The organism is Delftia sp. 60, from assembly GCF_002754395.1.
GTDB lineage: Bacteria > Pseudomonadota > Gammaproteobacteria > Burkholderiales > Burkholderiaceae_C > Comamonas > Comamonas acidovorans.
This window is the reverse complement of sequence record NZ_PEFD01000001.1, coordinates 2,501,872-2,558,405: the sequence shown is the minus strand read 5'-3', so window position 1 is coordinate 2,558,405 and position 56,534 is coordinate 2,501,872. Positions and strand designations below refer to the sequence as shown.

46 protein-coding genes and 6 pseudogenes (2 of these 52 only partly in view) are annotated in these 56,534 nt (G+C 67.3%); 24 read left to right on the top strand and 28 right to left on the bottom strand.

The genetic code is table 11. The features are described 5' to 3' along the window. Together tam and CLV01_RS11555 are read right to left on the bottom strand one after the other, a co-directional pair. Positions 1-122, bottom strand: a pseudogene (gene tam, locus CLV01_RS11560) (trans-aconitate 2-methyltransferase) (it extends 683 nt beyond the left edge of the window). A gap of 14 nt (positions 123-136) precedes the next feature. Next, positions 137-1,122: pseudogene (locus CLV01_RS11555) on the bottom strand (malate dehydrogenase). A 218-nt stretch (positions 1,123-1,340) separates the two neighbouring features. Between CLV01_RS11555 and CLV01_RS11550 the strand changes: the two are divergent. From CLV01_RS11550 to CLV01_RS11505, 10 genes and pseudogenes are all read left to right on the top strand, one after another. Continuing rightward, complete coding sequence (locus CLV01_RS11550) at positions 1,341-2,129, top strand: GntR family transcriptional regulator (RefSeq protein ID WP_012204348.1); 789 nt, start codon at positions 1,341-1,343, stop codon at positions 2,127-2,129. A 134-nt stretch (positions 2,130-2,263) separates the two neighbouring features. Next, on the top strand, positions 2,264-2,686 hold the full coding sequence (sdhC, locus tag CLV01_RS11545) for a succinate dehydrogenase, cytochrome b556 subunit (protein ID WP_012204347.1): 423 nt from the start codon (positions 2,264-2,266) through the stop codon (positions 2,684-2,686). Positions 2,687-2,722: 36 nt separating this feature from the next. Then, positions 2,723-3,088, top strand: coding sequence for a succinate dehydrogenase, hydrophobic membrane anchor protein (sdhD, locus tag CLV01_RS11540; RefSeq protein WP_012204346.1), 366 nt, complete (start codon positions 2,723-2,725; stop codon positions 3,086-3,088). Positions 3,089-3,121: 33 nt separating this feature from the next. Then, entirely contained in the window at positions 3,122-4,927 is a 1,806-nt protein-coding gene (gene sdhA, locus CLV01_RS11535) for a succinate dehydrogenase flavoprotein subunit (protein ID WP_012204345.1), read from the top strand. Positions 4,928-4,954: 27 nt separating this feature from the next. Further along, on the top strand, positions 4,955-5,659 hold the full coding sequence (locus tag CLV01_RS11530; RefSeq protein WP_012204344.1) for a succinate dehydrogenase iron-sulfur subunit: 705 nt from the start codon (positions 4,955-4,957) through the stop codon (positions 5,657-5,659). Beyond that, on the top strand, positions 5,659-5,958 hold the full coding sequence (locus CLV01_RS11525; RefSeq protein WP_012204343.1) for an FAD assembly factor SdhE: 300 nt from the start codon (positions 5,659-5,661) through the stop codon (positions 5,956-5,958). The genes CLV01_RS11530 and CLV01_RS11525 overlap by 1 nt, the downstream gene beginning before the upstream one ends. Positions 5,959-5,983: 25 nt before the next feature. Next, positions 5,984-7,294, top strand: coding sequence for a citrate synthase (locus tag CLV01_RS11520; protein WP_012204342.1), 1,311 nt, complete (start codon positions 5,984-5,986; stop codon positions 7,292-7,294). A 204-nt stretch (positions 7,295-7,498) separates the two neighbouring features. Further along, positions 7,499-8,196: pseudogene (locus CLV01_RS11515) on the top strand (peptidoglycan recognition protein family protein). After that, the gene (locus CLV01_RS11510) at positions 8,193-8,705 is read left to right on the top strand and encodes a hypothetical protein (RefSeq protein WP_099734252.1); all 513 of its coding nucleotides are present in this window, start codon (positions 8,193-8,195) and stop codon (positions 8,703-8,705) included. The pseudogene CLV01_RS11515 and the gene CLV01_RS11510 overlap by 4 nt, the downstream one beginning before the upstream one ends. 292 nt (positions 8,706-8,997) lie before the next feature. Continuing rightward, positions 8,998-10,314 (top strand): DEAD/DEAH box helicase, encoded by a 1,317-nt coding sequence (locus CLV01_RS11505; RefSeq protein WP_180288378.1) that lies wholly within the window; start codon positions 8,998-9,000, stop codon positions 10,312-10,314. Positions 10,315-10,325: 11 nt separating this feature from the next. Here CLV01_RS11505 and CLV01_RS11500 read toward each other — a convergent pair whose 3' ends face one another. Next, positions 10,326-11,363, bottom strand: coding sequence for a GlxA family transcriptional regulator (locus CLV01_RS11500; RefSeq protein ID WP_065347626.1), 1,038 nt, complete (start codon positions 11,361-11,363; stop codon positions 10,326-10,328). 238 nt (positions 11,364-11,601) lie between these two features. Here CLV01_RS11500 and CLV01_RS11495 point away from each other — a divergent pair, with 238 nt between their 5' ends. Then, the gene (locus CLV01_RS11495) at positions 11,602-12,711 is read left to right on the top strand and encodes an S-(hydroxymethyl)glutathione dehydrogenase/class III alcohol dehydrogenase (protein WP_012204334.1); all 1,110 of its coding nucleotides are present in this window, start codon (positions 11,602-11,604) and stop codon (positions 12,709-12,711) included. A 248-nt stretch (positions 12,712-12,959) separates the two neighbouring features. Next, entirely contained in the window at positions 12,960-13,832 is an 873-nt protein-coding gene (gene fghA, locus CLV01_RS11490) for an S-formylglutathione hydrolase (protein ID WP_099735182.1), read from the top strand. 143 nt (positions 13,833-13,975) lie between these two features. On the opposite strand, the gene phnX is transcribed toward fghA, so the two are convergent. From phnX to phnD, 5 genes are read right to left on the bottom strand one after another with little or no spacing between them, the layout of a single operon-like run. Continuing rightward, complete coding sequence (gene phnX / locus CLV01_RS11485; protein WP_099734253.1) at positions 13,976-14,821, bottom strand: phosphonoacetaldehyde hydrolase; 846 nt, start codon at positions 14,819-14,821, stop codon at positions 13,976-13,978. Positions 14,822-14,875: 54 nt separating this feature from the next. Continuing rightward, entirely contained in the window at positions 14,876-15,964 is a 1,089-nt protein-coding gene (gene psrA / locus CLV01_RS11480; RefSeq protein ID WP_099734254.1) for an iron-containing alcohol dehydrogenase PsrA, read from the bottom strand. A gap of 47 nt (positions 15,965-16,011) precedes the next feature. Next, positions 16,012-16,857 (bottom strand): phosphonate ABC transporter, permease protein PhnE, encoded by an 846-nt coding sequence (gene phnE, locus CLV01_RS11475; RefSeq protein WP_099734255.1) that lies wholly within the window; start codon positions 16,855-16,857, stop codon positions 16,012-16,014. Further along, entirely contained in the window at positions 16,857-17,747 is an 891-nt protein-coding gene (phnC, locus tag CLV01_RS11470; protein WP_043823862.1) for a phosphonate ABC transporter ATP-binding protein, read from the bottom strand. The genes phnE and phnC overlap by 1 nt, the downstream gene beginning before the upstream one ends. Beyond that, positions 17,744-18,622 (bottom strand): phosphonate ABC transporter substrate-binding protein, encoded by an 879-nt coding sequence (gene phnD / locus CLV01_RS11465; protein WP_099734256.1) that lies wholly within the window; start codon positions 18,620-18,622, stop codon positions 17,744-17,746. The genes phnC and phnD overlap by 4 nt, the downstream gene beginning before the upstream one ends. 181 nt (positions 18,623-18,803) lie before the next feature. On the opposite strand from phnD, the gene CLV01_RS11460 reads away from it, so the two are divergent. Beyond that, positions 18,804-19,655, top strand: coding sequence for a LysR substrate-binding domain-containing protein (locus CLV01_RS11460; RefSeq protein WP_013803446.1), 852 nt, complete (start codon positions 18,804-18,806; stop codon positions 19,653-19,655). A gap of 31 nt (positions 19,656-19,686) precedes the next feature. Here CLV01_RS11460 and CLV01_RS11455 read toward each other — a convergent pair. Then, a pseudogene (locus tag CLV01_RS11455) lies at positions 19,687-20,660 on the bottom strand (Bug family tripartite tricarboxylate transporter substrate binding protein). Positions 20,661-20,695: 35 nt separating this feature from the next. Next, a complete protein-coding gene (locus tag CLV01_RS11450; RefSeq protein WP_099734258.1) occupies positions 20,696-21,820 on the bottom strand; it encodes a mandelate racemase/muconate lactonizing enzyme family protein in 1,125 nt (374 codons plus the stop codon). A 106-nt stretch (positions 21,821-21,926) separates the two neighbouring features. Between CLV01_RS11450 and CLV01_RS11445 the strand changes: the two genes are divergently transcribed. Then, positions 21,927-22,793: a LysR family transcriptional regulator gene (locus tag CLV01_RS11445; RefSeq protein ID WP_099734259.1), complete on the top strand. Its 867-nt coding sequence runs from the start codon at positions 21,927-21,929 to the stop codon at positions 22,791-22,793. Positions 22,794-22,830: 37 nt separating this feature from the next. Here CLV01_RS11445 and CLV01_RS11440 read toward each other — a convergent pair whose 3' ends face one another. Continuing rightward, entirely contained in the window at positions 22,831-23,973 is a 1,143-nt protein-coding gene (locus CLV01_RS11440; RefSeq protein WP_099734260.1) for a PA0069 family radical SAM protein, read from the bottom strand. Positions 23,974-24,267: 294 nt separating this feature from the next. Between CLV01_RS11440 and rnk the strand changes: the two genes are divergently transcribed. Continuing rightward, entirely contained in the window at positions 24,268-24,672 is a 405-nt protein-coding gene (gene rnk, locus CLV01_RS11435) for a nucleoside diphosphate kinase regulator (protein ID WP_013803451.1), read from the top strand. A gap of 73 nt (positions 24,673-24,745) precedes the next feature. On the opposite strand, the gene CLV01_RS11430 is transcribed toward rnk, so the two are convergent. After that, positions 24,746-25,903 carry an acyltransferase family protein gene (locus CLV01_RS11430; RefSeq protein ID WP_099734261.1) on the bottom strand — a complete coding sequence of 386 codons (1,158 nt, stop codon included), beginning with the start codon at positions 25,901-25,903 and terminating at the stop codon, positions 24,746-24,748. Between the two features lie 161 nt (positions 25,904-26,064). On the opposite strand from CLV01_RS11430, the gene CLV01_RS11425 reads away from it, so the two are divergent. Continuing rightward, positions 26,065-26,661, top strand: coding sequence for a GbsR/MarR family transcriptional regulator (locus tag CLV01_RS11425; RefSeq protein WP_012204320.1), 597 nt, complete (start codon positions 26,065-26,067; stop codon positions 26,659-26,661). A gap of 199 nt (positions 26,662-26,860) precedes the next feature. Here the strand turns inward: CLV01_RS11425 and cydX are convergent, their stop codons facing one another. From cydX to CLV01_RS11360, 13 genes are all read right to left on the bottom strand, one after another. Continuing rightward, the gene (gene cydX / locus CLV01_RS11420; RefSeq protein WP_012204319.1) at positions 26,861-26,986 is read right to left on the bottom strand and encodes a cytochrome bd-I oxidase subunit CydX; all 126 of its coding nucleotides are present in this window, start codon (positions 26,984-26,986) and stop codon (positions 26,861-26,863) included. A gap of 49 nt (positions 26,987-27,035) precedes the next feature. Then, complete coding sequence (gene cydB, locus CLV01_RS11415) at positions 27,036-28,187, bottom strand: cytochrome d ubiquinol oxidase subunit II (protein ID WP_012204318.1); 1,152 nt, start codon at positions 28,185-28,187, stop codon at positions 27,036-27,038. An 18-nt stretch (positions 28,188-28,205) separates the two neighbouring features. Continuing rightward, positions 28,206-29,792, bottom strand: a complete 1,587-nt coding sequence (locus CLV01_RS11410) for a cytochrome ubiquinol oxidase subunit I (protein ID WP_034391473.1) — start codon at positions 29,790-29,792, stop codon at positions 28,206-28,208. Between the two features lie 42 nt (positions 29,793-29,834). After that, positions 29,835-31,520 (bottom strand): amino acid ABC transporter ATP-binding/permease protein, encoded by a 1,686-nt coding sequence (locus tag CLV01_RS11405; RefSeq protein WP_099734262.1) that lies wholly within the window; start codon positions 31,518-31,520, stop codon positions 29,835-29,837. Beyond that, positions 31,517-33,157: a thiol reductant ABC exporter subunit CydD gene (cydD, locus tag CLV01_RS11400; RefSeq protein WP_099734263.1), complete on the bottom strand. Its 1,641-nt coding sequence runs from the start codon at positions 33,155-33,157 to the stop codon at positions 31,517-31,519. The genes CLV01_RS11405 and cydD overlap by 4 nt, the downstream gene beginning before the upstream one ends. 291 nt (positions 33,158-33,448) lie before the next feature. Continuing rightward, positions 33,449-34,408: an NAD(P)H-dependent flavin oxidoreductase gene (locus CLV01_RS11395; protein ID WP_012204314.1), complete on the bottom strand. Its 960-nt coding sequence runs from the start codon at positions 34,406-34,408 to the stop codon at positions 33,449-33,451. A gap of 60 nt (positions 34,409-34,468) precedes the next feature. Continuing rightward, positions 34,469-36,259: an acyl-CoA dehydrogenase gene (locus CLV01_RS11390; RefSeq protein ID WP_013803457.1), complete on the bottom strand. Its 1,791-nt coding sequence runs from the start codon at positions 36,257-36,259 to the stop codon at positions 34,469-34,471. Positions 36,260-36,356: 97 nt separating this feature from the next. Then, positions 36,357-37,499, bottom strand: coding sequence for an ABC transporter substrate-binding protein (locus CLV01_RS11385; protein ID WP_013803458.1), 1,143 nt, complete (start codon positions 37,497-37,499; stop codon positions 36,357-36,359). Positions 37,500-37,653: 154 nt separating this feature from the next. Further along, positions 37,654-38,586, bottom strand: coding sequence for an electron transfer flavoprotein subunit alpha/FixB family protein (locus CLV01_RS11380; RefSeq protein ID WP_013803459.1), 933 nt, complete (start codon positions 38,584-38,586; stop codon positions 37,654-37,656). 14 nt (positions 38,587-38,600) lie between these two features. Continuing rightward, a complete protein-coding gene (locus CLV01_RS11375; RefSeq protein ID WP_012204310.1) occupies positions 38,601-39,350 on the bottom strand; it encodes an electron transfer flavoprotein subunit beta/FixA family protein in 750 nt (249 codons plus the stop codon). 209 nt (positions 39,351-39,559) lie between these two features. Then, the gene (locus tag CLV01_RS11370; protein ID WP_013803461.1) at positions 39,560-40,849 is read right to left on the bottom strand and encodes a mechanosensitive ion channel family protein; all 1,290 of its coding nucleotides are present in this window, start codon (positions 40,847-40,849) and stop codon (positions 39,560-39,562) included. Between the two features lie 92 nt (positions 40,850-40,941). Beyond that, on the bottom strand, positions 40,942-41,751 hold the full coding sequence (locus CLV01_RS11365) for an enoyl-CoA hydratase (protein ID WP_099734264.1): 810 nt from the start codon (positions 41,749-41,751) through the stop codon (positions 40,942-40,944). A gap of 17 nt (positions 41,752-41,768) precedes the next feature. Then, the gene (locus CLV01_RS11360; protein WP_012204307.1) at positions 41,769-42,722 is read right to left on the bottom strand and encodes a histone deacetylase family protein; all 954 of its coding nucleotides are present in this window, start codon (positions 42,720-42,722) and stop codon (positions 41,769-41,771) included. A gap of 42 nt (positions 42,723-42,764) precedes the next feature. Here CLV01_RS11360 and CLV01_RS11355 point away from each other — a divergent pair, with 42 nt between their 5' ends. The 4 genes and pseudogenes from CLV01_RS11355 to mltB all read left to right on the top strand — a co-directional run bounded on the left by CLV01_RS11355 (position 42,765) and on the right by mltB (position 48,046). After that, positions 42,765-43,685 carry an AAA family ATPase gene (locus CLV01_RS11355; protein WP_099734265.1) on the top strand — a complete coding sequence of 307 codons (921 nt, stop codon included), beginning with the start codon at positions 42,765-42,767 and terminating at the stop codon, positions 43,683-43,685. Beyond that, complete coding sequence (locus CLV01_RS11350; protein WP_099734266.1) at positions 43,685-44,719, top strand: DUF58 domain-containing protein; 1,035 nt, start codon at positions 43,685-43,687, stop codon at positions 44,717-44,719. The genes CLV01_RS11355 and CLV01_RS11350 overlap by 1 nt, the downstream gene beginning before the upstream one ends. Further along, on the top strand, positions 44,716-46,872 hold the full coding sequence (locus tag CLV01_RS11345) for a transglutaminase family protein (protein ID WP_099734267.1): 2,157 nt from the start codon (positions 44,716-44,718) through the stop codon (positions 46,870-46,872). Before CLV01_RS11350 ends, CLV01_RS11345 begins: the two co-directional genes overlap by 4 nt. After that, a pseudogene (mltB, locus tag CLV01_RS11340) lies at positions 46,869-48,046 on the top strand (lytic murein transglycosylase B). Before CLV01_RS11345 ends, mltB begins: the two are co-directional and overlap by 4 nt. 27 nt (positions 48,047-48,073) lie before the next feature. Here mltB and CLV01_RS11335 read toward each other — a convergent pair. Next, positions 48,074-49,384, bottom strand: coding sequence for a branched-chain amino acid ABC transporter substrate-binding protein (locus CLV01_RS11335; protein ID WP_099734268.1), 1,311 nt, complete (start codon positions 49,382-49,384; stop codon positions 48,074-48,076). Between the two features lie 98 nt (positions 49,385-49,482). Here CLV01_RS11335 and CLV01_RS11330 point away from each other — a divergent pair, with 98 nt between their 5' ends. Further along, positions 49,483-49,863: an Hsp20/alpha crystallin family protein gene (locus CLV01_RS11330; RefSeq protein WP_012204301.1), complete on the top strand. Its 381-nt coding sequence runs from the start codon at positions 49,483-49,485 to the stop codon at positions 49,861-49,863. A 180-nt stretch (positions 49,864-50,043) separates the two neighbouring features. Here the strand turns inward: CLV01_RS11330 and tsaD are convergent. Continuing rightward, positions 50,044-51,083 (bottom strand): annotated as a pseudogene (gene tsaD, locus CLV01_RS11325) (tRNA (adenosine(37)-N6)-threonylcarbamoyltransferase complex transferase subunit TsaD). A 90-nt stretch (positions 51,084-51,173) separates the two neighbouring features. Continuing rightward, on the bottom strand, positions 51,174-52,871 hold the full coding sequence (locus tag CLV01_RS11320; RefSeq protein ID WP_099734269.1) for a putative bifunctional diguanylate cyclase/phosphodiesterase: 1,698 nt from the start codon (positions 52,869-52,871) through the stop codon (positions 51,174-51,176). A gap of 331 nt (positions 52,872-53,202) precedes the next feature. Between CLV01_RS11320 and CLV01_RS11315 the strand changes: the two genes are divergently transcribed. From CLV01_RS11315 to ntrB, 3 genes are all read left to right on the top strand, one after another. Further along, positions 53,203-54,474 (top strand): nitrate regulatory protein, encoded by a 1,272-nt coding sequence (locus CLV01_RS11315; RefSeq protein ID WP_099734270.1) that lies wholly within the window; start codon positions 53,203-53,205, stop codon positions 54,472-54,474. 302 nt (positions 54,475-54,776) lie between these two features. Beyond that, complete coding sequence (locus tag CLV01_RS11310) at positions 54,777-56,057, top strand: CmpA/NrtA family ABC transporter substrate-binding protein (protein ID WP_012204297.1); 1,281 nt, start codon at positions 54,777-54,779, stop codon at positions 56,055-56,057. Positions 56,058-56,097: 40 nt separating this feature from the next. After that, a protein-coding gene (gene ntrB / locus CLV01_RS11305) for a nitrate ABC transporter permease (protein WP_099734271.1) crosses the window boundary here: on the top strand, positions 56,098-56,534 show its 5' end (the start). It continues 499 nt past the right edge of the window; 437 of the gene's 936 nt are visible here — the first part of the coding sequence; the start codon lies at positions 56,098-56,100; its stop codon lies off the right edge, out of view.

The following is a 56,534-nucleotide window of genomic DNA, read 5'->3' as shown; positions in this document are numbered from 1 at the left end:
CCGCATCCCAGGTCCACCACATGGCGGGCCTGGGCCAATGGCACACGCGCCAGCAGCTCGGCTGCGGGGCGCGTACGCTCATTGGCGAAACGCAGGTAAAGCGCGGGATTCCAGTCGAGCATGGCTTGCCGGCGGCTTACAGCAGGTGCTTGACGCCGTCCTGTTCGCCTTGCAGCTCGGCCAGGGTCTTGTCGATGCACTCTTGCGAGAAGGCGTCGATTTCCAGGCCTTCGACGATCTTGTACTCGCCGTTCTCGGTGGTGACCGGGAAGCCGAAGACGATGCCGGCGGGGATGCCGTATTCGCCGTTGGAGGGCACGCCCATGGTGACCCATTCGCCGCCCGAGCCCAGGGCCCAGTCGCGCATGTGGTCGATGGCAGCGTTGGCAGCCGAGGCAGCCGAGGACAGGCCGCGGGCGGCAATGATGGCGGCGCCACGCTTGCCGACGGTGGGCAGGAACACGTCCTTGTTCCAGGCCTGGTCGTTGATCTTGGCCTTGACGCTTTCACCGTTGACGGTGGCGAAGCGGTAGTCGGCGTACATCGTGGGCGAGTGGTTGCCCCAGACGGTCAGCTTGCGGATGTCGCCCACCTTGAAGCCGGCCTTGGCAGCCAGCTGCGATGCAGCGCGGTTGTGGTCCAGGCGCAGCATGGCGGTGAAGTTCTTGGCCGGCAGGTCCGGAGCCGACTTCATGGCGATGTAGGCGTTGGTGTTGGCGGGGTTGCCGACGACCAGCACCTTCACGTTGCGCGAGGCAGCGGCGTTCAGCGCCTTGCCCTGGGCCGTGAAGATCTGTGCGTTGGCAGCCAGCAGGTCGGCACGTTCCATGCCGGGGCCGCGGGGACGCGCGCCGACCAGCAGGGCGTAGTCGGTGTCCTTGAAGGCTTGCAGGGGTCGGAGTGGGCTTCGATGCCGGCCAGCAGGGGGAAGGCGCAGTCTTCGAGTTCCATGATCACGCCCTTGAGCGCGTTCTGGGCCTTCTCGTCGGGAATCTCCAGCAGTTGCAGAATGACGGGCTGGTCCTTACCCAGCATTTCGCCGGAGGCGATGCGGAACAGCAGGGCGTAACCAATTTGACCGGCGGCACCGGTGACGGCGACACGAACGGGCTTCTTGCTCATGATGAAACTCCAGGGATGGGGAAAAAATCAGGTGTTATCGGCGCCAGGTCGCACCAGCGTCAGAAACCAGCAGCCCGTGCTCCGCAAACAACGCGAAAGTGTACTCCCGATTTCGAAGCCCGGTCAATTTGTCTTATGTCTTATATAAGATATGATCGACGTCTGTTTCCAAGTCTTTCATCTGCGTCGCCGGGAGCCTCCCCACCCCGAACTTTTCCATGCCAGTCCTGCCTCCCCTCGCCTCAGACAACGCCGCTCCCACCATCGGCGCGGGCGCATCGACCCCGGCCTTCAGCCCTTTGTATCAGCAGATCAAGGGACTGATACTGCAGAGCCTTGAAGCAGGCGAATGGCGGCCCGGCGAACTGATTCCCAGCGAGATGGAGCTGGCCGCGCGCTTTCGCGTGAGCCAGGGCACGGTGCGCAAGGCCATTGACGAGCTGGCCGCGGAGAACCTGGTGATGCGCCGCCAGGGCAAGGGCACCTTCGTGGCCACCCACGCGGCCCAGCATGTGCAGTACCGCTTCCTCAAGCTGCAGCCCGACGGCGGCGACCAGCAGGGCGAGGGCCGTGCCGAGCGCCGCATCATCGACTGCCGGCGCCTGCGCGCATCGGCGGACGTGGCGCGCGGCCTGGCGCTGCGCAGCGGCGATGCCGTGATGCATGTGCGCCGCGTGCTGTCGTTCTCCGCAATCCCGACCATTTTGGAAGACATCTGGCTGCCGGGCCACGCCTTCAAGGGCCTGACGGCCGAGCAGATGTCCGCCTACCAGGGCCCCACCTACGCCATGTTCGAGCTGGACTACGGCGTGCGCATGGTGCGCGCCGACGAAAAGATCCGCGCCGTCCTGCCCGAGGCAGAACAGGCCCTGCTGCTGGATGTCCCCAGCACCACGCCCCTGCTGAGCGTGGAGCGCACCGCTTACACATACAACGATGTTCCCATGGAGTTACGCCGTGGCCTGTACCGCACCGACACCCATCACTACCGCAACGCGCTGAGCTGAACGATCCGTTCCCCAGAGAAGCGGGCGAAAATACGCAATTCCCAGCAAAGCTGTTTTTATTGCATTGCAATAGAATTTTGCATCGCCGCCCCTGAGCGATTACGAAGCAGTTACATCCACGAAAGTACCCTGCCATGACTGAGCAAGCCAAAAAGCGGCCAGAGTTCCGCAACATCAACTTCTTCAAGGACCTCCCCACCTACCGGTTGCCGCCGGCCGGCATCGTGTCCATCCTGCACCGCATCAGCGGCCTGCTGATGTTCATCCTGCTGCCTTTCATCCTGTGGATGATGGACATGTCGCTGACTTCGGAGATCTCCTTCGACGGCTTCACCTCGGTTTTCGCGGGTCCCTTCGGATGGTTCCTCAAGCTCGTGTGCCTGGCATTGATCTGGGCCTACCTGCACCACTTTTGCGCCGGCGTCCGCCACCTGTTCATGGATGTGAACCACCACGCCGTCAACAAGCAGTTCGGCAAGTCCTCGGCCCTGGTGGTGCTGGTCCTGAGCGTTGGCCTGACCCTGATCCTGGGTGCCAAGCTGTTCGGCCTGTACTGATTCACGATCTCTCCCTCACGATAAGGAAAAAGAACCATGTCCGTGAATTACGGCTCCAAGCGCACCGTGGTCGGTGCGCACTACGGCATCCGCGACTGGATGGTGCAGCGCGTCACCGGCGTGCTGATGGCACTGTTCACCATCGTGCTGCTGGCCAAGCTGATCTTCAGCACCGGCTCCGTCGGCTATGACCTGTGGGCCGGCATCTTTGCCCCGCAGTGGATGAAGTTCCTGACCTTCGCCGTGATCGTCTCGCTGGCCTGGCACGTCTGGGTCGGCGTGCGCGACATCTGGATGGACTACGTCAAGCCCGTGGGCCTGCGCCTGGTGCTGAACGTTTTCACCCTGGTCTGGCTCGTCGGCTGCGCCGGCTGGGGCATCCAGATCCTGTGGCGTATCTGATAGAGACGCGGTCTCCACGATTGAAGGTTAAGAATGAGCTACTCCAAAGCAAACATCACCAAGCGCAAGTTTGACGTCGTCATCGTCGGCGCTGGCGGCTCCGGCCTGCGTGCCGCGCTGGAACTGTCGCGCGCCGGCCTGTCCGTGGCCTCGCTGTCCAAGGTCTTCCCCACGCGCTCGCACACCGTGGCTGCGCAGGGCGGCGTGTCCGCTTCGCTGGGCAACATGAGCGAAGACAACTGGCACTACCACTTCTACGACACCATCAAGGGCTCCGACTGGCTCGGCGACCAGGATGCGATCGAGTTCATGTGCCGCGAAGCGCCCAACGTCGTGATCGAGCTGGAACACTTCGGCATGCCGTTCGACCGCAACCCCGACGGCACCATCTACCAGCGCCCCTTCGGCGGCCACACGGCCAACTACGGTGAAAAGCCCGTGCAGCGCGCCTGCGCCGCGGCCGACCGTACCGGCCACGCCATGCTGCACACGCTGTACCAGCAGAACGTCAAGTCCAAGACCAACTTCTTCGTGGAGTGGATGGCGCTGGACCTGATCCGCAACACCCAGGGCGACGTGGTCGGCGTGACCGCCATCGAACTGGAAACCGGCGACCTGTATGAGCTGCACGCCAAGGCCGTGCTGCTGGCCACGGGTGGCGCAGGCCGCATCTTCCAGGCATCGACCAATGCCTTCATCAACACCGGCGACGGCCTGGGCATGGCTGCACGCGCAGGCATCCCGCTGCAGGACATGGAGTTCTGGCAATTCCACCCCACCGGCGTGGCCGGCGCGGGCGTGCTGCTGACCGAAGGCTGCCGTGGCGAAGGCGCCATCCTACTCAACAGCGAAGGCGAACGCTTCATGGAGCGCTACGCTCCCACGCTGAAGGATCTGGCACCGCGCGACTTCGTGTCCCGCTCCATGGACCAGGAAATCAAGGAAGGCCGTGGCTGTGGTCCCAACAAGGACTACATCCTGATGAAGCTGGACCACCTGGGCGCAGACACCATCCGCAAGCGCCTGCCTTCGGTGGAAGAGATCGGCCACAACTTCGCCAACGTGGACATCACCAAGGAACCGATTCCCGTGGTGCCCACCATCCACTACCAGATGGGCGGCATTCCCACCAACATCAACGGCCAGGTCGTGGTGTGGGACGGCCAGCAGAACAACGTGGTCAATGGCCTCTATGCCGTGGGCGAATGCTCGTGCGTGTCGGTGCACGGCGCCAACCGCCTGGGCACGAACTCGCTGCTGGACCTGCTGGTCTTCGGCAAGTCGGCCGGCAAGCACATCGTGCAGTTCGTCAACGGCTTCGGCGACCACAAGGCCGTGCCGGCCGATGGCTCCGAGCGCACGCTCACGCGCCTGAACCAGCTCGACGACTCCAAGGAAGGCACCTACGCCCAGGACCTGGCTGGCGACATCCGCGCCACCATGCAGCAGCATGCCGGCGTGTTCCGCACGCAAAAGAGCATGGACGAAGGCGAAGTCAAGATCAACGCCATCCGCGAACGCGTGGGCTCCGTGACCCTCAAGGACAAGTCCAAGGTCTGGAACACCGCCCGCATGGAAGCGCTGGAAGTGGACAACCTGATCGAAGTGGCCCAGGCCACCATGATCTCGGCCGCTGCCCGCCACGAATGCCGCGGCGCCCACACCGTGTACGACTACGAGCATCCTGCCGACCACGCCGAGTTCCCGCTGGGCCGCAATGACAAGGAATGGCTCAAGCACACCCTGTGGTACAGCGCCACCAACAGCCTGGACTACAAGCCCGTGAACCTGAAGCCCCTCACGGTGGACAGCGTGCCGCCCAAGGTCCGCACGTTCTAATCCAGCAGCCCACGAGAGAACAGACAAATGAAGCGCACTTTCAAGATCTACCGCTACGACCCGGACAAGGATGCCAAGCCCTACATGCAGACCGTCGAGGTCGAGCTGGACGGCCACGAGCGCATGCTGCTGGACGCCCTGGTCAAGCTCAAGGAGATGGACCCCTCCATCTCGTTCCGCCGCTCCTGCCGCGAAGGCGTGTGCGGCTCGGACGCGATGAACATCAATGGCAAGAACGGCCTGGCCTGCCTGACGAACATGAAGACCCTGCAGGGCGACATCGTTCTCAAGCCCCTGCCCGGCCTGCCCGTGATCCGCGACCTGATCGTGGACATGACGCAGTTCTTCAAGCAGTACCACTCGATCAAGCCGTACCTGCAGAACGACAGCTTCGCGTCTCCCACCAAGGAACGCCTGCAGTCGCCTGAAGAGCGCGAAGAGCTCAACGGCCTGTACGAGTGCATTCTGTGCGCCAGCTGCTCCACCAGCTGCCCCAGCTTCTGGTGGAACCCCGACAAGTTCGTGGGCCCGGCCGGCCTGCTGCAGGCCTACCGCTTCATCGCGGACAGCCGCGACGAGGCCACGGGTGACCGCCTTGACAACCTGGAAGATCCGTACCGCCTCTTCCGTTGCCACACCATCATGAACTGCGTGGACGTGTGCCCCAAGCACCTGAACCCCACGCAGGCCATTGGCAAGATCAAGGAACTGATGGTCCGCCGGGCCATCTGATGACCATGACGAATACTCTGCTCGACGAACGCGAGCGAGACCTGCTGCGCTGGCGCTGCCGGCGCGGCCTGGTCGAGAACGACCTGTTCATCGCGCAGTTCTTCGCCACCTACGGAGACCAGCTCACGCGGAGACACGCGAGCGGTCTGTCTGCCTTGATGGACCTGGCAGACAACGACCTGATGGACCTCTTCTTGCGCCGCAAGGAGCCTGAAGGTGAACTCGATACCCAAGAAATCAGGGAAGTTCTGGAACTGGTGCGCAAGCGCAAGCCCGGTTCTCTCCCGCTAGTAGGCTAGGCAATCTAGAGAAGGAAGTTTGGAAATGAAACTCGCAGACAACAAAGCAACGCTGTCATTCAGCAACGGCGCTCCCAGCGTCGAGCTGCCCGTCTACCAGGGCAACGTCGGTCCCGACGTGGTGGACATCCGCAAGCTGTACGCGCAGACCGGCATGTTCACCTATGACCCGGGCTTCCTCTCTACCGCCTCGTGCCAGTCCGCCATCACCTACATCGATGGCGACAAGGGCGAGCTGCTGTACCGTGGCTACCCCATCGAGCAGCTGGCCAAGAACTGCGACTACCTCGAGACCTGTTACCTGCTGCTGTACGGCGAGCTGCCCAACGAGTCCGAGAAGGCCGACTTCGTCGAGCGCGTGACCAAGCACACCATGGTCAACGAGCAGATGCAGTTCTTCCTGCGTGGTTTCCGCCGTGACGCCCACCCCATGGCCGTCCTGACGGGTCTGGTCGGCGGCATGTCGGCCTTCTACCACGACAACATGGACATCAACAACGCCGAGCACCGCGACATCGCCGCGATCCGCCTGATCGCCAAGATGCCCACGCTGGTCTCCATGGCCTACAAGTACGGCATCGGTGCTCCGTACATGTACCCCAAGAACGACCTGAGCTACGCCGGCAACTTCATGCGCATGATGTTCGGCAACCCCTGCGAGGAGTTCAAGGTGAACCCCGTGGTCGAGCGCGCGCTGGACCGCATCTTCATCCTGCACGCAGACCACGAGCAAAACGCCTCCACCTCCACCGTGCGCCTGTGCGGCTCGTCGGGCACCAACCCCTTCGCCGCCATCTCGGCCGGCGTGGCCTGCCTGTGGGGCCCTGCCCACGGCGGCGCCAACGAAGCCTGCCTGAACATGCTGGAATACCTGCAGGCCAACGGCGGCGTTGCCAAGGTCGGCGAGTTCATGGAACAGGTCAAGGACAAGAACAGCGGCGTCAAGCTGATGGGCTTCGGCCACCGCGTCTACAAGAACTACGACCCCCGCGCCAAGCTCATGCAGGAAACCTGCAATGAAGTGCTGGCCGAACTGGGCCTGGAAAAGGACCCCCTGTTCGCCCTGGCCAAGGAAGTCGAGAAGATCGCCCTGGAAGACGACTACTTCGTGCAGCGCAAGCTCTACCCGAACGTGGACTTCTACTCCGGCATCGTGCAGCGCGCCATCGGCGTGCCCGTGAACCTGTTCACCGGCATCTTCGCCCTGGCCCGCACCGTGGGCTGGATCGCCCAGCTCAACGAGCAGATGGCCGACCCCGAGTACAAGATCGGCCGTCCCCGCCAGCTGTTCACGGGCTCCGTGTCCCGCGACGTCAAGCCGATCGGCCAGCGCTGATCGCAGGTCCGAGCCTCAGCGGCCCGGCACCCAAAAGCCCCATGCCTTTGCATGGGGCTTTTTTCATTTGCGAGCCCACCGCTCCAGAAGGCCGCACCAGTCCTAGGAACACCATTTTCCCTATCGTGGCATGCCCATTGATTGAGCCTATCCACCTTAAGGTGGCCGTTGACCCTCCCTCAAACGGGATGGAGCCGCAGCGCAATGCCCGCTGCCGTTCAACGCAACCCCGGGACTCACATGCTTGTCGAAATCAACAAGGACGGAATGCTCATCCATGCGCGCGTCAGGAATGCGCGCAGCCCCGCCATCGAGAGAGGAAAGCGGACCGCCGCCATCACCGGCATCGTCGTGCATCAGACCGATGCCAACACGGCCCAGTCTTCGCTCAACAGCTACAGGAACCCGAAGGCCAATGGGGCGCATTTCCTGATCGACAAGGACGGCACCATCTACCAGACTGCGGCCATCTATCAGCGTGCCAACCATGTGGGCCCGCTGAAGGCGAGGTGCCTGCTTGTGGGGAAATGCAAGGCCAGGGACTATGAAGGACTGAAGGCAAAGGGGGTACACCGCATCGAGATGATGAAGGCTCCTGGTGAACGCTATCCGAGCAATATGGAGGCCATAGGTATCGAGATGGTCGGTCGAGCGGAGCTGCCGAAGGGGTTCAAACCTTCCTCCAACGAAGCGGATTTGCCCCCGAGAGATTGCGAGGAGAGCGCGGCCTCTATCCCGCCCCGACCCAAGCTCAGAACCGGTCACTGACATGGCTTGTTGAAGCACTGCAGGACTCCATGCAACTGTCGCCCGGTGAAGTCTTCAAACATCCCGAGGTAAGTTGGAAAAATCTGACCGAAGCAGAAGGTGCAAACTGGAACCTTCCTACGAACACACCATGAAGTACCACCAATTTTTTTGGGCAATAACTTCAGCGATGGTCATGGCCTCACCGATTCATGCTGCTGACGCCCGGTATTCTGCAAAGAACATCCAGAAAATCAATATCTTCGCCCCCTCATCAAGCAACCCCGCTTGGGAGGATAAAAAATGGCTCGATTGCGACGATGTGATCCTGACCGAGGAGGATGTGCGATATGCATTGCAGCACATACGCCGAATCTCGGAAAAATCCTATTTCAGCGAAGAAAACATGGATAGATCCGGATGCTCCGGAGGTGCGTCCGTCACGTTCAAGAGCGGAAAGATCATCGTCATGGATATCGAGCCAACAGGGCGAATCAGAATCTTCGAGGCGAACAGGAAGCTTGAACCCCTTGGAGTGCCCTCACGCTACTACGACTGCGCTCCTTGCAACAAACGCAAGATGCACCTGCTGCAAGACGCCTTGGACCGCGCCACGGAAAGGCGGCTCAAGGAGCTGAAGAGGCTGGGCCGGCTCCCGCCTTGAGTCACGGTCTGGCCTTCTCTTGCGCGCCGGTTTTGGCAATTGCTCTGACGCTTTACTCAACGCTTCGTGCGGCCGATGCCAGATAGCCGCTCAAGCACGCGCCACCGACCCGGCTGCAACGGCAGGTGGCCTGGTGAACGACCTGCTGGCCGGCTGCGCCGCCTGGCCTGAGCGCCGGGGCCAAGCCCCCTGCTTCACGCAGCGGCGCGGTTTCGCCGACAATGCCCCCCCGGCCCTCGTGGCCGGCCCTTTCTTGCGCCGGGGTTCCGGCCCCAGCCACTCCCTGCACACCATGAACTTTGCCTCCCTCGGCCTGAGCCCGGCGCTGGTCTCCAGCCTCCAAGACCTGGGCCTGGTCGATCCCACACCCATACAGACCCAGTCCATCGCCCCCGTGCTTGCGGGCCGCGACCTCTGGGCCTGTGCGCCCACGGGCTCGGGCAAGACGGCCGCCTACCTGCTGCCGCTGCTGCAGCGCTGGATGGATGGCGGCAAGGCCCAGGGTGCCCAGGGCGGCTTTGTGCGAACCCTGACCACGCTGATCGTGGTGCCCACGCGCGAGCTGGCCCAGCAGGTGGGCGAGACGCTGTCCGACCTGGGCCGCGCGCTCAAGCAGCCGCCGCGCATCGGCGTGGTCTATGGCGGCGTGTCCATCAACCCGCAGATGATGATGCTGCGCGGCAGTGCCGATTTCCTGGTGGCCACGCCGGGCCGCCTGCTGGACCTGGTGGAGCACAACGCCGTGCGCCTGTCCGCCGTGCGCCACCTGGTGCTGGACGAGGCCGACCGCCTGCTAGACCTGGGCTTTCAGGAAGAGCTGCAACGCGTGCTGGCCCTGCTGCCGAAGCAACGCCAGACCCTGCTGTTCTCAGCCACCTATCCCGATGCCGTGCAATCGCTGGCCACGGGCCTGCTGCACGATCCCGTTCAGGCCCGCGTCGATGCCGCCGAAGGCCAGGATGCCGCCAGCCCGCAAAGCATCACCCAGCGCGCCATTGCCGTGGACCGCGCGCGCCGCACGCAATTGCTGCGCCAGCTGGTGCAGGGCAACACCGCTGCGGGCACCGACCCTGTCACGCTCGAACGTGCCCTGGTCTTCGTGGCCACGCGGCACACGGCCGAACTGGTGGCTGAAAAGCTCTACAAGGCCGGCATCTTCGCCACGGCCTTCCATGGCGACCTGAGCCAGGGCGCACGCAAGGAAGCGCTGGCCGACTTCAAGGCCAAGCGCTGGCAAGTGATGATCACCACCGACCTGGCGGCGCGCGGCATCGACATCACCCAGCTGCCCCTGGTCGTCAACTACGACCTGCCGCGCTCGGCCACCGACTATGTGCATCGCATCGGCCGCACGGGCCGCGCGGGCGAGGACGGCACGGCCATCAGCTTCGTGACGCCGGCCGACCAGGCGCACTGGGCGCTGATCTGCAAGCGCAACCAGCTGGACCTTGAACTGGAGCAGTTGCCGGGCTTCGAGCCCACCGAGCCCGTGCCGCCGCCTCCGGTGGCCCAGGACGGCAACGGCGGCATCAAGGGCCGCCGCCCCAGCAAGAAGGACAAGCTGCGCGCCGCGGCCGCCGAAGCAGCCGAGACCGCAAAAAAGAACTGAGCGTTTCCGGTTCAGCCCGCGCCACCTCGCCCGCCAAAGCGATCCCGGTACGCCACCGGGGTAATGCCCAGGTGGCGCACGAACAGGTGGCGCAGCGCCTGCTCCGAGCCCAGGCCCACGCGCGCGGCCACGGTCTTGAGTGGCAGATGGGCCTGGCTTTCCAGCAGTTGCTTGGCCGCCTCCAGCCGCGCGCTCTCCACAAAGGCCGTGGGGCTTTGCCCGGTTTCCTGCTGGAACACGCGGCGCAGGTGGCGCTCGCTCATATGGGCCTGCTCGGCCATCTGAGCAAGGGTCAGGGGCTCGGCCAGATGGGTCATCACCCACTGCTGCACGGCCTGCACGCCGCCGTGCTGCGCGGCCTGGGCCGCCAGCGGCACGCTGAACTGCGACTGCCCGCCGGGGCGCTTGAGGTACATGACCAGGTCGCGCGCCACCTCCAGCGCCAGCGCGTGGCCGAAATCCTCCTCCACCACAGCCAGGGCCAGGTCGATGCCGGCCGTCACGCCGGCCGAGGTCCACAGCTGGCGGCTGCCTGCGCCATCGCGGATTTCCTCGCGCAGGTAGATGGCATCGGCATCGACCTGCACGCGCGGATGGCGCTGGGCCAGTTGCGCCGTCACGCTCCAGTGCGTGGCCGCGCGCCGGCCGTCCAGCAAACCGGCCTCGGCCAGGAAGAAGCTGCCCGAGCACAGCGCAATCAGCCGCTGCACGCGCGGCGCCACGCGGCCCAGCCAGGCGACCAGCTCGCCCGAGCCGCCCAGCACCTGCTCGATATGGCGCGAGCCCACGACGACCACGGTGCAGCCCATGCCTGCAGCCTCCAGCCCGGCCAGCGTATGCGTGGCCTCCAGCGACATCAGCGTGTCCGAGCGCACGGGCCCTTGCCGCTGCGAGACCACGCGCACCTCGTAGCCGTCGCTCTGGCCGCGCGCGCGCAGGTGCACGTTGGCATAGTCGAACACCGACATGGGCCCTATGGCCTCCAGCGCCTTGAAGCCGGGGTAGACGACAAGATCGATGCGGTGGGCGCTGGCGTGGCGGTGGTCCATGGGAAACGGCGGGCTCGGAGGCGGTCAGGGTGGAAAGAATGGGGCGGACTATACGAAAAGACGCAAGCACCCACGGCCAGCAGGCCCGGCCGACGCCGGCCACACCCCTCAGATTCGGACATATCACCTGGGGCTGCGGCCATGATGCGGCCGGGCCGCCCGGCCATGGCCTACATTCAAGGCTTCGCGGAGCGCGCGCACTGCCGTTCCTGAGCCACCCCGACAGAAAGACACGCCCATGAAATCCAAAGCCGCCGTCGCCTTCAAGGCTGGAGAACCCCTGCAGATCGTCGAGATCGACGTGGCCCCCCCGAAGAAGGGCGAGGTCCTGATCAAGATCACCCACACCGGCGTCTGCCACACCGACGCGTTCACGCTGTCGGGCGACGATCCGGAAGGCATCTTCCCCGCCGTGCTCGGCCATGAAGGCGCGGGCATCGTCGTCGAGGTCGGCGAAGGCGTGACCAGCGTCAAGCCCGGCGACCACGTGATCCCGCTGTACACGGCCGAATGCGGCGAATGCCTGTTCTGCAAGAGCGGCAAGACCAACCTGTGCGTTTCCGTGCGCGCCACCCAGGGCAAGGGCGTGATGCCCGACGGCACCACGCGCTTTTCGTACAACGGCGAGCCCATCTACCACTACATGGGCTGCTCCACCTTCAGCGAGTACACCGTGGTCGCCGAAGTCTCGCTGGCCAAGATCCACCCCGATGCCAACCCCGAGCAGGTCTGCCTGCTGGGCTGCGGCGTGACCACGGGCCTGGGTGCCGTCAAGAACACCGCCAAGGTCCAGGAAGGCGACACCGTGGCCGTGTTCGGCCTGGGCGGCATCGGCCTAGCCGTGATCCAGGGCGCCAAGCTGGCCAAGGCCGGCCGCATCATCGCCGTGGACACCAACCCCTCCAAGTTCGACCTGGCCCGCACCTTCGGCGCCACCGACTGCGTGAATCCCAAGGATTTCGACAAGCCCATCCAGCAGGTCATCGTCGAGATGACGGGCTGGGGCGTGGACCACAGCTTCGAGTGCATCGGCAACGTCAACGTGATGCGTGCCGCCCTGGAATGCGCGCACCGCGGCTGGGGCCAGTCGGTCATCATCGGCGTGGCCGGCGCGGGCCAGGAAATCTCCACACGCCCCTTCCAGCTGGTGACGGGCCGCAAGTGGCTGGGCACGGCCTTCGGCGGCGTCAAGGGCCGCAGCGAACTGCCCGGCATGGTCGAGCAGGCCATGAGCGGCGAGATTCAGCTGGCCCCCTTCGTCACGCACACCATGGGCCTGCCGGAGATCAACGAGGCTTTTGACCTGATGCACGAAGGCAAGTCCATCCGCTCCGTCGTCGTGTACTGAAGCTCCCCCTGAGGCGCTGCGCGCCTTCCCCCGTTGCACGGCGCCTCTCTACTCGCTACGCGAGGGAGGGGGACGACGCCCTCGGCTGGGCGCCCCCGCCGCGAGGCGGCTCTTGCTCGGCGCCTCTCGCCTGGGCAGCGCCAGTTTCATGGGCCTTTGACCGTGTATAGCGTATCAACTCCCATCTTTGAATGCTGCACGCACCGCTTGCCAAGGTGCCCGTAGCATTTTTCTTTTTGAGGAACACCATGTCCGCACTGCCGCCCCTGGAACTCAAGAACGCCCATGCCTGCTTCGGCGGCGCACAGCGTTTCTACGAGCATTTCTCCGCCGAGATCGGCCTGAACATGAAGTTCTCGGTCTTCCTGCCGCCCAAGGCCGTGGCCGGCGAGAAGGTGCCTGCCGTGCTCTACCTGGCCGGGCTGACCTGCACCGAAGAGACCTTCATGACCAAGGCCGGCGCCCAGCGCCTGGCCGCCGAGCTGGGCATTGCGCTGATCGCGCCCGACACCAGCCCGCGCGGCGCAGGCCTGCCCGGCGAGGCCGATGCCTGGGACTTCGGCGTGGGCGCGGGCTTCTACCTGGATGCCACCACCAAGCCCTGGGCACTGCACTGGCGCATGGAAAGCTATCTGCTGGGCGAGCTGCTGCCGCTGATCGCCGCACGCCTGCCCATCGACGCGCAGCGGCTGGGCATCTTCGGCCACTCCATGGGCGGCCACGGCGCGCTCACGCTGGCGCTGCGCCATCCGGGCCGCTTCAAGAGCCTGTCGGCGTTCGCGCCCATCGCCAACCCCGTCAACTGCCCCTGGGGCCTGAAAGCCTTCTCAGGCTATCTGGGCGATGACCGCAATGCCTGGGAAGCGCATGACGCCAGCTGCCTGATGGCCGCCCAGACCCAGGCGCCCTACCCGGCCGGCATCCTCGTGGACCAGGGCCTGGCCGACAAGTTCCTGATCGAAAAGCAGCTGCTGCCCGAAGCCTTCGAGGCCGCCTGCGCCCAGGCCGGCCAGCCGCTGACGCTGCGCCGCCACGGCGGCTACGACCACGGCTACTACTTCATCCAGAGCTTCATTGATGACCATCTGCGCCATCATGCAGAACAACTGAACACCCCCTGAGGCGCTTCGCGCCTTCCCCTCTCTCGCTTCGCGGGAGGGGGACGACGCCATCGCCGCGAGGCGGCTCTTGCTCGGCGTCCCCGTTTTTTTGGCCGCGCCAGTTTCAAAGGGTGATGAGCCCAACAGGTGCAGGGCAGATTGCCTCAACCTGGCCTATGGCCAGCGCGCATGTCCTGCGCAATACGCTCCAGTACCTGCGGCAGGTCCTTCACGCTGGCGATCACGTGGTGGGCGCCGGCTGCGCGCAGCTTGGCTTCGGCGCGGGCCATGCGTTCGCGCACTTCTTCGGCGGGGGCGGCGGCCAGTTCGGCGGGGGAGTAGCCGACTTCGTTGCCGGACAGGGTCAGGCCCACGGTCCACATGCCGGCGTTGCGGCCTTCCTCGATGCCGGGCACGGTGTCGTCCACCTTCACGCAGGCACGCACATCGCCGATGCCCAGCGCCAGCACATTGGCCAGCGCCATGAAGGGGCCGGGGCGGCCGCCTGCGGCCATTTCATCGCCGGCCACCACATGGTCGGGAGCCAGGCCGTTGGCCGCTGCCTGGGGCAGCAGCTGGTTCAGGACTTCACGCGGATAGCCCGAGCACGAGCCCACCTTCAGGCCCTGCGCGCGCAGCCAGCCCAGCAATTCAGGCGCGCCTTCGATGGGTGCCGAGAACTCGCCGACCTTGGCGATCTGCATGGGCATGAAGCGGGCGTAGATGGCATCCACGTCGGCGTCGCCAGGCTGCTGGCCGAAGGCCTTGTGCCATTGCGCGCGGATGCCTTCGTCCTGCAGCAGCTCGTGGATGTGCTGCCACTTGGACAGGCCCATGGGGCCGCGAGCCTGGGCCAGGGTGATGGTGATGCCGAAGCTGGCAAAGGCCTCGACAAAGATCTGCGTGGGCGCCAGCGAGCCGAAATCGACCAGGGTGCCGGCCCAGTCGAAGATGACAGCCTGCAGCGGCGACAGATCGGCGGCGGCGGTGGAGACGGTGGTGTGGTTCATGGTGCTTTTTGACTAGGAAAGAGGTTCAAACAGAAGAGGGCCGCACGCGCCTGTTCATTCCAGCGTGCGGATGAAATTGCGCCCGCGCGGGCCGGATGCGGCCGACTGCAGCAGCTGCTGCCACTCATCCCCAGGCACGCCGTAGTGCGCGGGATCGGTGGCCACGCCCAGTCCTTCGAGGAAGTTGCGCAGGCGCTGCACGGCCAGCTCGCCCGTGGCGGCATCGAAGATGGACAGCAGGGCCGCATCGGCCTCGTCGTCGGCGCCCAGGGCCATCTCCAGCACCAGCGGCAGGCTGAACGAACAGGCAATGCCGTGGGCCACGCCATGGCGCAGCGTGATGTCGTAGGACAGCGAATGCGCCAGCGCCGTGCGGGTGTTGGAGAAGGCCAGGCCGGCCATCAGGGCGGCCTCGGCCATGCGGCTTCGCAGCGGCAGGCTGCCCAGGTCCTGCATCAGCGCGGGCAGCGTGGTCAGGGTGCGGCGCGCGGCGCCCACGGCCAAGGTGGTGGAGACGGGATTGCGGTGCCGGTTCCAGATGGACTCCAGCGCATGCGACAGCGCATCCAGCCCCGATGCCAGCGTGGCGCCGGCCGGCAGGCTTTGCATGAGCTGCGCGTCGATGATGGCCGCCTCGGGCCAGGTCCAGTGCTGGTGCAGCGAGTGCTTGCGGCCTGCGGCCTGGTCCCAGATCGTGGCCCAGGGCGTGACCTCGCTGCCCGTGCCGGCCGTGGTGGGAATGGCGATCAGCGCCTTGTGGCCTGCGGCCGGCAGGGCCAGCCCCTGCTCCAGGGCCTGCAGCAGTTCGCCGAAACGCCGCGTGGGCGTGGCGCACATCAGCGCCTTGGCCGAGTCGATGGCGCTGCCGCCGCCCAGGGCCACGATGCACGGGACCTCGGCGTATTCGCGGTGCACGCGGTCATACAGCGGGGCCAGCCACTGCACATCGGGGTTGGGCGCAATGCCGTCCACCACGCCGCGCAGCTGGCTGCCCAGCCGTTGGCGCAGCTGCTGCACCAGGCCCAGGGATTCGGCCTCGGGAAATGTCACCAGCAGGCAGTCTCGCCCGGCCAGCAGCTCGGGCAGGCGGTCCAGGCGGCCGGGACCGGCATGGATGGCAACGGGGTTGTGATAGGTCCACACAAATCGGTCCTTTGAATGAAACGGGGGCGCCGGGAAAAGCGCAGCCCTCAATGGCGGGTGCCCTGCTGGATGCGGCGGCGCAGCCAGTGGGAGACGAGATCGGCGGCGATCACCATCACGGTGATGACCACGATGCAGGTGGCCGTCTCCTGGTAGCGGAACAGCTTGAGGCTGCCGACCAACTCGAACCCCAGCCCGCCCGCGCCCACCATGCCCAGCACCGTGGCCGAGCGCAGGTTGACCTCGAAGCGGTAGAGCACGACCGCGATCCAGGCCGTGATGGCCTGCGGTATCACGCCGAAGACGATGAGCTGCAATTGCGTGGCGCCTGCGCTGCGCAGGGCCTGCAGCGGGCCGTCGTCGATCTCTTCGATGCTCTCGGCGAAGAACTTGCCCAGCATGCCCATGCCATGCAGCGCCAGGGCCAGCACGCCGGGAAACGGCCCCAGGCCCACGGCCGAGACAAAGACCAGCGCCAGGATCAGCTCGTTGATGCTGCGCACCACGTTCAGGAACTGCCGCGTGATGCGCCGCAGCCAGTGCCAGCCATGCAGGTTGCTGGCCGCGATGAAGGACAGCGGCAGCGCCAGCACCACGGACAGCAGCGTGCCCCAGATGGCGATCTGCACCGTCTCCAGCGCAGGCGCCATCAGGCGCGGCAGCATGCTCCAGTCCGGCGGCACGGAGCGCGCCACGAAATCCGCGATCTGGGGCATGCCTGCCGCCAGTTCGCCCCAGCTCATCTGCGCGCCGCCCGCGCTCCAGTGCAGCACCCAGGCGATGGCCAGGGCCGCAGCCGCATAGCCGGTCCAGCCCAGGCCGCCATGGGGGCGCGGCGCGGTCCATTGCCAGCGGTCGCGCGGCTCGGGGTTCCAGGAGTTGGCGCTGGTCATCACAGTCCTCCTGCGGGCGCGCTGGCCCGCATCCACGAGGCAGGCACCGGCGCCTGCGCATGCAGGCCGGCAGGCCCTATGGCAGCCGTGCCCGGAGGTGTGTCCGGCTCTGCGCCCTGCCCTGCTCCTTGCCCTGCGCCTTGCCCTGCAGTGGGCTGCGCATGGTAGATGGCCTGCAGCGCGGCCTCGTCCAGCGCCTGCGGCGATCCGTCAAAGACCATGCGGCCCTGGGCCAGGCCCAGCACACGGTCGCCGAACTCCCGCGCGTAGTCCACCTGGTGCAGGTTGCAGACCACGGCAATGCCCAGCTCGCGCGTGGCATCACGCAGGTACTGCAGCACGCTGCGCGCGGTCTTGGGGTCCAGGCTGGCCACGGGCTCGTCGGCCAGGATGACCTGGGGCTGCTGGGCCAGCGCGCGGGCAATGCCCACGCGCTGCATCTGCCCACCCGACAGCGCCTCGGTGCGCTCCAGCGCCTTGTGGGCCAGGCCCACGCGCTCCAGGCACTGGTCGGCCAGGCGGATATCGCTTTCGCGGAACAGCTGCAGCACCGAGGCCAGGGTGCCGGTCTGGCCCAGGCGCCCGGTCAGCACGTTCTTGCGCACCGACAGGCGCGGCACCAGGTTGTGGTGCTGAAAGACCATGGCCACGTGGCGAGCCAGCTCGCGCCGGCTGTGCCTGCCGCCGCCCAGCATCAGGTCCATGCCGCCCACCTCCAGCGTGCCGCTGTCGGCGCGGGCCAGGCCGTTCATGCAGCGCAGCAGCGTGGACTTGCCGGCCCCCGACAGGCCCAGCATGACGACGAACTCGCCGGGCTGCACATCCAGGTCGATGCCATGCAGCACGTGGTTGCTGCCATAGCTCTTGCGCAATTGGCGGATGCGGATCATTTCATGCTCCCGAGGTCGAGCTTCAGGGCCTTGGCCGTCTGGCGTACCACGTCGTAGGCCTTGTCATCCGTGGCCGCAAAGCCGTCGAGCACGCCCTGGTCGCCCCAGGGCAGGTCCTTGACCTCGGCCAGGGCCGCAGCCACCTTCTGCTTGGTGCCGGCGTCCAGGTTCTTGCGCCAGGTCATGGGCGACTCGGGGATGGGCTGGGAGCGCCAGACGATCTGGAAGTCCTCGCGCTTGACCAGGCCCTTGCTCACGGCCGAGTCGAAGATGCGGTCGGCCACGGCCGCCGCATCCACCTTGCCGTTGGCCACGGCCATGATGCTGGCGTCGTGCGAGCCCGAGAAGATCACGCGCGAAAAGCCCTTGTCCGCATCGAAGCCCTCGGCCATCAACCCGGCCTTGGGAAACAGGTGGCCCGACGCCGATGTCGGGTCCACAAAGGCAAAGCTGCGGCCCTTGAGATCGGCCACGCTGGCCGGACCCTTGTCCTTGCGGGAGATCACCATGCTGTGGTACGCGCTCTTGCCCGTCTTCTTGGTCACGGCCACCGCAAAGGCTTCGGCGCCTGCCACCTGGCTGGCCAGCACGTACGAGAACGGGCCGAGGAAGGCGATGTCGATCTTGTTGGAGCGCAGCGCCTCGATCACGCCGTTGTAGTCATTGGCCACGAAGGGCCGCACCTTCATGCCGGTGCGGGTGGCCAGCTGGTCCATGACCTGCTGGCTGGCGCGGATCATGGCCTGCGCGTCCTCCGAAGGGATCAGGCCCACGCGCAGCTCGGCGCTCTGGGCAAAGGCGGCAGTGGTAGCGGTGGCGGCCAGGGCCAGCACGGCTGCGGCATGGCGCAGCCAGGTCTTGCGGTTCATCTTCATGGGAGTGTTCCTTTGCATCAGGTCAGGCACATCGGCAGATCGGTGGATCCGTGAATCGCCGGCCAAATCGCCAGGCGGGTGGGGATGGCTGAATGCTAGGAGCGACATATTTCTGCCATGTGAAAGTTTCAGAATCGGTTTTGACAGCATCCATAGACAAAACCTTGAGATACCGACTTTCGTGAGCAACGCCCGCTACCGCGCCTTCATCGCCGTCGCCCACCACGGCAGCCTCAGCGCCGCCGCCCGCGCACTGGGCGTGAGCCAGCCCACCATCTCCACCCAGATCGCCACGCTGGAGCGCCAAAGCCAGATCGAGCTGTTCCACCGCCGCGGCTACCGCATGACGCTCACGGGCGCAGGCGCCAGACTGCTGCCCATGGCGCAGAAAATCATGGCGCTGGAGGCCGAGGCCGAGTTCTTCCTGCGCGACTCGGGGCAGTTGCACCAGGGCGAGCTCAAGATCGGCGCCGTGGGGCCCTTCCATGTGATCGAGATGGTGGCCGCCTACCGCGCACGGCACCCGGGCATGCAGCTGTCCATCCGCATGGGCAACTCGCAGCAGGTGCTGGCCGACCTGGAACGCTACGACACCGACGTGGCCGTGCTCGCCGGCCTCTACGACCGCCCGGAGCTGCTGGCACGCGAGTACGCGCGCCACGCCATCGTGCTGTTCGCCCATGTGGCCCATCCCTTCGCGCGGCGCAGCGAAATCGCGCTGTCCGAACTGCAGGGCCAGCCTTTGCTGCTGCGCGAGCACGGCTCGACCACGCGCACCGCGCTGGAATCGGTGCTGCAGGCCGCCGGCGTGCAGCCGCGCACCGAACTGGAAATCGGCAGCCGCGAAGCCATACGCGAAGCCGTGGCGCGCGGCCTGGGACTGGGCGCCGTGTCCGAAGCCGAATTCATCCCCGACCCGCGCTTTCGCCCGCTGCGCATCGCGGGCGACCCGGCCAGCACCACCACCTATGTCTATTGCATGCGCGAGCGCAGCGACAGCCTGCTGGTGAGGTCTTTTCTGGAGGCGGTTTGAGGGCCGAGCCGGGCCACCTCGGCAACCCGCCTCAGCCCTCCACCCTGATTCCGCGCGCCTGGATCAGCCGGGCCCACTTTGCCCGTTCATCGCGCATGAAGGCGTCAAAGCGCTGCGGCGTCCCCCTCCATCCTCTGCGCCGAACTCTTCGAGCTTGGCCACCACATCGGGCATGGCCAGGATGCGGTTGACGTCCGCATTGATGCGGGCCACCAGATCGGCAGGCATTCTTGCGGGGCCCACCAGGCCGAACCAGATGCTCGCGTTGAACCCGGAATAGCCCTGCTCCGCCACGGTGGGAATCTCCGCGAAGGCCTTGGCGCGCTTCACGCCCGTCTGAGCCACTGCATGGACTTTTCCACCCTTGATGAAGGGCGCCGCCGTGGTCATTCCCTCGAACGCGTAGTCGATCTGGCCGCCCAGCAGATCCGTCATCACGTTCGACGCGCCCTTGTACGGGATATGGAGCGCGGACACCGCCGCAGTCTGCTCGAACAGCGCCAGCGCAAGGTGCTGGGCCGACCCCGTGCCCGAGGAGCCGAAGCTGACCTCCCCCGGCTTTTGCTTCAATGCGGCCAGCAGGCCCTGCATGGTGGCGGAAGCCTTGGGGCTGGCAACCAGGACCTGCGGGGTCTGGCCCATCAGGGCGATGGCGGAGAAGTCCCGCTCCGGCGAGAAGCCGAGCCTGGGGTTGAGCGCAGGGGCAATGCCCAGGGCATTGATGTGGCCCATCATGAGTGTCTGCCCATCGGGCGCGGCCCTGGCGGCCTCGGCAGCGGCAATCAGCCCCGCCGCCCCTGGCCGGTTCTCGACGATGACGGGAATGGCCCACAGCTGGTTGAGCCGGTTGGCGATGATCCGCGCCAGGATGTCCGTGCCGCCGCCTGCCGAGAAGCCGACGAGGATTTTGACCGGGCCCGCTGGCGGCCTGGCCTGTGCAAAGCCCGGATGGGCATGCAGGGCGGTGGCTGCGGCGGCCGAGGTCAGGAACTGTCTGCGTTGCATGGCTTGTCTCCTTGGATGATGGGCTGGCGGCGGTCTTACGCCACCGAGGTCCAGCGGCCGAACCGGGACACCTGCGCCTCGTCGAAATTGAAGCCGAGCCCCGGCGTCTGGTGCAGCACGACACGGCCCTTTTCCTGCGCCAGCTGGCGGTCCAGCAGGCGGCGGAAGTTCAGCACCTGGTCATCCCAGAAGAACTCGACATAGCGCGCATTGGGGGTCGCGGCCACCAGCGGCGCGTGCACATCGTGGAACCAGTGCGGACACATCTGCAGCCCATAGCCCGCCGCCATGGCGGCAATGCGCTTCCACTCGGTAATGCCCCCGCAGACTGCGGCGTCGGTCTGCAGGATGGATGCGGCGCCCATGTCGAGCAGATGCTTGTGGTACCAGCGGCCATAGCCGATTTCCGCGGTGGCCACGGGAATGCGGGTGAGCTTTGCCAGGCGGGCGTGGCTTTCGACATCGTCGGGGCTGAACGGCTCCTCGATGAAATAGGGGTCGTACGCCTCCATGCGGCGCAGGTACTGCATGGCCTGCACGGTGTCCACCCAGCCGTTGTTGCAGTCCAGCATGAGCTCCACGTCCGGGCCGATGGCCTCGCGCGCCGCCTTCACGCGCGACTCCTCGCCCTGGGGCGACCAGCGGCCGGTCTTCATCTTCACGGCCTGAAAGCCCAGCTCGACATAGCCGGCCATCTCCTCGCCGACATGGCCGGCGGTCTTGCCGTCCACGTAGTAGCCGCCGCTGGCATAGGCCAGCACCGTGTCCAGCTCCACCGCGCCCAGGTACTTGTGCAAAGGCAGCTGGGCGGTGCGGGCATTGAGGTCCCACAGCGCAATGTCGAGTGCGCTCAGTGCGCGCATCACGGTGCCCATGCGGCCTTGCAGCAGCGCCTCCTGGTACATCTCCTTCCACAGCCCTTCGACGGCCAGGGACTCGCGGCCCAGCAGCACAGGACCGAGCAGCTGCTCGACCGCGACGCGGAACAGCTCGCCCGCCGCATTGCCCACATAGCAAAAGCCGATGCCTTCGACGCCGTCGCTGCTGCGGACCTTGACCAGCCCGTAGTGGCGGTCGACCACGGTGCGGTTCGACAGATAGGTGACCTTGTCCAGCGGCACGCGGGCAACGCAGACTTCAATGGATTCGATGAGGGGCATGAGCTCTCCTGACATGGTTTGGAAGTGGGAACGAGCGAACTTTGCGCTTCAGGAGATCTGCAACAAAGATGGTGTCCCATGGTTCAGATGACGCAAAATGCGTCGCATGGATTCGCGCTTTCTCCAGAGCTTCATTGCCGTCGTGGACTGCGGCTCGATGGCCGACGCCGCGCGCAGGCTGGACCTGCCGCCCACCACCGTGGCCCAGCAGATGCGTGCGCTGGAGGCCGACGTGGGCTGCGCACTGCTCACGCGGGTGGGCCGAACGGTGCGGCCCACCGTCGTGGGCGCCCGGATCGTGGAACATGCGCGGGAGGTGCTCAAATCCGTGGAGAACCTGAGGTCAGCCGCATCGGCCACCGAGCTTCCCGCAGGCCCATTGAGGCTGGGGGCAACGCCCACGGCGCTGATGGGCCTGGTGCCCCCGCTGCTGCGCCGGTGGATGAGCGCCCATCCGGCCGTGCGCGTCTACATCGAACCCGGCACCTCCTCACTGCTGCTGGATCAGGTGCAGGCCGGCCATCTGGATGCGGCCATCCTTGTGCACCCGGCCTTCGCCATGCCCAAGACCTGCGAATGGCGGCTGATGCGCAGCGAGGCGCTGATTCTTCTCGCGCCCCGGGACATGAAGGTGCGCGATCCGCTGCTCACGGCCGCACGCGAACCCTTCATCCAGTACGACCGCAAGGTGGTGGCAGGAAAAATGGCGGATGAATACCTGCGGGGGCACAGCATCAAGCCGAAGGTCCGCTTCGAGCTGGACGGCATCGAGCAGATCGCACAGCTGGTTGCGGAAGGCTTCGGTGTCTCCATCCTGCCGGACTGGCCCGTGCTGGGACCGCCGGATGCCAGGACGCGCCGATGGCCGCTGCCCCCTCCGAGCCCGTCCCGCGAAGTGGGCATGGTGTGGCTGCGATCGTCGGTGCGCTCCCCGCTGGCGGCCGCCTTGTCCGAGCTGATCGATTCCCGCTAGCGAACCATGCCCTGACCTGTGCCTGGCACGCAGGCTCTCAGAACAGGCTGCGTTGCGGCAGCAAAAGCGACGGGTGGTAGAGGCTGCAATCGAGCCGCAGCGGCTCGCGGTTGAATCCGTACCGACGGCAGGCCAGGGCAAAGCGCTGGCGCAGCAGTTCGGCCCAGTGGCCGGTACCTTTCATGCGCTGGCCGAACTCGGCGTTGTACACGCGGCCGGCCTCGCGCTGCTCGCCCTGGATGCCGTGCAGGTCGCGCACGCGCTCCATCACGCGGCGGGCGCGGTCGGGGTAGTGCACCTGCAGCCATTGCTCGAACAGCGGCGCCACTTCCCAGGGCAGGCGCAGCACGGCATAGAAGGCGTGGCGCGCGCCTGCGTCGGCGGCCGCCTCCAGCACCTTCTCCAGGTCTTCGTTGATGAAGGGAATCTGCGGTGCCAGGCTCACGCCCACGGGCACGCCCGCCTCGGTCAGCGCGCGGATGCTGCGCAGCCGGCGGTGCGGCGCGGCGGCGCGCGGCTCCAGGTGGCGTGCCAGGTCGGCATCCAGCGTGGTCAGCGTGATGTGCACCGAGGCCAGGCCCTGGCGCGCCAGCGGGGCCAGCAGGTCCAGGTCACGCTCCACCCCGCTGCCCTTGGTGACGATGGAAAACGGGTGGCGCGCCTCGGCCAGCACTTCGATCAGGGTGCGCGTCAGCCCCAGTTCGCGCTCCACGGGCTGGTAGCAGTCGGTGACCGAGCCCAGCATCACGGGCGCGGCCACATGGCTGGCGCGCGACAGCTCGGCGCGCAGCAGCTCGGGCAGGTTCTGCTTGGCGATGAGCCGGGTCTCGAAGTCCAGCCCCGGCGACCAGCCCAGGTAGCTGTGCGTGGGCCGGGCATAGCAATAGATGCAGCCATGCTCGCAGCCCCGGTAGGGATTGAGCCCCATGTGAAACGGCAGGTCGGGCGACTGGTGGCGGCTCAGCGCCGAGCGGGCCTGCTCCCAGCGCAGTTCGGTGCGCAGCGGAGCGGCTTCCTCGCCTTCGGCAGGCGCCTCATGGCTGCCCCAGCCGTCATCGAAGGCCTCGCGCGGGTCGGAGGTGAAGCGGTGGGCCAGTTGGCTGGCTGCGCCCCGGCCCTTGATGGCGTGCAGGGGCACCCGGGCCGTGTCGTGATGAGGCGTGGGAGGACTGGGAAGCATGGAGCAACTGTATAAAAATACAGTCATGCCGCCAAGCACTCCCCGCATGCCTGCAGTTGCGAAGTGGGTTTTGCCGGCTTGGCAAGTGCCCACGCCAATCCGCACCGCACCGTGCGGGTTCGCTTGGCAGAACCCACACGGGCCTGCACAATGGGCCTATCGCACCAACTTGGTGCTTTTCTCTTTTCTGAAGATGCCTTGGCCCGGACAACCGCGTTGCCCGGGCTTTTGTCCGTTTGGGCGCCGCTGCCCTTCACTGCAGCCACGGCGCAAGCACACAAGGGAGCCAACACCATGGAGCGCAAGCCCCACATCATTCTTTCGTCCCTGGACCTGGAGCGCATCGAGGCCCTGCTGGACAAGCAACCCGCCTTCCCCGGCCGCGACGCGCTCGAGGCCGAGCTGGACCGCGCCGACGTGCTCGAACCCAAGGAAATGCCGCCCAACGTGGTGACCATGAACTCCACCGTGCGCTTCACGCTGCTGGAGTCGGGCAAGTCCAATACGCTGACCCTGGTCTATCCCAAGGAGATGGATGGCAGCTCCGACAAGGTGTCGGTCTTCGCGCCCGTGGGCATTGCCCTGCTGGGCCTGAGCGTGGGCGACCAGTCGCGCATGGCCGGTCCCTCGGGCCAGGTCACCGTGCGCGTGGATGCCATCGAGTTCCAGCCGGAAAGCGCAGGCGAGCTGCACCGTTGAACGCCGACCGGCGTGAAGCGAAAAAGGCAGCCAACCGGCTGCCTTTGTTGTTTGTGGACTGACGCACGGCGCCTCAGCGCAGGCCTGCCACAAACGCCGCGATCAGGCCGGTGCCCACCAGGCCCGCCTGCCAGCGCAGCGCCATGTGCCAGCTGGGAACGTGGCGCTCCACGCGCTCGTACAGCAGATGGCCGGCCGCAATCGACAGCACGAAGGCCGTGCACATGCCCAGCAGGGCGGCGGGAATGGAATGTGGCCAGAAATGGCTTTCCACGGCATTGACCAGCAGGCAGACCGAGAAGTGCACGAGAAACACCGAGTACGAAATCTTGCCCAGCCGACGCAGCGGCGCCCAGCCTTGCGCCTGCGCAAACGCGGGGCTGCGCATGGCCACGACCAGGGCCAGCGCCGTGGCACCGGCCAGCGCGATGCGGTCGCGCCACTCCAGTGCCAATGCCGCCACGACCAGGGCCACGATCAGCAGGGACCAGCTCCAGGCCGTCGAGGACTTGTCCGCATGCGCGGCCCAGTAGGCCAGCATGCCCAGGCCGTAGGCGCCAAAGAAGTACGGCGCCCACACATCCCATTGCGCATCCAGATTGAAGCCCAGCAGCGAAGCCGCCACGCCGATCACTACCAGCGCCTGCGCCACGCTCAGCGCCCAGGGCCAGCAGCGTGACAGGGCGTCGCCGCCAAAGCGGCGGCGCAGCAAGGCACCGCCCCAGCGCGTGCCGGCCAGCAGCAGCGCCGTCAGCGCGAACAGCTGAAAGTCGATGGACACATACCAGACGCCCGCAGACAGCGATTCCTCGCCCACGATGTTCTGCAGCAGCAGCGCATGCGCCACCAGTTGCCAGAGATCGGGCTCGCCCGACACCGAGGCATGGTCGAACCAGGGCCGCACGGCCGCCGAGACCACGATGGCCACGACCAGCGCCACCGCATAGGGCACGACCAGACGCACGAAGCGGCGCCCGATGCGCGACCACGGATCGCTGTGCTGCCCGTGGCCTTGCGGCGCCATGCTGGCTGCAGCCAGGTAGCCGCCCAGCACCAGGAAGATCTGCACGGCCATGCGCGCATATTCATAGAGCCAGTCGATGAGTTCCGGCGCGGCCGGATGGGCGATATCGGACATGGGGCCGTAGAAGGCCAGGTGGTGCCAGATGATGGCGGCACAGGCCAGGCCCTTGGTGCAGTCGATCAGCGCACTGCGGCTAGCGTGGGACATGGGGCAATCTGTAGTCGGTACGGGGCGGGAAGGCGCAGGGCCCGGGCCGCCTGGCCGCAAGCCCGCAAAGGCGCCATTGTGCGCCTTTTGGGCGCGACTTGCAGAAAGCTGACACATCGCTTCCCAAGCCGCCCGGAGCGTGCCGCGCACGCGCAGGCACAATGCATGCCATGACGCAATCCAAACCTCTTCCGGCGTTGAACCGGCAGTTCGTCTCGCACTTCGGCGAGATGGGCAGCCGCTGGGGCATCAACCGCACGGTAGGCCAGATCTACGCACTGCTGTTTCTTTCGCCCGAGCCGCTCAATGCCGACCAGATCGCCGAGACGCTGGAGTTCTCGCGCTCCAACGTGAGCATGGGGCTCAAGGAATTGCAGGCCTGGCGCCTGGTGCAATTGCGCCACCAGCCCGGCGACCGGCGCGAGTATTTCGAGGCGCCGCAGGATGTCTGGGAAATCTTCCGCCGCCTGGCCGAGGAACGCCGCCGCCGCGAGATAGAGCCCACCCAGTCCATGCTGCGCGCCGCCATGCTGGAGGAAGTCACCACCGAAGAGGAACGCTACGCCCAGCAGCGCATGCGCGACATGTACGAGCTGATCGACCGGCTCATGAACTGGTTCGACGACGTGCAGCGCCTGTCGCCCGAGACCGCCATGCAGCTCATGGGCATGGGCACGGCCGTGACGCGGCTGCTGGATCTGAAGGACCGCATCACGGGCGGCAAGGGCCGCGCCAAGGCGGATGACACCGACGATTGAACCTGGCAAGCCTGCGTACAAAAATGAGCTCCCGAGGGAGCTCATTGTGTTTACAGCAATGCTTCATTGGCGGTAAGCGCGTGCAAAAACTGGCGTAGCCCAAAGCGAGGGACACCGAGCAAGGGCCGCCCCCGCAGCGAGGGTGTCGTCCCCCTCCCGAAGAGAGAGGGGGAAGGCGCGAAGCGCCTCAGGGTGAGCTTTATTTCTCCCGGGCCAGGAGTTCGCGGCGCGTGGCCTCGTCGTCCATCAGTTCGTACCACATCGCGTTGAGCACCGCGAAGGCGGCCGCCAGCGGCAGGCCGAGCAACCAGGCGAAGTACCACATGGTGTTGTGTCCTTTCTTGACGTTGACTGTCGTTTCTTGATTCGGTGGATCAGTACGAGTGGCCGCGGCCCTCGATGATGGCCATCGGGTCGACCTTGCCGCGCAGCACGCTGTAGACCCAACTGGTGTAGGCCACGATGAGGGGCACGAAGATCAGCGCGCACACCAGCATGATGAACAGCGTCACATGGCTGGACGAAGAGTCCCAGACCGTGAGGCTGTGCTGCGGGTTCAGCGACGAGGGCAGGATGAACGGGAACATGGACGCCCCCACGCTGGCGATGATGCCGGCAATGCCCAGGCCGCTGGACAGCAGGGCCAGCCACTCGCGGCGCAGCCACAGGCCCAGCGCCGCCAGCAGCGGCATCAGCAGGCCGATGGCCGGCACGGCCCAGAGCACGGGCCGGGCCTGGTAGTTGGCGAACCAGGCGCCCGCCTGCAGCGCAGCCGTCTTGAACAGCGGGTTGGACGGTCCGGTGGTGTTGATCTCGCTGGTGATGCGGTAGCCATTGAGCGCGGCCAGCCACACGCCAGCCGCCGCGAACAGCACCGTGGTGGCGACGGCAGCCACCATGCCGAAGCGGCGCGCGCGCGCGGCCACATCGCCCTCGGTCTTGAACACCAGCCAGGACGCACCATGCATGAGCAGCATGCACAGCGAGACCAGGCCGGCCAGCAGCGCAAACGGGTTGAGCAGGCCGAAGAACGTGCCCTCGTAGTAGATGCGCATGTCGGGCGCCAGGCGGAAGGGCACGCCCTGCAGCACATTGCCCAGTGCCACGCCGAAGATCAGCGCGGGCACCACGCCGGCCATGCACAGCACGGCATCCCAGCGCGCGCGCCAGGCCGGCTCCTCGCGCTTGCTGCGGAACTTGAAGGCCACGGGCCGCAGGATCAGCGCCACCAGCGCCGCAAACATGGCCAGGTAAAAGCCTGAGAACGACACGGCATAAAGCTGCGGCCAGGCCGCAAAGATGGCACCGCCGCCCAGGATGAGCCAGACCTGGTTGCCTTCCCAGACCGGGCCCAGAGAGTTGATGACGACGCGGCGCTCCACGTCGGTCCTGGCCGCCAGCGGCAGCAGCGCGGCAGCGCCCAGGTCAAAGCCATCGGTGACGGCAAAGGCGATGAGCAGCACGCCCAGCAGGCCCCACCACAGCAGGCGCAGGATGTCGTAGCTGATCAGTTCGTGAAGAATCATGGTGACAATCTCCCTTGGTCATTGCCCGCGGGCGAGTTTTTGCATCAGAGGAAAGTAGGTGGTCAGGTGCGGTGCGCTTTCCTCCTGCGGTCCCTTGCGGATGGCCTTCACCATGAGCTTCATCTCGATGACGAAGAGCACGGAGTAGATGGCGATGAAGCCTGCAATCGTCAGCAGCAGCGTGCCCGCGCCCAGGTTGGACACGGCCAGCGCCGTGGGCAGCACGCCTTCGATGATCCAGGGCTGGCGGCCCACCTCGGCCACGATCCAGCCGCACTCGGCCGCGATCCAGGGCAGGGGAATGGCGATCACGGCCAGCTTGAGCATCCACGGATGGGCGTCCAGCCTGCGCCGCACCGACAGCCAGAAGAACGCGGCCGTGAGCGCGATGAAGAACATGCCCAGCCCCACCATGATGCGGAAGGCCCAGAACAGCGGCCCCACGGCCGGCACGGTGTCCCAGGCGGCCTGGGCGATCTGCGCGTCCGTGGCCTGGCGCGGGTCGTCCACGTAGCGCTTGAGCAGCAGCGCGTAACCCAGTTGACCGCCCTTGTCCTCGAAGACGGCCTTGGCCTCGGCCGGCACCTGGCCCGTGGGGCCGGCGGCGCGGATGGCCTCCAGTGCGCCATAGGCCTCGATGCCGTTGCGGATGTACTGCTCGGTGCGCTGGACCAAGTCGTTGATGCCGGGGATCTCGGTGGTCAGCGAGCGCGTGCCGATCAGGCCCATGACCCAGGGAATGTGCACGGCGTAGTGCGTCTCGCGTGCGGCCTTGTCGGGGAAGCCGAAGGCCGTGAAGGCGGCCGGTGCGGGCTCGGTGTCCCACATGGCCTCGATGGCGGCCAGCTTCATCTTCTGGTGCTCCGACGACAGGTAGCCGCTTTCATCGCCCAGCACCACCACCGACAGCGCGGCGGCCAGGCCGAACGAGGTGGCCACCGTCATGGAGCGGCGCGCCAGCTGGATGTGCCGGCCCTTGAGCAGATACCAAGCCGAGACGCCCAGCACGAAGATGGCCGCCGTCACGTAGCCGGCCGAGACCGTGTGCACGAACTTGGCCTGGGCCACGGGGTTGGTCAGCACCGCGAAGAAGTCGGTGACCTCCATGCGCATGGTCTGCGGGTTGAACGCCGCGCCCACGGGGTTTTGCATCCAGCCATTGGCGATCAGGATCCACAGCGCCGAGAAGTTCGAGCCCAGGGCCACGCACCAGGTGGTCACCAGGTGGCCGACCTTGCTCAGGCGGTCCCAGCCGAAGAAGAACAGGCCCACGAAGGTGGCTTCCAGGAAGAAGGCCATCAGCCCCTCGATGGCCAGCGGCGCGCCGAAGATGTCGCCCACGTAGTGGCTGTAGTAGCTCCAGTTCATGCCGAACTGGAACTCCATCACGATGCCCGTGGCCACGCCCATGGCGAAGTTGATGCCGAACAACGTGCCCCAGAACTTCGTCATGTCGCGCCAGATGGTGCGGCCCGTCATCACGTAGACGGTCTCCATGATGGCGATGATCACGGCCAGGCCGATGGTCAGCGGCACGAACAGGAAGTGGTAGAGCGCCGTTACCGCGAACTGCAGCCGCGATAGATCGACGATGTCGAGGTCCATGGTGAGATCCTTTCTCTCGGGGGTACTTGGTGAAATCCTTGATCAGCCGTCCTGCCGCAGGCGCGCCAGGGCCGCCTCGAACGGCGGTGTGCCGCGCAGCGCCTCGGACACCACGCGGCCCTGCTCCACCCACAGCAGCCGGTCGGCCAGTTGCGCCTCCCGCAGCTTGTGGGTGGCCAGCACCAGGGTGCGGCCCCGGGCTGCACTGTCCAGCCGCACCAGCAGGTCGGCGGCCGTGCGTGCATCCAGGCCCTCGGTCACTTCGTCCAGCAGCCAGCAGCGCGCGGGGCTCAGCAGCAGCCGCGCCAGCGCCAGGCGCCGTGCCTGGCCGCCGGACAGGCCCAGCCCGCCCTCGCCCAGCCGCGTGTCCAGACCCTGCGCCATGGCGCGCACATCGCCGGCCAGCCCGGCGACTTCCAGCGCCGCCCACAGCGTGTCCTCGGCGGCCTCGGGGCAGGCCAGCAAAAGGTTGTCGCGCAGGCTGTCCTCGAACAGTTCGGTGCGCTGCGTCATCCAGGTGCAGCGCCGGGCACGCACGGCGCCGGACAGCGGCTGGAGCTCGCCGGCCATCAGGCACAGCAGCGTGGTCTTGCCCGCACCGCTGGCGCCCAGCAGGGCGACACGCTCGCCTTCGGCGATACGGATGTCCTGGGCCAGCACGGCGGCACGGGGTGCCACGACCTGCTCCAGCTCAACCGCCAAGCCCTGCCTGGGCGCAGCCGGTTCGCAGGCGCCTTGCGCAGCGCCATCGCGCAGGGCGGGCGCCAGCCGGCGCGCGGCCAGCCAGCTGCGGCCGGTCTCCAGCGCGCCACGGCGCAACGCAGCAAAGGGCTCCATGGCCGTCAGCGCCAGCAGCAGGGCCAGCGCAGCCACGGGGGCGCCCAGCAGGCCGGCCTCGGCCAGCCAGCCTACGCCCAGCAGCACACCGGCCAGGGCCAGGGCGCCGCACAGGCCCTGCACGAAGGAGGTTCGGGCCTCCAGGCCGTGGAGCTCGGCGTCGGCCTCGGCCACGCGTGCGTCCAGGGCGGCAATGCGTTCGCAATGCGCGGCCAGGGTGCCGGCCATGGCCAGCTCCGCCTGCCCGGCCACCAGGTCGGCCGTGCGGGCGCGCAGGGACTCCAGCGCCAGCGCGCGGCGCACGGCGGGCCGGCGCGCACTGCGGGCCAGCCACAGGGCGCTGCCCAGGCCCGTGGCCAGCAGCCACGCAGCCAAGGCCATGCCCAGCCACCAGCGCATCAGGCCCAGTGCCAGGGCGGCCATCAGCGTGGCACCCGTGGCGGCCAGCAAGGGCACGAACAGGCGCAGGTACAGGCTGTCCAGCGCATCCACGTCGGCCGTCAGCCGCTGCAGCAGGCGCGCGGGCCGCAGGCGCAGGCTCAGGGCGGCGGCGGGCGTGGCCCAGCTGCGCAGCAGCCGCTCGCGCAGGGCTGCCAGCACGGCCAGGGTGGCGTCATGGGTGACCAGCCGTTCGGCATAGCGCGTGCCCGTGCGGCCCAGGGCCAGCAGGCGGATGCCGGCCGAGGGCATGAAGACGTCAAAAACGATGGCCGTGGCCGGCAGCAGCCCGGCCAGCGCCGTGGCCGTGATGAACCAGCCCGACAGGCCCAGCAGCGCCATGCCCATGAGCACCGTGAGCAGGGCCAGCAGCGCGCCACCCAGCCACAGGCGCCGGGGCGCCATGCGCGCCAGGGCGGCAAGCACGGGCCAGAGGGTGGAGCGGGGCTTCATGCGGCCAGCTCCTGTGGGGCGGCATGGCCCGCCAGCTCCACCACGCGGTGCATGGCGGCGGCCAGTTCGGCATCGTGGGTGGCGACGATCAGCGTGCGCCCGCGTGCCAGCTGCAGCAGGGCATCGGTGACCTGAGCGGCCGTGGCCGGGTCCAGGTGGGCCGTGGGTTCATCGACCAGCAGCAGGCCTGCATCGCGCGACAAGGCCAGGCGCGCCAGTGCCAGGCGCACGATCTCCCCGCCCGACAGGCCGGCTCCGCCCTCGCCCAGCGTGGCGCCGGCCCGGGTCTCGGCCAGCTTGCCCAGCCCGGCCAGCCGCAGGGCCTGGCGCAGTTCGCCGAAGGTGAATCCCGGGCGGCCCAGCCGGAGGTTTTCGGCCACCGAGCCGGCGAACACATGGGGGCTCTGCCCCATCCAGGCCATGCGCGCGCGCAGCCGGCCGGCCGATTCGCCGTCGAGCAGCTGGCCATCGATATGGATGCGCCCAGGCTCGGCCACCGGCAGCAGGCCGGCAATCTGCGCCAGCAGCAGCGACTTTCCGCTGCCGCTGGGGCTCCACAGCGCCACATGCTCGCCAGGCCGCACGTCCACCGTGAGCGCCGGCAGCGTGACCGCGCCGCCTGGCGCCTGGGGCCGCACCTGCTCCAGGTGCAGGGCGCAGGCCTGGCCGGCCGCCCTGCCGGGCGCACTCAGCGCGCCGGGCAGCGGCTGCGCATCGCGGCCCAGCTCGCCCAGGGCCTGCAGTGCGGCCTCGCCGCTGGCGCGGTCGTGCCAGACGGCAGACAGCTCACGCAGGGGATCGAAGAAGCTGGGCGCCAGCAGCAGCACGAACAGCGCCTGGCCCAGGCTCAGTGTCTGGCCCCAGCTGCCAAAGGGCAGATGGCCCAGCAGGTGAAAGCCCACGTACACGGCCACCATGGCCACGCCCAGGGCCGAGAACAGCTCCAGCACCGCAGAGGACAGAAAGGCGATGCGCAGCACGCGCATGCTGCGTTCGCGCAGGAATTCGGCATTGGCGCGCAGCCGCTGCGCCGTGGCATCCACCGCGCCCAGGGCGCGCAGGGTGGACAGGCCGCGCAGCCGGTCGAGCAGGAAGGCGTTCATGCCGCCCAGCTCCACCATCTGCGCCTGGCTGGCCGCCTTGGCGCGCCAGCCGACGATGGCCATGAACAGCGGGATCAGCGGCGCGGCCACCACCAGGATCAGCGCCACCACCCAGCTCTGGCTGGCCACGGCCAGCGCAATCACCAGCGGCACGGTGCGCACGCGCCACATGGCGGTCTGGTAGCGCGACAGCCAGGGCACGATGGCCTCGGCCTGCTCGGCCATGGCGCTGGCCGCCTGGCCCGAGGCCGCGCGCTGGCGGTCCAGCGGCGAGGTGCCCGCCAGCGTGCGCAGCACCTGCATTCGCAGCGCGCTCACCAGGCTGCGCGCCTGCAGATTGGCGCGGCGCGTGCCGCTGGCATCGCACCAGGCGCGCAACCCGCCCAGCAGTGCCACGCCGGCCGCAAGCTGCCACAGCAGCCACATCGGCTCCACGCCCGCGCCATCGGCCATGGACTGCACGGCCAGCGCCAGCAGCGCCGCCTGGGGCAGCCACAGCAGCGAGGCCAGCACCAGGCGCCCCGTACCCGCCATCGGACGACGCGCCAGTTGGTGGAACTCAGGCAATGACGGGGTACAAGGTTTGTTCATTTATTCTGTAATTTCAGTATTTACTGAAATTACGCAAAGAATTCTAAACAAACTTGCTCCAGGCAAGTCGCTCGTAGGGGGAAGCCGAGTGAAGCAGTCAAGCGTGCGCAAGGGGTTTTGCGCAAACAACTTCGAGAACCGGACCCGCACAGCGTGGGTAATACCCAAAGAAAACGGCGCCCGAAGGCGCCGTCTGGCAGGGTAGGAGAAGAGCCCGTCCTGGGCTCCCCGACCTTACGGGGTGGACAGCAGGCGGTCGCGCGCCTGGTTGTATTCGCGCTTGAGACGCTCGACCAGCTCGCCCGCACCCGTGACTTCGCGGATGGCGCCAATGCCCTGGCCGCAGCCCCAGATGTCCTTCCAGGCCTTCTTGGCGTCGCCGCCGAAGTTCATCTTGCTGGGGTCCGACTCGGGCAGGTTGTCGGGGTCCAGGCCTGCCGCACGGATGGACGGCGCCAGGTAGTTGCCGTGCACGCCCGTGAACAGGTTGCTGTAGACGATGTCGTCGGAGGTGCCGTCCACGATGGCCTGCTTGTAGGCGTCGTGCGCACGCGCCTCATGCGTGGCAATGAAGGCCGAGCCGATATAGGCGAAGTCCGCTCCCATGGCCTGGGCCGCGAGGATGGCACCGCCCGAGGCGATGGAGCCCGACAGCGCCACGGGGCCGTCGAACCATTCGCGGATTTCCTGGATCAGCGCGAACGGGCTCTTGACACCCGCATGGCCGCCGGCGCCCGCCGCCACGGCGATCAGGCCGTCGGCCCCCTTTTCGATGGCCTTGTGCGCGAACTTGTTGTTGATGATGTCGTGCAGCACCACGCCGCCCCAACTGTGCACGGCCTGGTTCACGTCCTCGCGCGCACCCAGGCTGGTGATGACGATGGGCACCTTGTACTTGGCGCACATCTGCATGTCGTGCTCGAGCCGGTCATTGCTCTTGTGCACGATCTGGTTGATGGCGAACGGCGCCGAGGGCCGGTCCGGATGGGCCTTGTCCCAGGCGGCCAGGGTCTCGGTGATCTCGGCCAGCCAGTCTTCGAGCTGCTCGGCCGGGCGCGCGTTGAGCGCGGGCATGGAGCCCACGATGCCGGCCTGGCACTGGGCGATCACGAGCTTGGGGTTGCTGATGATGAACAGCGGCGAGCCGATCACTGGCAGGGCCAGTTTCTTCAGCGCCGGGGGAAGCTTGGACATGCGTTGTCTCCGTTGGTTCTCGGTATCTCTGTCTGCGTTGTGCCTTGCGGGAGCGCCGGGTCAGAAGGCGTCCATGGGCAGCGCCATCACGCTGTCGCCGCCGTGCACGATGGCATCGCGCAGGCCCGCCGCCTTGACGAGGATGTGCTCGGCATAAAAGCGCGCCGTCGCAATCTTCGCGCGCATGAAGGCCTCGTCCTGTCCCTTGTGCAACAGCTGCTCGGCCACCAGCAGGGCGCGGCCCATCTGCCAGCCTGCGACGAGGTTGCCCGCCAGCATCAGGTAGGGAACGCTGCCGGCGTACACGGCATTGGGCTCGGCCTTGGCCTGGCCCGAGACGAAGTGCACCGCCTCCACGAAGGCCTGGCGCGCAGCGGCCAGCTGGCGGGCCACGGCCAGTGCCTCGGGCGTGCCGCTGGCGGCCAGCTCGGCCTCGGTCTTCTCGATCTGGCCCGCAATGGCCAGCGCGGTCTGGCCGCCATCGCGCGCCGTCTTGCGGCCCACCAGGTCATTGGCCTGGATGGCGGTCGTGCCTTCGTAGATGGTCAGGATCTTGGCGTCGCGGTAGTACTGGGCGGCGCCCGTCTCCTCGATGAAGCCCATGCCGCCGTGCACCTGCACGCCCAGGCTGGTGACTTCCAGGCTCATCTCGGTGCTGTAGCCCTTGACCAGGGGCACCATGAATTCATAGAAGGCCGCATTGGCCTCGCGCACCTGGGCGTCGGCATGGTGGTGGGACGCATCGTAGGCGGCAGCGGCTGTGGCCGCCATGGCGCGGCAACCTTCGGTGTAGGCACGCATGGTCATGAGCATGCGGCGCACATCAGGGTGGTGGATGATGGTGGCGCTGGCCTTCACGCTGCCGTCCACGGGGCGGCTTTGCACACGCTCGCGGGCATAGGCCACGGCGTGCTGGTAGGCGCGCTCGGCCACGGCAATGCCCTGCACGCCCACGGCGTAGCGGGCCGCGTTCATCATGATGAACATGTATTCGAGGCCGCGGTTTTCCTCGCCCACCAGGTAACCGATGGCCCCGCCGTTGTCGCCGTACTGCAGCACGGCCGTGGGCGAGGCCTTGATGCCCATCTTGTGCTCGATGCTCACGCAGTGCACATCGTTGCGCGCGCCCAGCGAGCCATCCTTGTTGACCAGGAACTTGGGCACCACGAACAGGCTGATGCCCTTGACGCCCTCGGGCGCCCCGGCCACGCGGGCCAGCACCAGATGGACGATGTTCTCGGCCATGTCGTGCTCGCCATAGGTGATGAAGATCTTGGTGCCGAAGACCTTGTAGCTGCCATCGGGCTGCGGATCGGCCTTGGTGCGCACCAGGGCCAGGTCGGAGCCGGCCTGGGGCTCGGTCAGGTTCATGGTGCCGGTCCACTCGCCGGTCACCAGCTTCTCGAGATAGGTGGCCTTGAGCTCATCGCTGCCCGCCGTCAGCAGGGCCTCGATGGCGCCGTCGGTCAGCAGCGGGCACAGCGCAAAGCTCAGGTTGGCGCTGTTGAGCATTTCCACACAGGCCGCGCCAATCGTCTTGGGCAGGCCCTGGCCGCCAAAATCCTGCGGATGCTGCAGGCCCTGCCAGCCGCCTTCGGCGTACTGGCGAAAGGCCTGCTTGAAGCCCGCCGTGGTGGTGACCACGCCGTCCTTGAGGCTGGAAGGCGCCACGTCGCCCGGCAGGTTCAGAGGTGCCACCACGCCTTCGCACAGCTTGGCGCATTCCTCCAGCACGGCCTGGGCCGTCTCCAGACCAGCCTCCTCGAAACCGGGCAACTGCGCCACCTGGTCGATCTGCGCCAGATGCTCCATGGCGAACAGCATGTCTTTGAGGGGAGCCGAGTAAGTCATTGTTGAACCTTCCTGAACAGAGCCTGGACCGCCGGCGCGCAGCGCGCGGCGACCTGGGACAGCGGGCACGCCGCCACGGCACTACTGCATTGCTGCGTTATTGCGTGACGCGGCCCGATGCGTTGACGATGGACAAATCCACGAATTTCGAGCCCGCCTGCGAGCCCGGACGATAGGTAACCCAGTAGCCGCCCAGATCGAAGGCGTCCAGGCCGCGCAGCGAAGCGGCCAACTTGTCGCGCGTCAGCGGCTGGGTGCGGCGCATGGCCTCCACGATGACGCGGGCGTTCACATAGCCTTCCATCATGGCGTAGCTGACCGGCACGGTCAGCGACTTGCCGGCAGCGGTGGCCGCGTCCCTGAACTCCTTGTTCAGGCGCATGGTCACCTTGTAGGGACTGGGCACGACCTGGGCAATGGACAGGCCGCTCATGAACTCCACGGGCAGGCGCTTGGCCAGTTGCTCGATATCGGCTTCGGACGTGGCGTAGATCTGGGCCGTGCCACCCGCCATGCGGTACGCCTCGACAAAGGCCGAGGTCACTGGGCTGGAGGCCACCACCATCACGGCCTGCGCCGAAGGCTGGGCCTTTTGCAACTGGGACACGGCCTTGTCCATGGCGCCCTTGCCCGTGCTCAGCGAGGCGCTGACCACCAGCTTGGCCTTGGAAGGCGCAATCGCCTTGTCAACGAGTTCCGCCACGGCCTTGGCATCCGGGCGCTCGTCATGCAGCAGGGCCAGGCGCGTGATGCCCACGGTGGCCAGGTGCGAGGCGATCTTGGCCATTTCCTCGGGCAGGTTGGCGCGCGTGCTGAAGATCTGGGGATTGCTCAGCACCCGCGTGTCCGTGCTCTGGTAGCCCACGAGGGAGATCTGGGACTGGTCGAGCAGCTTGCTGTCCAGCAGCGCCGCCATGTTGCGGTTGCCGAAGTAGCCGGCCAGCACCACGGGCTTGGACTCGTCCAGCAGCTTGCGGGTCTTGTCCACGGTTTCCTCGGGGTGGCCCACATCGTCCACGGTGACCAGTTGCACGGGCTGGCCCTGCACGCCGCCGGCCTTGTTGATCTGGTCGAAGTACAGGCGCATGCCCTGGGCATAGGCACGGCCCTGCGTCGCACCGGCTCCCGACATGGGTGCCACCTGCCCCACCACCCAGGCATTGGCCTCGGCGGCCAGCGCCATGGCGCCACAGACAAAGGCCACGGCCGTGCGGGCCAGGCGCAAGCGCATCATCTTCATTTCAATCTCCCTCTCGGTTCATGCCATCGCCAGCACCGGCTGGCGGCCAAGTCCGTTGTTGTAGTCGGTGGTGCGCGCCGTGACCAGCGGACCATCCCGGAATCCATGACGGAAAAAGAGGGGCCTGTGCCCCTCATTTTTCAGCTTCAGCCGCTTACAGCGCCTGCACCAGTTCCGGCACGGCCTGGAACAGGTCGGCCTCCAGGCCGTAGTCGGCCACCGAGAAGATCGGTGCCTCGGGGTCCTTGTTGATCGCCACGATCACCTTGGAGTCCTTCATGCCGGCCAAATGCTGGATGGCGCCCGAGATGCCCAGGGCGATGTACAGCTGCGGCGCGACGATCTTGCCGGTCTGGCCGACCTGCAGGTCATTGGGCGCATAGCCTGCATCCACCGCGGCGCGCGAAGCACCGATGGCGGCACCCAGCTTGTCGGCCAGGGGTGTGATGACTTCCTGGAACTTCTCGCTGCTGCCCAGCGCGCGACCACCGGAGACGATGATCTTGGCAGCCGTCAGTTCCGGGCGGTCGTTCTTGGTGACCTCGCGGCCCACAAAGCTGCTCTTGCCGTTGTCGCCAGCGGCGGCCAGCTGCTCCACCTGGGCGCTGCCGCCTGTGGTGGCCGCTGCGTCAAAGCCCGTGCCGCGCACGGTGATGACCTTGATCTTGTCGCTGCTTTGCACCGTGGCAATGGCGTTGCCTGCGTAGATGGGGCGCTCGAAGGTGTCGGCGCTGTCCACCTTGGTGATGTCGCTGATCTGGGCCACGTCCAGCTTGGCGGCCACGCGCGGCGCGGCGTTCTTGCCGCTGGCGGTGGCGGGGAACAGGATGTGGCTGTAGTTCGAAGCAATCGCCAGCACTTGCGCCGCAATGTTCTCGGCCAGGCCGTCCTTCAGGCTGGCGCCGTCGGCGTGGATGACCTTGGACACGCCAGCGATCTGGGCCGCGGCCTGCGCAGCGGCGCCGGCATTCTCGCCCGCCACCAGCACATGCACGTCGCCGCCGCAGGCCAGGGCCGCAGTGACGGTGTTGAGCGTGGCGCTCTTGATGGAAGCGTTGTCGTGTTCTGCAATAACGAGGGATGTCATGTCTGCGAATTCCTTTAGATGACCTTGGCTTCGTTCTTGAGCTTGCTGACCAGGGTCGCCACATCGGGCACCTTCACGCCAGCGCCGCGCTTGGCGGGCTCGGCCACCTTGAGCGTCTTCAGGCGCGGGGCCACATCGACGCCCAGCTCTTCAGGCTTGACGGTGTCCAGCTGCTTTTTCTTGGCCTTCATGATGTTGGGCAGCGTGACGTAGCGCGGCTCGTTCAGGCGCAGGTCGGTGGTGATGACGGCCGGCAGGCTCAGGGCCAGGGTTTCCAGGCCGCCGTCCACTTCGCGGGTCACGTTGACCTTGTCGCCAGCGACTTCGACCTTGGAGGCGAAGGTGGCTTGCGGCAGGTCGGCCAGGGCCGCCAGCATCTGGCCGGTCTGGTTGGCATCGTCGTCGATGGCCTGCTTGCCCAGGATGATCAGGCCGGGCTGTTCCTTGTCCACCAGGGCCTTGAGCAGCTTGGCGACGGCCAGGGGCTGCAGCTCCTCGGTGGTCTCCACCAGGATGCCGCGGTCGGCACCGATGGCCATGGCCGTGCGCAGGGTTTCCTGGCACTGGGCCACGCCGCAGGAGACGGCGATGACTTCGGTGGCCACGCCCTTTTCCTTGAGGCGAACGGCTTCTTCGACGGCGATTTCGTCAAAGGGGTTCATGCTCATCTTGACGTTGGCGATGTCCACGCCCGTGCCGTCCGACTTCACGCGGACCTTCACGTTGTAGTCCACCACGCGCTTGACCGGGACCAAAACCTTCATTGCAGCGGCTCCTGATTGATTGATAGATTGACGTTTACGTAAACCGAAATCATTGTATGCGGCGCTGCAGCAGCTGCGGCAGGTTTCCCTGACGACCGAGGGCCGCATGCGCGCTCACAAAAAAGAACGATCGTGCCATTTTAAGCACGACCATTGAGATTTCCTGCGGGGGAACAGCCTGAACTCAGGGTATGCACCTAGGAATAATCCTAGCTGCTTTTCTCTGCTGCCTGAGCCACCACGCCCCCGCGTTCGGTGATCTGTACCACCTGCTTGGGAACTGGCAGGCTCACGCCCGCGGCACGCAGGCCGCGCAGCACGGCGAGGTTCACCTCGGAGCGCACATTGCCCTGGCCATTTTGCGGGTCGTTGATGTAGTAGCTGAGACTGAACTGCAGCCCCTGCTCGACGAAGTCGACCAGGGCCACCGAAGGCGCCGGCGTCTTGAGCACGCGCGGCTGGGCGGCTGCGGCATCGAGCAGGATGCCGCGCACCTGCTCCACATCGCTGTCCATGCCCACGACGATGTTGGTGGACAGGCCGAACTTGACGTCGAATCCGGTGAGATTCTCCACACGCTGGGTGATCAGCGTCTCGTTGGGCACGATGGATTCGCGGCCGTTGAGCGCGCGGATGATGGTGTAGCGCGTGCGGATGTCGGTGATGCGGCCCTCGAAGCCATCCACGCGCACGTTGTCGCCGATGCGCAGCGCGCGCTCGATCAGCACCAGAAAGCCGCTCACATAGTTGGAGGCGATCTTCTGCATGCCGAAACCCAGGCCCACGCCGATGGCGCCGCCCATGACGGACAGCGCCGTCAGGTCCACGCCCACCATGGACAGCGACACCAGCAGGCCCACCAGGATCAGCACGCTGCGCGTGATGTTCATGGCCACCTTGCGCATGGACAGGTCGCTGACCCACTGGTTGATGACCTTCTGCTCGAACAGCGTTGCCACCCACAGCACGGCCACCATCATCAGGCCCGCCGACAGCGTGCCCTCGATCAGGTTGAGCAGGCTGACCGGCGTCTTGCCGATGTTGAACTGCAGGGCCTCCAGCTCCTCCATGACCTGCGGCAGCAGGCCGATGCTGTGCAGCACGGCCGCGCCCCAGGCCAGCCAGGAGAAGATGCGCTCGATCAGGCGCACCACGGTGGAGTGGGGGAAGGTCCGGCTGAGCACCCGCGCCACGAAGCGGATCACCGACAGGGACACCAGCAGCGACACGGCCACGCGCAGCCAGAACACCGTGGAAAACCGCGCCAGGATCTCCTGGCTGGTGAAGACCAGCACCAGCGCCAGCAGCGGGAACAGGGCGCCATCGAGCGCATGGCGGCCTATCCATACGGACGGCTTTCCATCGTTCAGATGGCCGTAGCGCGCATGCAGGCCGCGCATGGCGCCGTAGGCCAGCAGCAGGCAGGCAATGAGCACGGAGAACTCCAGCCAGGCGCTGGAGCTTTGGAAGTCGTTGATGAGCTTGTCGAAGATGTCCATGGGTCAGGGCCGTTCCGCCGCAAGGGCGCAGGCCGCCATCATCGCGCAGATCCAGGACAGGCCGACCGGACCGGGACCTACATGCAGGTCGGTCAGTGGCCCGTCTTCCAGGCTGGTTCGCGCTTGGCGGCGAAGGCCTGGGCGCCCTCCTGGGCGTCGGCATCCATCATGTTGGCGGCCATGGTCTGGCCGGCCAATTGGTAGGCCGCCTCGATGCCCATCTCGCGCTGCCGGTAGACCAGGGCCTTGCCCATGGCCACGGCCGCACGGGGCTTGCTGACGATGGACTGCACGAAGTGCTCCACTGCATCGTCCAGCGCCTCCTCGGCCACCACGCGGTTGACCAGGCCCTGCTCCAGCGCCTGCTGGGCGTCGATGAAGTCGCCCGTGAGCAGCATCTCCATGGCCTGCTTGGCCGGCACGTTGCGCACCAGCGGCACGCTGGGGGTGGCGCAGAACAGGCCATAGTGGATGCCGCTGGTGGCAAAGCGTGCCGCCTGCGCAGCAACGGCCAGATCGCACTGGGCCACGAGCTGGCAGCCTGCCGCCGTGGCAATGCCGTGCACGCGCGCGATCACGGGAACGGGCAGCCGGTGGATGGACAGCATCATGCGGCTGCACTGGGCGAACAGCTTCTGGTAGTAGTCCAGCTGCGGATGGGCCGCCATGTCCTTGAGGTTGTGTCCCGCGCAAAAGGCCTTGCCGGCCGCAGCCAGCACGACCACGCGCACGGACTCGTCGCGCGCCACGTCGTCCAGCGCATGCTGCAGTTGCGTGAGCATCTGCTCTCCCAGGGCATTGAAGCGCTGCGGGTCGTTGAGCGTGAGCCGCACGACGCCGCGCGCATCACGCTGCACGTCGAGCAGGGGGCTGGCTTCAGGAGGATGGGTGCTCGCGTTCATGGTGTTCCAGATCCGGTTCAGAGGTCGGCCAGCACGCGCACGTGCGCTTCCACGCTGCGCGCAAGCGGCCCCATCACATAGCCGCCTTCCAGGCAGGAGACGATGCGCCCCTTGGAAAAGCGCCGCGCGATGTCCTTGATGCGCGAGGTGATCCAGGTGAAGTCCTGCTCGGTCATGCCCAGCTGGCCCATGTCGTCCTCGCGGTGGGCGTCGAAGCCGGCGCTGATGAAGATCAGCTCGGGCTTGAAGGCCTCCAGGCGCGGGATCCACATCATCTCGACGATCTCGCGGATGTCCATGCCCTTGGTATAGGCGGCCACCGGCACGTTGACCATGTTGGCGGCCGGGTGCTGGTCGCCGCTGAAGGGATAGAAGGGGTGCTGGAAGATGCCGCACATGAGCACGCGGTCGTCGCCGGAGAGGATGTCCTCCGTGCCGTTGCCGTGGTGCACGTCGAAATCGATCACGGCCACGCGCTTGAGGTGGTGGCGGCTGAGCGCGTACTTCACGCCCACGGCCACGTTGTTGAAGAAGCAAAAGCCCATGGCCTGGTGGCGCGTGGCGTGGTGGCCCGGCGGGCGCACGGCGCAGAAGGCGTTCTCCAGTTCGCCGGCCATCACCGCATCGGTGGCCGCCAGCGCGGCGCCGGCCGCATGCAGGGCGGCCGAGAAGGTATGGCTGTTGATGGAGGTGTCGGTGTCGATCTGGGAGTACTCGGGGCCGCCGGCCTGCTGCTCCTCGACCAGGCGCTGGGTCAGGCCCTGCAGCGCGGCCACATGCATGCGGTCATGGGCCAGTTCGATGTCGGCCAGCGAGGCCTGGGGGGCCTCGTGCCGCTCCAGCGCATCGGCCACGCCGGTCACCAGCAGCCGGTCCTCGATGGCGTCGAGCCGGGCCGGGCATTCCGGGTGCCCCGGCCCCATTTCATGCCGCCAGCACTCCCTATGGGTGAAATAACCCGTCTTGCCCACAGTGATGTCTCCGCGATGTTTTTTTTAGGATAACGTCGCGCCATGCAAGCAACACACAAGATCAAGGCGCTTCTGGATCAGCTTAACACGGTGGTTGTAGGGAAACCGGCTCAGGTCCGCGACAGTGTGGCCTGCCTGCTGGCCGGGGGACACCTGCTGCTGGAAGACGTTCCCGGCGTGGGCAAGACCACGCTGGCGCATGCGCTGGCACACAGCTTCGGGCTGCAGTTCTCGCGCGTGCAGTTCACGGCCGACCTCATGCCCAGCGACCTCACCGGCGTGTCCATCTACGAGCGCGCCAGCGAGACCTTTGTCTTCCACCCGGGCCCCGTTTTCGCCCAGGTGCTGCTGGCCGACGAGATCAACCGCGCCAGCCCCAAGACGCAGAGCGCCCTGCTCGAAGCCATGGAGGAGCGGCAGGTCTCGGCCGAGGGCCGCACGCACCGCCTGCCCGAACCCTTCTTCGTGATCGCCACCCAGAACCCGCAGGAACAGCTGGGCACCTTCCCGCTGCCCGAAAGCCAGCTGGACCGCTTTCTGATGCGCATCAGCCTGGGCTATCCCGACCGCGCGGCCGAGCGATCCCTGCTGTCCGGCAATGGCCGGCGCGCCCAGGCCGACGCGCTGGCACCGCTGCTGACCACGCAGGAGCTGCAGGATCTGCAGGCTGCCGTGCTGCAGATGCATGCCAGCGATGCCCTGCTCGACTATGTGCAGGACCTGCTGGAAGCCACGCGCTCGGGCCAGTGGTTCGTGCAGGGCCTGTCGCCTCGCGCGGGCATTGCGCTGCTGCGCGCGGCCCGGGCCGTGGCCCTGATGGAAGGGCGCGACTATGTGGCGCCCGACGATGTGCAGGCCATCCTGCCGCAGACGGCGGCCCACCGCCTGGTGCCCATAGGCTCCTCCGGCCGGGGCGCCGTGGAGCAGGTGCGCGCCATGCTGGACGCCGTGGCGCTGCGCTGATGCCGGCCGCTCCCGCGTCTTCGCCCGGCGCCCCCCAGCCGGGGGCATCGCTGCGCCAGCGCTGGTCTCCGGCGCGGCGCGTGCGCCAGTGGTGGCATGCCCGCCTGCCCCGCACGGACAGCCTGAAGCTGACCCAGCGCAATGTCTACATCATGCCGTCGCGTGCAGGCTGGGCCCTGGCGCTGACGTTGTGCGTGCTGCTGGTGGCAGCCATCAACTTCCAGCTCAATCTGGGTTATCTGCTGACGTTCCTGCTGGCCGGCAGCGCGGCAGCGGGCATGGTGGTCGGCCACGGCAATCTGCGCGGCCTGGCGCTGCACCTGCTGCCGCCGGCCGGCAGCTTTGCCGGCCAGCCCTGCCGCTTCGACGTGGTGCTGCACAACACGCGCCGCAGCACGCGTTGGGGCATAGGCCTTGCCGTGCAGGGCGATGCAGCGGCCACCGACTGGACCTGGATCGATGTCCCGGCACAGGGCAGCACCACGGCGCAACTGGCTTTCACGCCACTGCGCCGGGGCCTGCAATCGCTGCCCACGATCACGGCGGCCACACGCTACCCGCTGGGCACCTTCCGCGTCTGGGCGCTGTGGCGCGCGCAGACCCAGGCCTGGATCTACCCGGCGCCCGAACACAATCCCCCGCCCCTGCCTGCGGCCAGTGCCGATGCCGGCGGACGCAGCGCGGCCTCCACGCGCCACGGCGACGAGTTCGATGGTGTGCGTGCCTACCGGCGCGGTGATGCGCTCAAGCTGGTGGTCTGGAAAAAGGCTGCCCAGGCCTTTGCCACGGGCAGTGACCAGCTGGTGAGCCGCGACCGCCCGCTGTCCCAGCAGCACCGCCTGTGGCTGGACGCCAAGGCCACCGGCCTGGCCGACCCCGAGGCCCGCCTCAGCCGCCTGACCGCCTGGGTGCTGGTCGCGCGCCAGCAGGACCTGACCTGGGGCCTGCGCCTGCCCGACGGCCGCGAGATCGCCCCCGACCAGGGCGCGGCCCACGCCACGCTCTGCCTGGAAGCCCTGGCGGCCTGCCCATGAATCGCACGTCCATGCCCTCCTCCTTCCAAGCCATTGCGCAGCCCGCGGCCCCCTGGCGCCAGCGCCTGGCCGCCCTGCCGCGCGATGCGCGCGACACCCTGTTCCTGCTGGCCGTGGTCGCCTGGGTGCTGATGCCCCAGGCCGCCCACACGCCCTGGTGGACCATGGTCTTCGTGGCCAGCCTGCTGCTGTGGCGCGGCCTGCTGGCCTGGCGCGGCCAGCCCCTGCCCGGCCGCTGGGTGCTGGGTGGATTGCTGCTGCTGGCCGTGGGCGCCACCTGGGTCTCGCATGGCACCTTTATCGGGCGCGATGCGGGCGTGACCCTGATCGTGCTGCTGCTGGCGCTCAAGACGCTGGAGCTGCGCGCCCGGCGCGATGCCATGGTGGTGTTCTTCCTGGGCTTCTTCGCGCTGCTGGCCAACTTCTTCTACTCGCAGTCCCTGCTGCTGGCCCTGGCCATGGTGCTGGGCCTGCTGGGCCTGCTCACGGCCCTGGTCAATGCCCACATGACCGCCGGCCGCCCGCCGCTGACGCAGGCGCTGCGCACGGCAGCCCTGCTGGCGCTGTGGGGTACGCCGGTGATGGTGGCGCTGTTCCTGTTCTTCCCGCGCATGGCGCCGCTGTGGGGTGTGCCCAGCAACGACCTGGCCGGCCGCAGCGGCCTGTCGGAAAACATGCGCGTGGGCTCCATGGCCTCGCTGGTGCTGGACGAAAACGTGGCCCTGCGCCTGCGCTTCGATACGCCCGATGGTGCTCCTCCGCCTGCCAACACCCTGTATTTCCGGGGGCCCGTTCTGTCGCGCTTTGACGGGCAGGAATGGCAGATGGACACGGAGGCCGTACTGGAGGACGCGCAGTTGCGCGTCTCCGGCGAGGGCGTGAGCTATCAGATGACCATCGAGCCCAGCCGCCGTCCCTGGCTGCCCCTGCTGGACGCCGCGGCCAGGGCTCCCGAGCTGCCCCCGGGCATGGGCAGCGCCCGCATGACGCCCCAGCTGCAATGGCTGGCCTGGCGCCCCATCACCGACGTGGTGCGCATCAGCGCCCAAAGCCATGTGCAGTTCAGTTACGGGCCGCTGCAGCCCACCCGCGCCCTGCGCCGCTACACCCAGCTGCCCGAAGGCAGCAACCCGCGCACGCTGGCGCTGGCCCGCCAGATGCGCGCCGACCCGCAACTGGCCGACACCCCGCCCCGCGCCTGGGTACAGGCCGCGCTGGCGCGCCTGCGCACGGGCGGCTACACCTACACACTGGAGCCCGGCGTGGTGGACAGCGTGCACACGGCCGATGATTTCTGGTTCGACAGCAAAGAGGGATTCTGCGAGCACATCGCCTCGGCCTTCGCCGTGCTGATGCGCGGCATGGGCGTGCCTGCCCGCATCGTCACCGGCTACCAGGGCGGCGAGCGCAACCCTGTCGATGGCTACTGGACCGTGCGCAACGCCGACGCCCACGCCTGGACCGAGGTCTGGCTGGAGGACGAGGGCTGGGTGCGCATCGACCCCACCGGCGCCGTGGCCCCGTCGCGCGTGGGCGAGTTCCAGCGCCTGCGCGCGCCCCAGGGTGCCATTGCGGGCGCCGTGGGCAACTTCGTGGGTGTGGGCATGCTGCAGCAGATGCGCGCCGTGTGGGAGGCCGTCAACAACGGCTGGAACCAGTGGGTGCTCAACTACACGCAAAGCCGCCAGCTGGACCTGCTCAAGAACCTGGGCGTGCAGTCGCCATCGTGGGTGGACATGCTGCGCCTGCTGGGCGCGCTGGCCGGCGTGGCCGCTCTGGCCTGGCTGGCCTGGATGGCCCGCGCCCAGCGCAGCAGCCGCGATGAATGGCTGCGCCTGATGGACAGGACCCGCGCCCGGCTACGGCGCATTGGACTGCAGGCCGACGCCAGCCTGCCCCCGCGCGCGCTGGCAGCCCAGGTCATGGACCGCTGGGGCCAGGACGACGCCACGGCCGCCAAGGCCCTGCACGACTGGCTTTTGGACATGGAGCGCCAGCGCTACGCACGCGCCCCCCAATCCGCACCCAAATCCGCACCCGATACCCCCGGCCTGCCCGCCCTGCGACGCCAATGGCGGGCGCTGGGCTGGCCACGCACTCCACAGCCACGGCCACAAGCCGCCGCTGCCGGCCCCACGACAAGCACACCATGACCAAGCAACGACTGATCCCCTCCGCCCTGCTGCTGCTCGCGGCCGCCGCCCTGCCCTGCGGCGCGCTGGCCAGCAAGCCGGCGCCCGCCCAGACCGGCGCAGCCAAGACTGCCGCCAAGTCCACGGCCAAACCTTCCACGAAAAAGCGCACGGCCGCTGCTGCCGCCGCCACGGCGGCAGGCGGCGCCGCCGTGGCCAGGACCGTGCAGGGCAGCACCCCCTACGGAGAACGGCCTGATGCCATGCAGATGGCCGCCGACATTGCGATGCGCCACGACCTGCCGGTGGACTGGGTGCGCGACACCATCGCCCAGGCGCGCTTTCTGCCCCAGGTTCCCCGCCTGATGACGCCGGCTGCCCAGGGCACGGCCAAGAACTGGGGCATCTACCGCAGCCGCTTTGTCGAGCCCGTGCGCATACGCGCCGGAACACGCTTTTGGCAGGCCAATGCCGCCGCGCTGGCGCGTGCCGAAAAGCAGTACGGCGTGCCGGCCGAAATCATCGTCGGCATCATCGGCGTGGAGACCATCTACGGCCAGCAGATGGGCAATTTCCGCGTGATCGACGCCCTGGCCACGCTGAGCTTCGACTTCCCCGCAGCCCACCCCGCGCGCAGGCACGCACCGAGTACTTCCGCGGCGAGCTGGAGCAGTTCCTGCGCTTCACGCACCGCGCTGCAACGGACCCGTTCTCGCTGCGCGGCAGCTATGCGGGCGCCATGGGCATGGGCCAGTTCATGCCCAGCAGCTGGGTGAAGTGGGCGGTGGACTTCGACGGCGACGACCGCATCGACCTGTTCGGCAGCGCGGCCGACGCCATCGGCTCGGTGGCCAACTACTTTGTCGCGCATGGCTGGAAAAGCGGCATGCCCACCCACTACCCTGTGATCATGCAGGCCCAGGGCGCCGACCTGGCCGCCCTGCTGGCGCCCGACATCCTGCCCCAGTTCACGGCCGACGAGATGGCTGCGCGCGGCGTACAGCTGCCGGGCAGCGGCGCGGCGCATCAAGGGCCGCTGGCCCTGGTCAAGCTGGAAAACGGCGCGCAGGGCCAGCCGCTGTACATCGCGGGCACGGAGAACTTCTATGCCATCACGCGCTACAACTGGTCCAGCTACTACGCGCTGTCCGTGATCGAACTGGGCCAGGAAGTCGCTGCGGCCATGGGCCGCTGATCCGGGCCATCCAAACCGTCGAGGCGGTCAGGGCCGGCGCATGCGGCACATCGCAGGCTGCTCGGCATGCGCCGCCTCGATCTCTCGCACCACACGGAAGCCGTAGCCCGAGCCCTCCACATCGAAGGGCACGCCGGGCGCGCCCTGCCTGTCCATGACGCCGACCACCAGCGCCTGCTGGAACTGGTGGTCGGCCGCGCGCATGCGGCCCTTGCGCCCGGCCAGCGCCACCTCGGCGCCTTCCAGCGCCTGCGCCACGGCCACCGTGTCGGTGCTGCCCGCACGCGCCATGGACTGGGCCAGGGCCTCGATCATCAGTTGCATGCGCATGTGCACATAGTCATCGGCAGGCCTGGGAAAGCGCTCGCGGAATGCCTTGTAGAAGGCCTGGCTGTCGGGCCCCGGCACGTTGGGCAGCCAGTCGGCCACGGCCAGCACCTTGCCCACGCCGGCCTCGCCTAAAGCGGCGGGTGCACCCAGCGCATTGCCGTAGAAGGTGTAGAAGCGGCCGTCAAAACCCGCCTCCCGCGCGGCCTTGACCAGCAGCATCAGATCGTTGCCCCAGTTGCCCGTGATCACGGCCTGGGCGCCGCTGGCCTTGATCTTGGCGGCATAGGGCGCAAAGTCCTTGACGCGGCCCACGGGGTGCAGCTCGTCGCCCACGATGGCCACATCGGGCCGCTGCGCGGCCAGCTGGCGCCGTGCCTCGCGCAGCACGGCCTGGCCAAAGCTGTAGTCCTGCCCGATCAGGTAGGCGCTGCGCACGGCCGCGTCCTCGCGCAGCACCTGCATCAGCGCGGCCATGCGCATGTCGGCATGGGCGTCGAAGCGAAAGTGCCAGAAGCTGCAGCGCTCGTTGGTGAGCGCAGGATCGACGGCCGAGTAGTTCAGGTACAGCACGCGCCGGGCCGGATCGCGCTCGTTGTGCTTGGCAATGGCATCGACCAGCACGGCCGCCACGGCCGAAGAATTGCCCTGCATGACCACGCGCGCACCGCCGTCGATGGCTGCGCGCAGCGCGGACAGCGCCTCCTCGTTCTGGCCCTTGCTGTCATGGCGTTCGATGGCCAGGGGCCGGGCGCCGCCCTGCGCGGCCGGCAGTGGCACACCGCCGCGCGCATTCACGCGCTCGGTGGCCCACAGCAGGTTGCGGAACACGGCCTCGCCCGTGTTGGCAAAGGGGCCGGACAGGCTTTCGATCAGCGCCAGCCGTATGGGCTCGCCAAGCGGCGGGGGCACGGGCTGTCCGCGTCCGTTTGCGGCCAGGGCCGCCAGCGCGGGCGCCGCAAATAGCGCCATGGCACCGCTTTTCAAGACCTTGCGGCGCAATTTATTCATGGCTTTTTCCCTCTTGAAATGCGTTCAACGCCGCTCAACTACGCTCCATGCGGCGACAACTTCGATGAAGCCGCGCAGTTTATAGGAGCCACTTCACCATGATCTTCTCGCCTGTTCTCCGCCGCAACGCCTTCAACCCCCAAGCCGCCGATCTGGCCCTGCAGCGCTTCCTGCAAGGCACCCTGGGCAACGCCGCCCCCTCGCCCTCGTCGGTGCAGGTGCAGCGCGATGAAAAGGCCACGACGCTGCAGCTGGACGTGCCCGGCCTGTCCCGCGAGCAGCTGCAGCTGAGCATCGAAGGCGCCGTGGTCCGTCTGTCCAGCGTCGAGGGTGCGCCCCGCCAGGTGCAGCGCGCCTGGGAGCTGGACCATGAGATCGACACTGCCGCCAGCAGCGCAAAGCTGGAAAACGGCGTGCTCACGCTGTCCCTGGCCCGCCTGGAGCCGCAGAGCAAGGCCACCACGCTGAGCATCCAGTAAATCCGGTCAGCGAGTTTGTGCACCCGGGCTGTCAACCAATCCTTTCTTCCCTCCTCTTAGCAAGGTGACAGCCCGTTTTCAAAGCCCGGCACATGCCGGGCTTTTTTTGTGCGCAGGCTGCGCATCACAGGTGCCCCGCCGCACAGCGCGGCGATGGGGAAGGCAGAGGCGGCCGAGGAATCAGGCCAGCGAATCGAGCGGCCAGCGCGGCTTGACGTCGAAGGCGTAGTGCCTGTTGGCCACTTCCCGGCCCGCCTGCAGGCGCATGGCGGCGGCCATGGCGATCATGGCGCCGTTGTCGGTGCACAGGTGCAGCTCGGGGTAGTGCACGCGCAGCTTGCGCTTGGCGCAGGCCGCATCCAGTTGCGAGCGCAGCAGCCGGTTGGCACCCACGCCGCCTGCCACGACCACGCGCTTCATGCCGGTCTGCTGCAGCGCGGCCAGGGTCTTCTTGACCAGCACCTCGACGATGGCCGCCTGCGTGCTGGCGGCCAGGTCGGCCTTGCGAGCCTCAAGGTCTTCGCCCAGCTTCTTCGCCTGGGTCAGCACGGCCGTCTTCAGGCCGGCGAAGGAGAAGTCCAGGTCGCCCGAATGCAGCAGCGGCCGGGGCAGCTTGAAGGCCTGGGCATCGCCGCCTTCGGCCAGGCGCGAGAGCACGGGACCGCCCGGATAGGGCAGGCCCATGAGCTTGGCCGATTTGTCGAAGGCCTCGCCGGCCGCGTCATCGATGGTCTCGCCCAGGATGGCGTAGCTGCCCACGCCGTCCACGCGCATCAGCTGCGTGTGGCCGCCCGAGACCAGCAGGGCCACGAAGGGGAACTCGGGGGATCGGCACTCAGGAAAGGCGACAGCAGATGGCCTTCCAGGTGGTGCACGCCCAGCACGGGCTTGTTCAATGCCGCAGCCATGGCGCAGGCCACGCCCGCGCCCACCAGCAGCGCGCCGGCCAGGCCGGGGCCGCGCGTGAAGGCGATCACATCGACCTGGTCCAGCGAGCGGCCGGACTCGCCCAGCACGTTTTCGGTCAGCGGCAGCACGCGGCGGATGTGGTCGCGGCTGGCCAGCTCGGGCACCACGCCGCCGTAGGCGCGGTGCATGTCGATCTGGCTGTGCAGCGCATGGGACAGCAGCGTGGGCACGCCCGTGCCATCGGGGGCCTCGACCAGGGCCACGCCGGTTTCATCGCAGGAGGATTCGATCCCCAGAATCAGCAAACTCATGGGGCTGAAGTGTAGAACCTGCGGGCGCGGCGCACGGCCACAGGCATCAATGGCCCCTGGCAGGCGGGCAGTTGCACGGCCGGCGCTCCGCTACAGGTTGTCTATGTAGGAAGAGCGCGAGAACCGCACGGGCTCGAAGCCGTCGGAGGTCCAGATTTCGCTGGCGATCAGTGCCTGGGCATCCATGGGGCGGGCGAAGTAAAAGCCCTGCAGCTCGTCGCAGCCCAGCGCCTGCAGCACTTCGCGCTGCTGCTGGTTGGTCACGCCTTCGGCCACCACGCGCAGCTCCAGCGCATGGGCCAGGCGCACGATGGCATCGACCACCGCCCGCGCATCGCTCTTGAGGGCCACGTCGCGCACAAAGCTGCGGTCGATCTTCACCTCGTCGGCGCACAGCTGGCGCAGCAGGGCCAGGCTGGAGTAGCCGGTGCCGAAGTCGTCGATGGAGATCTGCACGCCCATGCCCGTGAGTTCGGCAATCACGGCCATGGTGGTCTTGTCGTCCTCCATGGCCACGGACTCGGTGATCTCGAAGACCAGTTGCTCGGGCCGGATGTGGTGCCTTGCGATCGCCTCGGCGATGAACTGCGCCAGCCTCGTCTGAAAGAGCTGGTAGCCCGAGATATTGATGGACACCCGCATGAAGCGCCGCTCGCGCGCCCATTGCGCGGTCTGGCGGCAGGCCTCGTCGATGACCCAGTCGCCGATCTCGCTGATCAGGCCGAAGCGCTCGGCCAGCGGGATGAACACGCGGGGACTGATCAGGCCGAACTGCGGGTGGTTCCAGCGCGCCAGCGCCTCCACGCTGCGGATGCGGCCCGTGCGGGTATCGATCTTGGGCTGATAGAACAGCACCAGCTGCTGGCTGGCCACGGCGCGGCGCAGGGCCTGCTGCAGGTCGAACTGCGCGGCCACGCCCTGGCGCATGCTTTCCTTGAAGATGGCGTAGGTGTTCCCGCCGGCACGCTTGGCCGTGTACATGGCGGCATCGGCCGCCGCCATGAGCTTTTCCTTCTTGCCATGGTCGGGATAGATGGCCACGCCGATGGAGCTACTGATGGAGACCGCTTTTCCTGGCAGGTCGAACGGCTGGCTCAAGGCCTTCTGCACGCGGCCTGCCATGGCCACGGCGTCGTCCACCGAAGCCAGGCAGCCCAGCAGCAGCACGAACTCGTCGCCACCCACGCGCGCCAGCGTGTCCGATTTGCGCGTCATATGGCCCAGGCGCACGGCCACCTGGCACAGCAGCGCATCACCGGCGGCATGGCCTTCCACATCGTTGATGGGCTTGAATCCATCCAGGTCGATGTACAGCAGGCCCACGCGCACCGGGCCGCAGGGCCCCGGCTGCTCCACCGAGCTGTCGGCGCGCGCAATCGTGCGGCCCAGCCGGTATTCGAACAGCGCCCGGTTGGCCGTACCGGTCAACGGGTCCCGGAAGGCGATGCGCTTGAGCTTCACATTGGCGCGCAGCAATTTCTCATTGCTCTGCTTGAGCGACTGCGTCAGGCGCTGCGCCTTGCAGCGCATGCGGATGTAGAGCACCGAGCACACCAGCAGGAAGGCCACGAACGCACCGGCACCCCACGGGCCGAGGGCATGCCATCCAGCGAACCAGACGCCCTCATCGGCCAATTGCGCCGACGCGACGCCATCCTGGGCAGCCGCAAGCACCTGACCCTGCGCCATGCAGGGCAGCAGAGAAGCCAGCCAGCACGCAAATGCCGGGCCGCGCCAGCGCGCAGGCATCCACCGGGACACCCCATCGGTCATGAACAGCGAATGCATGGGGAAAAACCGATCTTCTCGTGATATTTCAAACTCATGCCGATTCAGCCTCACTGCCGCATTGCGCAGCCCAATGCCGTGGTCTGCGTTGCCATGTGCGCCGGATGAACGGGGCTTTTCTTGAAAAACCGCCCCATTCGCTTTGCAAACATTCGACACGCTTACACGTCAGTTTGTGTATCGAAAATTTCAAATCATTAAAAAAATTCTATCAAATCATCGATCCCGTGCCCATGCAAGCACCGCGCGACGCCCCCGGCATGGGAATTGCATCCAGGTCCCTTGCACGAAGGCAAACTGCATCAAGGCAGGCAGACAGGACCAAGCCCCCATGAAAACCGCTCTCAACTTTCTTGTGGCCGCGCGGCAGTGCGAAATCGGCGAGCTGGAGCAACTGCAGCGCACCAGCGCCCTGGTGGATCTGCTCAGCCGCCTCATCCATGCGCTGCAAAAGGAGCGCGGCCTGTCCAATGTGTTTCTGGCCAGCGCAGGCGCGCGCGGCGGCCCCGCCAGGCTGGCGCAGATGGCCGAGTGCGACCGCATGGCCGCTGCGGCGCGCGACGGCTTCGAGCTGGTGGACATGCAGCCCGGTGGTGCGGGACTCACCGGCCACCCCGGCCATGGCGCGCGGCTGTTCAGCCGCATCGCCCATGTACTGCAGTGCCTGGACGCCCTGCCCGCGCTGCGCGAGCGCGTCGCCAGCCGCGCGCTGTCGCCGGAGGCGGCCACGGCCCTCTATATCGATCTGGTGGCCGGCCTGCTGGCCGTGGTCTTCGAGGCGGCGGACAGCGCGCCCGAGCCCGGCATCTCGCGCCTGCTGGTGGCCTTGTTCAACTTCATGCAGGGCAAGGAGTTCGCGGGCCAGGAGCGCGCCACGGGCGTGGCGGCGTTCGGCGCGGGCGTGAGCGATGCGCCGCGCCAGCAGCACTGGCTGCACCTGATCGCCTCGCAGGAGCGCTGCTTTCAGGTCTTTGCGGAGTTCGCGCCGCCCCATTCCCTGGCCCTGTGGCAAGAAAGCAGCGCGGCCGACGCCACGCTGGCCGTGATCGAGCGGCTGCGCCGCGTGGGCTGCACGGCCACGGCGGGCTCGCCTTTGTCAGTGGAGATGGCCGAGCCCTGGTTCGACAGCTGCTCGCAGCGCATGGACGCGCTGCAGACCGTCGAGGCCCGCCTGACGGCCGAGCTGCAGCAGCAATGCCAGCACCGCATTGCCGATGCCCGCGCCGCCCTGCAGACGCTGCTGCAGGCGCCGCAGGCATTGGCGACCACGCCGGTCTCGGCCACGCTGGCGCCGGGCGAGCTGCAGCCGCCGGCCGCACGGCTGGGGCCGCAATTGGACCGTTCCGTGATGGACCTGGTGCAGGACCAGTCGCAGCGCCTGCAGGCCATGCAGGCCGAGCTGGAGACCGTGCGCGCCACGCTCACGGAGCGCAAGCTGCTGGAACGCGCCAAGGGCCTGCTGATGGCGCGGCGCCAGCTCAGCGAAGGCGAGGCCCACAAGCTGCTGCGCCAGACCGCCATGAACCAGAACCGCCGCCTGGCCGATGTGGCGCAGGCCGTGCTTTCCATGGCCGATCTCCTGCCGCCCGCGCTTGAACGCTAGGCCGGTGCGAGCCATGCTGCAGTGCAGCACCGACTTGGTGCCATGGAACGCACCAGAAGGTGGCCCGGCGAGGACTGCAAGGCCGATGGACGGCATGGTCCCCTGTGAACACGGCCTGGCACGCTTTCTGCATTGACTCTGGCAACTCCCGGCCAAAGGCGGCCGGGACCCCGGTCTTGATTCAAGGCCCCAGGACAACGGCGTCACTCTCCCCGCGCAGCGCGGCTGGAGAGGACGCCGTTTTGCTTGGAACAGGGCCCGTTTGCAAGTGTTTCATTCCCGACGATCGAAGGAGTTCCGCCATGGCGTCAAGCCCCAAGCCCACCACAGGCCCTCTCACCGCCGGCCCGGCCCTGCCCCGGCGCGACTTTCTGCGCCAGGCCGGCACGCTGGCAGGCGGTGCGGCGCTCTACACCCAGCTGGGCCACCATGGCGCCTGGGCGGCCGGCTCGGATGCGCCAGAGAAGAAAGAGGTGCGCATCGGCTTCATCCCGCTGACCGACTGCGCCAGCGTGGTCATGGCCTCGGTGCTAGGGATCGATCAGAAGTACGGCGTCAAGATCATTCCCTCCAAGGAAGCGAGCTGGGCCAGCGTGCGCGACAAGCTGGTCAACGGCGAGCTGGACTTTGCCCACGTGCTCTACGGCCTGGTCTACGGCGTGCACCTGGGCGTGGGCGGCGCCAAGAAGGACATGGCCGTGCTGATGACGCTCAACCACAACGGCCAGGCCATATCGCTGTCGAAGAAACTGGCCGACAAGGGGGCTGTCAATGGCGCGGGCCTGGCCAAGCTGATGGCCAGCGAAAAGCGCGAATACACCTTTGCCCAGACCTTTCCCACGGGCACGCATGCCATGTGGCTGTACTACTGGCTGGCGGCCAACGGCATCCACCCGCTCAAGGATGCCAAGGTCATCACCGTGCCGCCGCCGCAGATGGTGGCCAATATGCGCGTGGGCAACATGGACGGCTTTTGCGTGGGCGAGCCCTGGAACCACCGCGCCATCATGGACGGCATCGGCGTCACGGCCGCCACAACACAGTCCATCTGGCAGGACCACCCCGAAAAGGTGCTGGGCACAACGGCCGAGTTCGCACGCCAGAACCCCAACACGGCACGCGCCGTGACGGCGGCCATCATCGAGGCCAGCCGCTGGATCGACGAGAGCCTGGCCAACAAGACCCGCATGGCCGAGACCATCGCCGGCAAGGCCTATGTGAACACGGGCGTGGATGCCATCAACCAGCGCATCCTGGGCCGCTACCAGGACGGCATGGGCAAGACCTGGGACGACCCCAACCACATGAAGTTCTACGGCGACGGCAGCGTGGGCTACCCCTACCTGTCCGACGGCATGTGGTTCCTGACCCAGCACAAGCGCTGGGGCCTGCTCAAGGACCACCCCGACTACCTGGGCGTGGCCCGCTCCATCAACCGCCTGGACATCTACCAGCAGGCCGCCACCGCCGCCAAGGCCCCGCTGCCCAAGGCGGAGATGCGCAGCAGCAAGCTCATGGATGGCACGGTCTGGGACGGCAAGGACCCGCGCAAGTACGCAGACAGCTTTGCCATCAAGGCCTGAGAGATCCCCTTTGAAGCCCCACCCCACAGAGGAACACACCATGGTCAGCGCCGTCTTCCACTTCCCGGCCGAATCCGCTGCCGCGCCGGCAGCCGCTTCCACACAGATCTCCGCGCAGGTCTCAGGGCCCGCCGCTCCAGCCGCTCCGGCCACCCAGGCCCGGGCACCCGCCGCCCCGCGCGACTGGGCAGCGCTCTCGCGTGCCTTCTGGCTGGCCGTGCTGCCGCCGCTGTGCGGCCTCGGTTTGCTGGTGGGCGTGTGGTCCCTGGTGGCTGCAGGCTCGGGCCAGAGCATTCCGGGGCCCCTGGCGACCTGGCAGCAGGCGGTGGAGATTTTCAGCGACCCGTTCTACCGCAACGGCCCCAATGACCAGGGCGTGGGCTGGAATGTGCTGGCCTCGCTGCAGCGCGTGGCCGTGGGCTTTGGCCTGGCGGCGCTGGTCGGCATTCCGGCCGGCTTCGTGATCGGGCGCTTCAA

What these genes read in the sequence shown, in the direction of transcription:
- CLV01_RS11520 (WP_012204342.1), top strand. Translation starts at nt 5,984, where the DNA reads ATGAAACTCGCAGACAACAAAGCAACGCTGTCATTCAGCAACGGCGCT.
- rnk (WP_013803451.1), top strand. Translation starts at nt 24,268, where the DNA reads ATGGAGCGCAAGCCCCACATCATTCTTTCGTCCCTGGACCTGGAGCGC.
- CLV01_RS11510 (WP_099734252.1), top strand. Translation starts at nt 8,193, where the DNA reads ATGAAGTACCACCAATTTTTTTGGGCAATAACTTCAGCGATGGTCATG.
- CLV01_RS11525 (WP_012204343.1), top strand. Translation starts at nt 5,659, where the DNA reads ATGACCATGACGAATACTCTGCTCGACGAACGCGAGCGAGACCTGCTG.
- CLV01_RS11530 (WP_012204344.1), top strand. Translation starts at nt 4,955, where the DNA reads ATGAAGCGCACTTTCAAGATCTACCGCTACGACCCGGACAAGGATGCC.
- fghA (WP_099735182.1), top strand. Translation starts at nt 12,960, where the DNA reads ATGTCCGCACTGCCGCCCCTGGAACTCAAGAACGCCCATGCCTGCTTC.
- cydX (WP_012204319.1), bottom strand. Translation starts at nt 26,986, where the DNA reads ATGTGGTACTTCGCCTGGTTGCTCGGCCTGCCGCTGGCGGCCGCCTTC.
- CLV01_RS11355 (WP_099734265.1), top strand. Translation starts at nt 42,765, where the DNA reads ATGCAAGCAACACACAAGATCAAGGCGCTTCTGGATCAGCTTAACACG.
- CLV01_RS11365 (WP_099734264.1), bottom strand. Translation starts at nt 41,751, where the DNA reads ATGAACGCGAGCACCCATCCTCCTGAAGCCAGCCCCCTGCTCGACGTG.
- phnX (WP_099734253.1), bottom strand. Translation starts at nt 14,821, where the DNA reads ATGAACCACACCACCGTCTCCACCGCCGCCGCCGATCTGTCGCCGCTG.
- CLV01_RS11440 (WP_099734260.1), bottom strand. Translation starts at nt 23,973, where the DNA reads ATGCTTCCCAGTCCTCCCACGCCTCATCACGACACGGCCCGGGTGCCC.
- CLV01_RS11375 (WP_012204310.1), bottom strand. Translation starts at nt 39,350, where the DNA reads ATGAAGGTTTTGGTCCCGGTCAAGCGCGTGGTGGACTACAACGTGAAG.
- CLV01_RS11410 (WP_034391473.1), bottom strand. Translation starts at nt 29,792, where the DNA reads ATGGACCTCGACATCGTCGATCTATCGCGGCTGCAGTTCGCGGTAACG.
- CLV01_RS11380 (WP_013803459.1), bottom strand. Translation starts at nt 38,586, where the DNA reads ATGACATCCCTCGTTATTGCAGAACACGACAACGCTTCCATCAAGAGC.
- CLV01_RS11315 (WP_099734270.1), top strand. Translation starts at nt 53,203, where the DNA reads ATGAAAACCGCTCTCAACTTTCTTGTGGCCGCGCGGCAGTGCGAAATC.
- CLV01_RS11405 (WP_099734262.1), bottom strand. Translation starts at nt 31,520, where the DNA reads ATGAAGCCCCGCTCCACCCTCTGGCCCGTGCTTGCCGCCCTGGCGCGC.
- cydD (WP_099734263.1), bottom strand. Translation starts at nt 33,157, where the DNA reads ATGGCGGGTACGGGGCGCCTGGTGCTGGCCTCGCTGCTGTGGCTGCCC.
- CLV01_RS11500 (WP_065347626.1), bottom strand. Translation starts at nt 11,363, where the DNA reads ATGGACCACCGCCACGCCAGCGCCCACCGCATCGATCTTGTCGTCTAC.
- CLV01_RS11505 (WP_180288378.1), top strand. Translation starts at nt 8,998, where the DNA reads ATGAACTTTGCCTCCCTCGGCCTGAGCCCGGCGCTGGTCTCCAGCCTC.
- CLV01_RS11385 (WP_013803458.1), bottom strand. Translation starts at nt 37,499, where the DNA reads ATGAAGATGATGCGCTTGCGCCTGGCCCGCACGGCCGTGGCCTTTGTC.
- CLV01_RS11450 (WP_099734258.1), bottom strand. Translation starts at nt 21,820, where the DNA reads ATGCCCCTCATCGAATCCATTGAAGTCTGCGTTGCCCGCGTGCCGCTG.
- CLV01_RS11495 (WP_012204334.1), top strand. Translation starts at nt 11,602, where the DNA reads ATGAAATCCAAAGCCGCCGTCGCCTTCAAGGCTGGAGAACCCCTGCAG.
- CLV01_RS11550 (WP_012204348.1), top strand. Translation starts at nt 1,341, where the DNA reads ATGCCAGTCCTGCCTCCCCTCGCCTCAGACAACGCCGCTCCCACCATC.
- phnD (WP_099734256.1), bottom strand. Translation starts at nt 18,622, where the DNA reads ATGAAGATGAACCGCAAGACCTGGCTGCGCCATGCCGCAGCCGTGCTG.
- CLV01_RS11445 (WP_099734259.1), top strand. Translation starts at nt 21,927, where the DNA reads ATGGATTCGCGCTTTCTCCAGAGCTTCATTGCCGTCGTGGACTGCGGC.
- CLV01_RS11335 (WP_099734268.1), bottom strand. Translation starts at nt 49,384, where the DNA reads ATGAATAAATTGCGCCGCAAGGTCTTGAAAAGCGGTGCCATGGCGCTA.
- CLV01_RS11345 (WP_099734267.1), top strand. Translation starts at nt 44,716, where the DNA reads ATGAATCGCACGTCCATGCCCTCCTCCTTCCAAGCCATTGCGCAGCCC.
- CLV01_RS11390 (WP_013803457.1), bottom strand. Translation starts at nt 36,259, where the DNA reads ATGACTTACTCGGCTCCCCTCAAAGACATGCTGTTCGCCATGGAGCAT.
- CLV01_RS11395 (WP_012204314.1), bottom strand. Translation starts at nt 34,408, where the DNA reads ATGTCCAAGCTTCCCCCGGCGCTGAAGAAACTGGCCCTGCCAGTGATC.
- CLV01_RS11320 (WP_099734269.1), bottom strand. Translation starts at nt 52,871, where the DNA reads ATGCATTCGCTGTTCATGACCGATGGGGTGTCCCGGTGGATGCCTGCG.
- cydB (WP_012204318.1), bottom strand. Translation starts at nt 28,187, where the DNA reads ATGATTCTTCACGAACTGATCAGCTACGACATCCTGCGCCTGCTGTGG.
- CLV01_RS11425 (WP_012204320.1), top strand. Translation starts at nt 26,065, where the DNA reads ATGCATGCCATGACGCAATCCAAACCTCTTCCGGCGTTGAACCGGCAG.
- phnE (WP_099734255.1), bottom strand. Translation starts at nt 16,857, where the DNA reads ATGACCAGCGCCAACTCCTGGAACCCCGAGCCGCGCGACCGCTGGCAA.
- CLV01_RS11330 (WP_012204301.1), top strand. Translation starts at nt 49,483, where the DNA reads ATGATCTTCTCGCCTGTTCTCCGCCGCAACGCCTTCAACCCCCAAGCC.
- phnC (WP_043823862.1), bottom strand. Translation starts at nt 17,747, where the DNA reads ATGATCCGCATCCGCCAATTGCGCAAGAGCTATGGCAGCAACCACGTG.
- CLV01_RS11310 (WP_012204297.1), top strand. Translation starts at nt 54,777, where the DNA reads ATGGCGTCAAGCCCCAAGCCCACCACAGGCCCTCTCACCGCCGGCCCG.
- CLV01_RS11370 (WP_013803461.1), bottom strand. Translation starts at nt 40,849, where the DNA reads ATGGACATCTTCGACAAGCTCATCAACGACTTCCAAAGCTCCAGCGCC.
- sdhD (WP_012204346.1), top strand. Translation starts at nt 2,723, where the DNA reads ATGTCCGTGAATTACGGCTCCAAGCGCACCGTGGTCGGTGCGCACTAC.
- CLV01_RS11430 (WP_099734261.1), bottom strand. Translation starts at nt 25,903, where the DNA reads ATGTCCCACGCTAGCCGCAGTGCGCTGATCGACTGCACCAAGGGCCTG.
- CLV01_RS11350 (WP_099734266.1), top strand. Translation starts at nt 43,685, where the DNA reads ATGCCGGCCGCTCCCGCGTCTTCGCCCGGCGCCCCCCAGCCGGGGGCA.
- sdhA (WP_012204345.1), top strand. Translation starts at nt 3,122, where the DNA reads ATGAGCTACTCCAAAGCAAACATCACCAAGCGCAAGTTTGACGTCGTC.
- sdhC (WP_012204347.1), top strand. Translation starts at nt 2,264, where the DNA reads ATGACTGAGCAAGCCAAAAAGCGGCCAGAGTTCCGCAACATCAACTTC.